Source organism: Bacillus songklensis, assembly GCF_042649685.1.
In the GTDB taxonomy this organism is placed as follows: Bacteria; Bacillota; Bacilli; order Bacillales; family Bacillaceae_H; genus Bacillus_BA; species Bacillus_BA songklensis.
Map to the genome: position 1 here is coordinate 1 of NZ_JBHRZT010000013.1, position 43,567 is coordinate 43,567.

Sequence of the window (43,567 nt, forward strand, 5' to 3'; positions counted from 1 at the left end):
GGTATTACGAGCAAGGGGCTAGTTTCGTTCATGATAACTTGTCTACTGTGATAACACGGGGCTTTGAAACATGAAAAGACCGCAAAGCTTTCTTGAAAAAGCGCTTTGCAGCCTTATGATCTCTTGTTTTGCTTAAATAAAAATCAATCGTATTTCCTTCTGAATCAACGGCACGATATAGGTACATCCATTGACCTTTTACTTTTACATACATTTCATCGACTCTCTCGGAGCCATTTATTGTCTTAAGATGACGTCGTACTCTTTCGTCTAATTTAGGTCCATATTGATGAACCCAACGCGAGCTGTGCCATATCCAGATGTCCCTCCTCATTGGGATGCAGCCCGTCCGTATCTAGAAAATATTGCTGATTAATCACTTTGTTCTCATTCATATATAAGCTATAAAAGTTGAAATAGTGCCACCCATTCTTTTCTGCCATATTCTTCAACTCATTTACAAGTTGAGATAATTTATTTTGCAGTACTGGATAGCCAGCGACGGGTTCCCAAATGATATCGTGATCCAATCCTTTCATATAAATAGGAGTGGGGATACCTACAATCGGCGTAATCCGGTGATGTAAAGCCTGCTTTGCCATGCTGTATATGTTGGCCAAGATTGCATTTACCGGCATGCCCCACCATAGATCATTACAACCGCCCATAATGACGGCATGAGTGGGCTGATAACCAATAACATCCTGGTAAAAGCGACCGATCATCCCCGTTGTTGTATCTCCTGAAATTCCTCTGTTAATCACCTCCATCTTTCCTAATTCCCCCAAAATCATTGGCCAGGACTTTTCTTTATCGACACCTAATCCTTCTGTCAGACTGTCTCCTATGCATACGATTTTCATTTATTCTCCTCCAAGTCAAACAAACGTGGATAAAGGCTGGTTTTTCGATAACGGTTATACCGCTCTTTCCTCAACCTCTGTCTCTATTTTTACTGGTGTTTTAGTAATGACACTGACCGCTAACATGACAACAATGTTAACTACAATAGCCGCTATACCGATATCAAGATCTTTTATAAACTGAGGGGCTTTCGGAAAGAACGTCCCCATAGTCGCACTGGTTATGGTTACATAAGCAACCATGATGACACCGGCTATAATTCCTGCAGATGCGCCTGTTTTAGTAACAGGGTTTTTCTTCCACAAGCTACAAAATAGGGGAGGGAATAATTGCAGCACAAAGCTGTAAGCCATGATCAGCAATGCAATAATGCTGTTTCCGCCGTAAAAAGTGAAAAATAAAGCGATTAGCGCCACGATAGGGACAAAAATACGAGTTAATCGCCCAATCTGCTCATCGGTGGTCTCCGGTTTGATCGCCTTATAAATATTTTTCGATAAAATCGTCGATGCCGTCAGTAATAACATCGAACACGGAACAAGTGCGGTTAAGATACCGGCGGCTCCTATGACTCCGACTACCCACGGATCGAACGTTGCTTTTGCGATTTTAAAGAGGGCTAAATCTGTATCTGCTCCTTGTAAATTTGGAATTTTTAAAAGGGCTGTGAAGCCAATGAATAAAATGAATACCAAAATGATTTGGTAAAGCGGCAAAATAGCAGCATTCTGTCGCAATGTTCTTTCATCTTTAGACGATAAGCTTGCACCGAAGCATTGAGGCCACATATATTGCCCCAATCCGATGGTTAAACAGGTCGAAATATACCAGGATATGCTGAGTCCTTCTTTAGGAATCAATAAAAACTCCGGCTTTGCCGCATCCAATGTTTCAAACATCGGCTTGATTCCGCCGTGATAGTGATACGGCAGGTAAATTCCTAAAAATAGAATGACAACGAGAAGGAGAATGTCTTTTAAAATGGCTGTTGAGGCTGAACCGTGAATACCGGACATTGACACAAATATGGTGACGGCAACCACCCCAATGCACACGGCTAAATTCGGTGAAATCGTACCATATGAAGCTTCTGATACAATGATTTTAAGTCCTTTTAACTGTAAAACGATATAAGGAATCATCGAAACGACTCCGACGATCGCTACTATTAACCCGAGTGACTTACTATCATACTTCTTTGCAAAAAAATCAGATTGAGTAAGCACACGATGTTTTTTAGCATAACGCCAAATAGGAGGCAAAATCCAGAACGGCACAATATAACAGAAGGCGTTGAAGATATAAATGATAGGACCTCCCATTCGGTAGGCTCCGCCGCTTCCTCCCAGAAATACATACGTTGTAAAAATTTCACCAGCCATTAACACAAACATGATGATAGAACCAAAATTACGGCCGCCTACAGCCCATTCTTCCATCCCCATTTCTTGTCCTTTGCGAGCACGGATCCCTAAATAGAAAGCAATAAGAAAAGTCCCTATAAGAATGAAGATAGCACTATTCATTTATTTCCCTCCTGCTTGTCTAACAGAATATTAGTAATGGATAAAAATACCGAAGTTAAAATGAGCCAGGCAGTCGCCCAAAAGACAATGAAGGGTAAACCAAATATATAAGGTTCGATACGGTTTACGACCGTGAACGCACCAATAACAGGAATCAGCCCTAGTATCCAAATTAAAATTTTCACTACGAAATTCCCCCTTTTGAAAAAATGTCAGTGATTTTACCGGCTTTGCGCTCCCTTCTTACTTTGAGTTCTATTGGAATAGAGTGAGCAATAAAACATATGTGATTTGATCACTCGGATTGAAAGCGCTTTAAATATAAGATAGGAAGAATGAAACCTCATACATAAATTATCACAAATAAACAAGGAATAAAACGAGTGTTACATAAAAGGCCGATCGAGACCTTTCATGTAACACCTAATAAAGCAGATTAATCTATACGAGCGTATCTGTCTATCAGCTTTTCACATTTTGAGAAAGAACTAAAGATTTCAATAGATCTACTACACGGTTTCCTACGTCTGATGTAGAAGAAGTTCCATTCATATCCGGTGTCAAAACTTCTGCTTCCACCAAAAGTTGTTCCATCGCATCCAACACTAGTTTTCCGTAAGCTTCATACCCGAAAAAGTCGAGCATTTGGCTTGCTGACCAAATAGCGGCAAGTGGATTGGCAATCTGCTGTCCCGCAATATCAGGAGCTGACCCGTGAATCGGCTCAAACATCGACGGGAAGTCTCTTTCGGGATTAATATTGGCTCCGGCAGCAAGGCCGATTCCGCCAGCGAGTGCCGCGCCTAAATCCGTTAAAATATCGCCGAATAAGTTCGATGTCACAATCACTTCAAAGCGTTTTGGATCTTTAATCATCAGCATCGCTGCCGCATCGACGAGATAAGAAGCCGTTTTGACTTCAGGGTATTCTGCGCTCACTTCTTCAAATACCTGGTCCCAGAAAACCATCGAGTAATTAAGAGCGTTCGCTTTAGAAATACTCGTCAGCGACCTACCTTCTTTTTTTGCCGTTTCAAATGCGTATCGAATGATTCGCTCTGTGCCTTTTCGGGAAAATACACTGTTTTGCAAAACGACTTCATGTTCCTGACCTTTAAACAGCCAGTCCCCTGCGCCTGAATATTCGCCTTCACTATTTTCACGAATGAACAGCATATCAATGTCTTCGCGTTTCACATCCACAAGCGGCAAATGAGCCCCTTTTAACAGCGTCACAGGACGGATATTAACATACTGGTCAAAACTTTTGCGAATTTTTAACAACAAATCCCACAGCGAAATATGGTCAGGGACGCCGGGAAACCCGACTGCCCCCAAATAAATTGCATCAAATTCTTTCAGCTGCTCAATTCCATCCTCATCCATCATTTTTCCATTTTTCGCGTAAAACTCGCATCCCCATGGAAAGTATGTGAAATCAAATCGGAAACCCGAATCCAGTTCAGCTACTTTATTTAATACTTTGATCCCTTCATTAATGACTTCAGGGCCAATGCCATCTCCAGCGATAACTGCTATTTTAAATTGTTTCACAATGATCTCCCCCGTTTTCAGCTTTGGTTCCAAACGACCAATTTCATTTCAGTCATTTCTTCCACCGCGTATTTGATGCCTTCACGACCTGTCCCACTTTCTTTCACACCGCCGTATGGCATTTGGTCAACACGATAGGTCGGTACGTCATTAATAATTACACCGCCCACGTGCAGTTCCTGTGAAGCGTACAAAGCATTTTTCACATTGTTTGTGTAAATGCCGGCCTGTAATCCGAAGCGGGAATCATTCACTTGCTCAATCGCTTCTTCAACTGAACTCACTTTGTTCACAACGACAACCGGAGCAAATGCTTCCTGACAGGATACTTTTAACGAATGATCCGCATCTGTAATAATTGTAGGCTCAAGAACGCCATCTTGCAATTTACCGCCCGTTGCGATTGTTGCATCGCTGCTTTTCGTTTCTTCGATCCAGCCCAGTACACGTTCAGCTTCCCCTTTAGAAATTAAAGCGGAAATATACGTGTCCGGATCAAGCGGGTCGCCGATTTTCAGCTTCTTCGCCGCTTCAGTGAACTTCGCAACAAATTCTTCATACACATCCTCATGCGCATACACACGCTGCAGAGAAATACATACTTGCCCCTGGTTGGAGAAAGCGCCCATGATGCAGCGGTCAATAATTTGATCGATGTCAATGTCTTTGTCGATAATTAATGCCGAATTCGAACCGAGTTCAAGAGTCGTCTTTTTCAAGCCAGCCTTGTTCCGTATGCCGATACCGACGCTCGGACTACCTGTGAATGTGATCATGCTTACGCGGTCGTCTTCCACAATTGCTTCCCCAACCGTGCCGCCGGGGCCTGTTACCACATTTAATACGCCCGCTGGGAGACCCGCTTCTTCAAAAATTTCCGCGATAAAAAGAGCAGACAACGGAGTTTGCGAAGCTGGTTTCAAGACAATGGTATTGCCAGCCGCAATAGCCGGCCCGACTTTATGAGCAACAAGGTTCATCGGGAAGTTAAACGGCGTGATTGCTCCAATGACCCCAATCGGCTCTCTTAACGTGTAACCGATTCGGCCAACGCCGCCAACAGCTGCATCAAAAGGAATCGTTTCTCCATGAATTCTTTTTGCTTCTTCAGCCGCGAACTTATACGTTTCAATCGTTCTCGCCACTTCCGCTTTTGCAAACATAATTGGTTTAGCTGACTCACGAGAAATAATTTCTGCCGCTTCATCCGCTTTCGCTTTTAATAGCGCCACAACGTTTTCCAAAATCTCCGCCCGCTGATACGCTGGCATTTTTGCCATTACTCCACGCGCATTGTAGGCAGCTGCAATTGCCTGAACAGTCCGCTCTTTATCCGCCATCGCAATTTGGGCTATTTCTTCCCTGGAATAAGGGGAGTATAGCGGAGCATATTTCGCTGTTTCTACTTTTTCGCCATTGATCATTAAAAACTGCTTCGTCGATTTTACTTCATTCACTAATTTACTCATTGAGGGCCTCCAATACCATTTCATGAAATTGTACAATCGCTTTTTCTGAAGACGAATATCTACCTGTGTTAAATGCACGAGAGCGGAAACCGATTTGCTCTAACTCTACAAGTTCCACATCTTCCAGGCGGACTTGTTCGGCAAAAGCAACTAAGTCTTTTTCTTCTTGAGTCAAATTCTCATCACGGAAATAATAAGTGTAAAGAATCAAAGTTGTTTCATGATCAATCGGCACCAATTGAATCGTTGCCATATTTCCAGGACCCGGATAAATTGTCAACATTAAGTTTGGCCACAGCCAGAAGAAAGATCCGCCTTGCATTTCTGCTTGATTTAAATCTACTGTTCCATAATTTTTATCCGGTTTAACAATGGAGCCTTGTAGTGAATAATTTTCACATGTAATGATTTGATAATCATCCATGTCAAGTGCTGCAACAAAGCCTGGATGAGCGACATGACAGTGGTCACACTCTAAATAATTGTCAATAAACGCTTTCCAGTTCGCTTTAATCACCCGTGATGTTTGGTTTGTTCTTTTCAACTCACTTAAAAACGGAAATTTGCTTAAGCGATCGAAGAAATCACCGTAAGATTCACAAAGCGGCTTCGCATTATCGTCCAAGTTGACAAAGATTAAAGATTCCAAGATTTCCATGCGGACTGAGCGTAAACAGGCGTCTTGTACACAAGCGGCATCTTCGCCTCTAAAGTTCGGCGCTTTGTTTAATTTCCCATCCAATTTGAATGTCCAACCATGGTATGCGCATTGTAAAATTTTCTTCTTACCTGACTCACTTTTTTCAAGCTTTGTTGCACGGTGCGGACAGACATTATAAAAAGCACGGATAACTTCATCCTGGCCGCGAGTCACGATAATCGGCTCGTTGGCTACTTCCGTCGTGAAGAAAGAACCTACTTTTTCCAACTGGCTGACATGTCCCACAAGCTGCCAAGATTTAGAGAATACAAGATCCATTTCTTTTTCAAGTACTTTCGGATCTGTGTATTTGTCATATGTCAACGTTCTTTCAAATGTCCGATTTGATACATTTTCTACTTTGTTATAAGTCATCCTTCATTCTCCTCCGTAAATAAATGATTATTAAGCACTTGCTGGCAAGGCTAAAAGTTTTTCAAATCTTTTTTTTATTGATTAAACAATCTATTTAATGATTCGGCTGTTCATTGAGTCACCCGGCTTAAACAGTTTTACAAGTAAAAGGTTCAGCAGCCACCTTAATGGAATCTGTTGGACAGCCGTTTAAAGCATCTTCCAAATTTTCTTCCAGTTCGTCAGGCACTTCAGTTATACCTGTGTTGTCATCAAGGATGGCAACAGCAATTCCTTCGTCATTATAATCAAAAATTTCTGGCGCCGTTGCTCCACATGCCCGCAAGCGATGCATGTATCTTGATCAACCACTGTGTATTTAGCCATGTGGATTCCCCCTGACTTCTCATTTATATCCATTAAACGGCTGAGCCGCTTTTTTCTTTTCCCCCCATAATGCTCGTACTGTGAAGAGGCTGAACTTTCGCACTCGGATCGACATATACTTTTGCATTGCTTACAGCTGTCGGTGCTTCGCCAAAACCGCTTGCAATCAGCTTCACTTTACCTTCGTACGTACAAATATCTCCTGCTGCGTATATGCCTTCGATGTTCGTTTCCATTTTAGAGTTGACAACAATGGAATTGCCTTTGATTTCAAGGCCCCAGTCTTTAATCGGGCCGAGCGATGAAACAAAGCCGTAATTGACAAGGACATCGTCGACTTCAATTTCGAGTAGCTCTCCCCTCTTCACTTCCGTCACAACCACTTTTTCTATCTTTTCATCGCCGACCACCAATTGCGCAGGCACGTACGGCGTTAAAATTTCCACTTTTGACTGTTTCAACTGTTCCACACTATGCTCATGGGCGCGGAATTTGTCTCTTCGGTGAATGATCGTCACTTTTTCAGCTATCGGTTCAAGCATGAGCGCCCAGTCAACTGCTGAATCACCACCGCCAAACACGACCACTTTTTTTCCGGCAAATTGATTTAAATCCTGTACGAAATAATAAAGGTTAGTGTTTTCAAACTTGTCTTCTCCTTCAATGTTCATCTTTCGCGGCTGGAATGCCCCGTTTCCAGCTGTGATAATAACCGCTTTCGCGTAATGAGTTTCTTCGTTCGTCGTAATCGCGAACTTCCCGTCAACTGTACGAACGATGCTTTCTACCGATTGTTCGAGGCAAATTGTCGTTTCAAACTGATTCACTTGCTCCAGTAATTGATCAACGAGTTCCTGCGCCCGCACTTTCGGGAAACCGGCAATGTCATAAATATATTTTTCTGGGTATAAAGCAGACAACTGTCCGCCAAGATGAGGAAGACTTCCGATAATTTTCACCGACGCCTGGCGCATTCCCGCATAAAAAGCGGTAAACAAGCCAACTGGTCCTCCCCCGATAATGGTGATGTCAAAAACCTCATGCTGGTTTTCCATTTTACTCCTCCCCAACTGTCTTAATTGCTGGAATTTCATTTTCCTAATGTTTCAAATAATGAAATAATTGACAACATACTTGCTTTGCAGCCTGTCAACTTTATATACATGCAATTAGTGTGCCAACTTTTAAAAAAGTAAAAATACACGGAAAATTTCGATTTTAATTTGAAAACGCTATCATATTGAGTTATAATTAACTCGATATGATGGGGCATTAATCAAGATTAACTCAGCACCTTTTGAAAAGAGAGGATCATTCTATGAAAAGTCCTGATGCAACAGGCAATATTGAGATGACGCTACAAACTCTTTTAAAAATTCTCGATCATTCCTCAGATGAAATTTTTGTCCTTGACGGCGAAAAGCGGATTCTTTACGTTAACCAGGCATGTGAGCGCCATTACGGGCTGAAGCCGACTGATGTCATCGGCAAATATAATGTCGACTTATTTGAAAAAGGCTATTGGAAACCATCCATTGTGCCGGAAGTGTATAAAAGAAAAAAGCCTTGCTACATGAAGCAGCAAACTTATATCGGAGCTGAACTGATGACGTCGGCGATTCCAATCTTAAATGACGAGGGGGAAATCGAACTCGTCGTCACCACATCGACCGAATTACAGACATATAAAATGATAAAAGCGAATGAAACAAGTGATGAGTCAAAAACTACTCAAGAAGATGATGAAACAGGCCAGATCATTACTAATAGTAGCAAAATCAACCGAATCTTGACTTTTTGCGAAAAAGTGGCGCCAACTGATTCCACGATTTTAATCCAGGGAGAATCAGGAACAGGAAAGGGCGTGCTCGCTCATTTCATCCACCGGATTAGCAAGCGGAAAAGTGGCCCGTTCCTAACAATTAACTGCGCGGCCATTCCGGAAGAGCTGCTCGAATCGGAGTTATTCGGTTATTCAAAGGGCGCATTTACTGGGGCAAACAAAACTGGAAAACCTGGATTGATTGAGGCAGCGGATGGCGGCACTGTGTTTCTTGATGAAATTGGAGAAATGCCGCTCACACTTCAGGCGAAGCTTTTACAAGTAATCCAAGACAAACAGTTCATTCCCGTCGGCGGCAGCGAAATGAAAAAGGTCGATATCCGCATCATCGCCGCAACGAACCAGGATTTAATTGAAATGGTCAATGACAAAAGATTCCGGGAAGATTTATTTTACCGGCTGAATGTGATCGACGTTCACCTGCCGCCACTGCGTGAGCGCAAAGAAGATATCATTCCGCTCACGTACAATTTTTTAAATAAATTCAATAAAAAATACCATGACAACAAAGTCATCTCGGAAGAATGCCTGAACATCTTAATCCATTATTCATGGCCAGGCAATGTACGCCAGCTCGAAAACTTGATTGAACGGTTAGTCGTCATTAGCGACTCAATCATCCAGGTGGCCGACTTGCCGGATATGATCACCGCCAACGTTGAACAAGTCACACAGCTCGCTCTCCCCACTTCACTCGATAAAGCGATTGATGAAACAAAGCGGATCTTAATCAGAAGATCTTACCAAACATACAAATCATCTAGGAAAGTCGCGAAAGACCTCGATATTAGCCAAACGAAAGCCTCGAAACTAATCCGGGAGTACTGCAAGGATTTGATGGATAACTAAGCCTAAGCGTCTTGGATTTTCTTAGATTGGACTTGTAGGTTCTGGTGCAAAAACGGAAGATAAAAATAAAGTATGAAACTATAAAAATAATTGTAAAACAAAAGGTGCTTCGTATAGGAAGCACCTTTTATTTACATAACACCCGTTATCGGTAGTACAATCAAAATACTACATAAACAAAGAAATACCATTGGTTATTTAAAATGAATTACCTTGCAGATCGATCTTCTCTTGAATCTAATAAAGAAGAGCATTCTCTTTCTCTCGGAAAAGGAATAACTTGTCTATACGGAGGTGGAGGAAGTTGGGCATTACGGTCTTCTGTTTCAGGTATATTAATCCTTACCATGTCACTGTCGCGTTGAGTCCGAATCTCGTTAACAACAATTTGGAAGTACAGTTATGTAATTACGTGCTTGTCCCCACGAAAAATTTTGCTTACTAATTAGACGTTGTTTTAAATATTCTTTTACCTCTATACGAATTTTAATATTCTTAATTCCAGAAAAGTCAATGTAATAATGAGTATCAGAGTGGTTAAAATGTATTCCGTAACTTTTACTTAACAACCGAACATCCCATCTATCTTTTTCCCATTCTTCACGAATGTCTACTAATTCAACAAGAGTAGAAAGAATAACTCTTAGAAAATTAGCAATTTTTGTTTTATGTGTATATTGACCGTAGGGGCTTTTTGTAGTTGTCATGGTTTTTATTTTTTTATTTTCTCACCACAATACCCATTTTCTTTCTGTTTCTTCTACATTTAAATCAAGTAAAGAAGAGAGGTTGGGATATTTTTCGTTTAGAAATTCTATCAGCCTACTTAAAAACCGAGCTTTGTCGGTGTAGATAGTGGTTATCGACCATTCATCTTTAAATAACTTATTGTAAAACATATATTTAAATTCCAAATTAACAGAAGGGTTATTGGTAAAAAAACGCAAGTTTTTATAATTACATCTATGGTTATCATATTGCTCCTTAAAGTTCTCAATTGAGCCGATAAAATTTATATTCCAGGTATCATTCATTAAAAAATATGAATTTTCCACTACACGTTCCGCCACGGAACCATTTTCGTTAATGGCCTTTTCAATATAGGAAGAGAGTTCTTTCTGGATTTTTTCATGAAAATTTAGATTCTCTGTATTAGGTTTATACATTGTTGTCATTCATTTAAATCCTCCTTATTCTCAAATCTCTTAATTTGAAATGCAGGTTGAGCTTTGCTCCAATTCTCACGAATCTCTTCATCCGAAGGGTGGAGGTACATATTCATAGTGGTTTGAATTTGGGAATGACCTAACCGTTCCTGTACTTGTTTAATATCTTTAGTTTGCCGATAGTACATTGTTGCGTGTGTATGGCGCAGTAGATGAGGGTGTACGTCAATACCCGTTTTATCTCTTAGTCTCTTAAACAGCGCACTCACATCCTGATAGGTCATAGCTTGTCCAGTGTTTTTACCACGCAGTTTTACGAATGCAGAATTAGTATCTATCTCCAGGTCATCAATGACTTCGTAAAGATAATCGTCAAACAAGTCCATTAGCTCTTTAGAAATATATATTTTACGTTCCCCTGTTTTTAACTTTGCCTCATTTGGTAATTCACCACGATCTTTCAATTGAATATGATGTCCACCCTTATGATCAAAAATAAAATCCTCTATAAACAAGGATAAAACTTCGCCTATACGTAATCCTGTTTCAAACAACAATCGAATAAGAAATTGATTTCTTATATTGGTTGCTGCTTGATAAAGCTGTTCAACTTGTTCTTTAGTCAATACTTTTATTTTCTTCTTTGGTTCTTTTAATTTTAAGATGTTTTTTCTTGATGGTTTACCTTTATTGATGTGATAAAGAAAGTCCTTATATCTTGTACGTCTACCTCTGTATACTTGCTTTATCATTTTATCCACATAGTCATTTTGTATTTCTTGATTTTGATAAAGATAATCATAAAAGCTAGTGACTACAGTAATGATGAGGTTCACAGATTTCTCTGTTCGCTTCATCCTTGTTTGTTGTAACGAAGTTACTTTAATACTTCCATATGGATTTCTTGACCACCCAACAAACTCTGCTAATTCTCTTATTGTCACTTCTTTAAAATCTTTGTCTACGTCCTCCAAATACTCAAAATAATGCTTTAAGGAATAACAATATGTCTTCTGTGTATTGCTGCTTTTTCCTGTTGCATCTAGATATTTTAAATACTTCATCACTGGAACAACAGGTATTCCACCATCATCAAGAAGCATATACCTTTTCTTATTACCATCAAGTAATACTTCCTGTACTTTCATAACATCCTCCACCTTAAAAACATAAGATCATAAAATAAACATATTAAACTACAAATTCACAGTCTAGTTTATGAATTTAATATGTATTAAAAAAGAAGATATTAGCTCTTATATTGAACTAATTATCCTCTAATAATTATAGTACAGTTAAGTTCTTTGCTTTCCTATCAGCCTGTTACGGGACCCTTGTGGTGACCCCAAAGAAAATGGAATAGATGGCATGAAAGTAAATCTTTCTTTGCCTAAAGGCATGAAAAAACAGGGAGAATGAATTCTCCCTGCTGTCTGTAACACCTATTCCTGATTCTCTTACTCTTCTTGACTATTTTTCTTTTCCTTCACATATTGTTCAGCCGTTTCCTTCGCCCAATACGGTTTTCCTGAGATGACCATATTCGCCTTTGATAATTTTCCTCTCCCATGTAAATTACTTAATTTCTATACTCTGCGGTTCTTCAAAGCACGGCGTGGAGGGCTGGCTAACGAGTGAGTTTAGCCGAAGAAGCAATGACAGAACTACTAATACTTTATAAAGATATGTGTTTCCGAAGGTCGCAATGTGTAAAAATACTGTCCTGTAATTTTTATTGTCATAATATTCTCACGGAATTAAAATGAGAGAAGTAGAAGATTACAATTGGGAGAAGAGGTAACAACGATGCCGATGCAGAAAAGGAAAGTTTTGCTTTTGTATATTATAGGGAGTATCATTTGGATTATTATAACGGAATTTTTAATACGATTATTGGAAATGGACATACAAAGTGTCCTCTTATTCGAAAAGATAAAAGGAATTATATATATACTCTTACTGGGTGGATTTATCTATTTTGTGTTAAATAAGAAAGAAGAACATACTTTTAGTAAACAGGAAGAAAAAAGACTTTTGACTTTAATTAATTCAATGGTTGACTTTGTTAATTTTAAAGATGGAGAAGGAAGATGGTTGGAAGCTAATGATTTTGCTCTAAAGTTACTCCAACTTGAACATGTTGATTATAAAGGGAAAAAGGACTGCGAATTAGCTCAGTATACGGAATTTTATAAAGACGCGTTAAACCATTGCACAGTAACTGATAAAAGAACTTGGCAAAACGGTGAACTTTCCAGGTTTGAGGAGCATATTCCCCTTCCAAGTGGGGAGATTAAAATATTTGATACAATCAAAGTTCCTTTGTTTAATTCAAACGGAAGTCGTCAAGCTTTAGTGGTGATTGGTAGAGATATAACGGAAAGGAAAATCGCTGAAAAGAAATTAGCAGACAGTCAACAACAGTATAAATCCCTATTTGAATATAATCCAGACTTGGTATACATGGTGGATTTAAAAGGAACAATTACAAATCTAAATCCAAGTTTTGAAAATGTTACTGGTTATCAAAGGGAAGAGTATATTGGAAAGCCCATATTACCACTTATTTTAGAGGAAGACAAAGAAAAAGTAATGGAATCATATTATAAGTTGATAGACACAGGGGAGCCTTCGCTATATGAAATCACGATTCAGCATAAGAATAAAAGAAAGGTGATTTTAAGCTGTACTTCTGTTCCTATGATAATTAATGACAAAATAATTGGAATTATTGGGTATTGCAGAGATATTACGGTATTAAGGGAAACGGAAGAACGTTTAAGAAAAACGGAAAAACTGTCGATAGTAGGGGAACTAGCTGCAAGTGTAGCTCATGAAATCAGAAATCCGTTAACTTCCGTTAAAGGTTTTATCCAACTTTTACAACAAAAAAATGAAAATGATAAAACATACCATGAAATCATCTTAACAGAACTAGATAGAATCAATGGAATAGTAAGTGAATTGTTAGTGTTAGCTAAACCTCAAGAAATTACGTTTAAACAAAGTGATGCGATTCAACTATTAGATAATGTGAAGGCGTTATTAGAGTCACAAGCTCATTTACATTCTGTTGAAATGTCCGTATATGTATCAGATGATATTCCAGCTATTGATTGTGAACCAAATCAATTAAAGCAGGTATTCATCAATGTCATTATGAATGCCATAGAAGCTTCTAGTCATGGTGGAAAAGTATCGATTAAAGTGAGTAAAAAAGATGAGGAGAACGTTCTTATTAGCGTAGAAGATAATGGGTGTGGTATTCCTGAAGACCGTCTAAAACGACTAGGAGAACCTTTTTATTCTTATAAAGAAAAGGGCACAGGTTTAGGTTTGACGGTTTGCTATAAAATTATTGAAGCACACAGAGGTGAAATTTCATTCACCAGCCAGTTAGGAACAGGCACGACTGTAGATATCGTCATCCCCATCAGTCATAAATCTAAAAAAATAGCCAAATAATCAGAATTGAGGATTTTTGAACTGTTTATAAGATTAATTTTGCCAGTTCACTTTCCAACTTAAAGAAAAATTCCTATGGAAGGATTAATGTATATTCTTTGTTGAATTTTGTTAGTTTAGGATTAAGTTTAAGATTAAAGTATTTATGATTGTCTTTTATTTTGTTATGCTAACATCACCATCATTTTCATCGTAAAAGCCGGCTGTTGGACACAGTCGGCTTTTCTCTTTGAGTTCCAATAATAGAGCCATTATATTAACTAAAAAGGTGAATAGAGTATGTAATTAAACTTGAGAAGAGATGAAAATAAAAGTGAAACCAGAAGAAACAGAAGAGTTTATTTTACTTGAACAGATTGTTGTAACGGAAGAGTTTTTAAGCTCGCATCCGAATGTTGAAAAAACACAGCAAATCATGGATCATGTCAAACAGACAGGCTACTTAGATGAGCCCACTACGATTAATCGGAAGACAAAGATTCTTACGGGCGGCTACAGACGCTATATTGTGGCTAAAAAGGTGGAAATGTATTTAAGTTCTATTGTTTATGAGAAATAAGCTTAGAAAGACTGAACAGGCCTTATAACAACAAAAACTTTCAACATCAAGGATGACTGAAGGACTTTATGTACCTTTCATGTTGAAAATTGAGCATTTTATGGAAAAAGAAAGATCATCTCCCTGCTACCGGCAACACCTATTCTTGAACCTCTTCTTGATTCTTTTTCTTTTCCATCACATACTGTTCAACTGTTTCTTTCGTCCAATACGGCTTTCCCGAAATGACCATATCCTCTTTTGGCAGCTTTCCTCTTAAGCGATAGACGGCCAACTTATTTTGAGTAAAGGCCAACCCTTGTTCATTTAAATACCGGGCAAAATCCGTTTGATTGAAATATTCGATTGGTTGTTTTTCTCCTATGATAGAGGCACCATCTGATGTAGGAAACAAATACGTATCCTTTTCAAAAAAGGGTTTTAATAATGTAACTTTTTGCGACAAACACAAAAAAGCGATCTTTAGAACGATTGATAATGAAAAGGAAAAAAACCTTTAATCATACCATTCGATCCAAAGACCGCGTGTAGTTTTAATAATTTAACCGCTGACCGTAAGTCGCAATAAGTAATAAAAAGAAAAAAATTACAAGTAAATTAAAGCATTGTTGTAAAACAAATACAATATGTTAAGATGGTTTGATTTTCAACTTATAATAACACATTTAAAGTTTACACTTCGAAAAGTTGACACCCTAATGCAATACTCTAGTAGCAGTAGTAAATTTAGACGGATTATAAGTAGAAATTTTCACTACATCACCCGTTTGCGGGGCATGCATATATTGCCCGCCACCAATATATATGCCGACATGATAGGCAGGGTTACCTCTGAATACTAAATCTCCTGGCTGTACCTCATTCAGAGAAATTCTTGTACCAACATTTTGCTGGTCACGTGACGCTCTTGGAAGATTTATGCCAACTGAACGAAACACATTTTGAGTGAATCCTGAACAATCGAATCCGCTTGGTGTTGTCCCGCCCCAAACGTAAGGAACCCCCAAATATTGTTTTGCTGTCGCAATGACCTTATTTGCCACTCCAGAGTTAGTTAGAGTGGCTGCTTCGACCGATGGTGTTGATTTTGAAGCTTTGGTTACTAAAGATTGCTGTCGAGTCTCTTGTTCAGCTTTTTGGACTTGTTGGACTTGTTGGACTTGTTGGGCACGCTGTTGGGCTAATTGTGCCTGTTGTGCTCGTCGTTGTGCCTCTTGTTGAGCCAGTTGATCCTGTTGATTTTTTAATGTGTTTTTCGCTTTTGCTAATTCTTTTTCAACTTCTTTTTTATCTACTTCAATCTTTTTTTGTTCAGCCGCTAATTTATCTTGGCTCTTTTTTAATTGGTTGTACTCATTTTGTAATTTCTCCTCTGCTTTTTTTAACGCTTGTTCTTTTTCATTTAAACCATTTAGTAAGTCTCTGTCACTTTCCATAATTTGTGAAATCGCAGTAAACCGAGTTAAAAACTCAGAAATATTATCAGACGAGAGCAATAATTCTGCGTAAGTAGCGATTGACTGTTTTCCCTCTAACTGAATGCTTCTTAGTCGTTCAGAATAGACCTTTTTGTGAGCATCTAATGCCTTTTTGGCTTTTTCAATTTCAGCTTCTGTTTCTACAATTTTTTCATGTTGTCTTTTAATATCATCGTTTAGTTTTTGACTTTCCTCCATTGCTATGGTGATCCGGTTATCTAATTGTTGAATCTTTGTTTCAAAGTCATCGATTTGTCCTTTTGTAGCATCTATTTGGCCTTTTGTCACTGGTGAATCTATTGGACTTGCAAAAGTAGCTGTTGCCTGAATCATAGTGGCGAGGATGGCAGCCGATACCGTACATTTCATTAATTTTTTCATCATTACAAAATCTCCTCTTATTACCTGTAAATTCCATCTATATTACTAGTTTATATTCCAAATGGCCTAATGACAATGATACAGTCAATAATGTAATATAATTGTAATTTCATGTAGAAAAATTTGTAATATAAAATCATACACATACAAATAGCGACAAGGTTCGACCACAACATCTAGTAGAATAATAGTTATCATTAATATTGTAATATTGTTGTAATCTTTGGATACAAAACCTAAAATTTAAAGACAGTAGACGTTGATAGCTGGATCACCGTTGTGGGGGGAATTTTTTTGGAAAGTATATTAAATGAATCAGTGAAAGAGAAGAATAAACAACGGGGAAATACATTGAAATGGTTTATCAAATGGAAGTTTATTACGGCAAGTATCCTCATTATTATTGCACTCCTACTTGCGGCAATCAGCTATTATCAGGCAAACCATTTCAATGCAAATGTCAAGATTAATGGAATAAAAGTTAATGGATTGACTGCTGAGGAGGCACTTGAAAAATTAAAAACCTCCGAATTAAGAAACGTAGTCTATGTCGGACAACAACAAATTTTAGATGGAAAAGATACGACGATGGAATTTACGGATAAAGATCTGTCAGGTGTCAAAAAACTATTAAGAAGCCAACGGACCTTTTTCCCCTCTTCAAAAGCAAAAAACTATTCCTTAATGCCAGGCAATCAGGATTCATATCGAAGCCAAGTGATGAAAAAACAAATAGAAGAAAGACTCTCAGACATGAACAAGAGTTTAAAGGCACCTAAAGATGCGGCAGCTATTCTGGAAGATGGTAAGATTATCGTCTCGAAAAGTATTGATGGGAAACAGTATGATGTCGCCAGTCTATTAAAGAACTACGAAAAGCATGAATATACTAGTGAAATCCACCTAAGTCCTGTATTCATACAACCAATCAAAGAAGGCAGTCCGATTGTAAAGAATGAAGAGAAAAAGCTGCAGGAACTCCTTCAACGAACCGTTGATTATAAGGTACAGGATAAAGTTTATACGTTAAAAGCCAGTGAATTAATTAAAAATGCCACTGTGTCAAAAGATATGAAGGTTACGATTGACCCAGGCGATATTAAAAATAGAATATCTGAAATTAATCGTTCTCAATCTACATTAAACAAATATCTCAAATTTAAGACCCATTCAGGTGCCGTCATTTCGGTAAAAGGCCAAGGATATGGCTGGGCATTAGATGTGGAAAAAGAAACATCACAGATTCAGGCTGCTCTTGAAAAAGGAGAGAAATCGCTTTCTGCTTCTAATATTTACGGACATGGCTGGAAAAATGAGGGCTACGGTTACGAAACGACCACGAACAACGGCATTGGCGATACGTATGCTGAAGTGTCCATTGCAGAGCAGCGTATTTGGATTTACAAAAAGGGAAAATTAGTCGTCTCAACGAATGTCGTGACCGGCAAACATAGCACCGGCGAAGATACATCACCAGGTGTGTGGTATATCCTCTACAAACGCTCATCGTCCACACTCAATGGCAGTAGAGTAGGTAGTGGGGAATATTCCGTTAAGGTCAATTATTGGGCTCCATTTACGAACAGTGGACAAGGCTTCCATGATGCCAGCTGGAGGGCAAACTGGACAAGTAATGCCTATCTTAACGCAGGATCGGGCGGCTGCGTTAACATACCACCTAGTATGATGAAAAAAGTGTATGAGAATCTCAGTACATACGAGCCTGTAGTCGTATATTAAGAAAAATCAGGAAATCTCCCGATTTCCTGATTTTTTATTGTAACTAACTGTAATACCCATGTAGCTTTGGAATAAAGTTTGATTAAAAACTTCTTACAAATCTGCATTCTATGGTAAACAAAAAGAATCCATTTTGAAAAAACGATTGATCAAAATGGATTCTTTCTTTGCGATTGGGTGTTCAGTTTTTATAAAAAAGTTTAATCATTTTCTACCTATGTGTTCTACAATCGCGCCCTTTAATGGAACAAGTATCTTTCAATCTAACCCTTTTAATGCCCCCTGCTTTTTTCGAAAGATTCTTTTATATATTTTCCCAATTAACTTAACTGTTTCATTTACCCAATACGAATATAAATGTCTTTCCACTGGAAGTACATAATAATTTATTTAGAGATTCAATAATTCTTCATTCTTTTATCACAATTAAATTTTACAATAATTACTGTTGTGTATGTTATTATTCAACATTTTTTCACATTTTTTATCACGAAATGGCTTCTCTAAATAAAAGAAATACTATAGTATTAGCGATAGAAAAAATGATTCTAGTGCTATTGAGAGGTGGGAAAAGTTGTTACCAGTTGAACGACAACAACAAATTTTAACATGGTTAGAACAAGAAGGAACATTGCGTGTTTCAGATATTAGTAAAAGATTAAAGGTCTCAGAAATGACAGTTTACCGAGATTTAAAACCATTAATCGAAGAGCAGAAAGTATTTAAAACATCTAATGGTATTACTCTTACTGCTCAAAACTATATTTCTTCTAATCGTTGTTCCTATTGCTATAAGGATTCAAATACGAGACTGTCTGTTCAATTGATTAAAAAGAATCAACAAGTAGAACATGCATGTTGTTCTCATTGTGGTCTACTTCGATTTCAGTCTATAGAAGATACCGTTTCACAAATTATTTGTCGTGATTTTTTGAGAGATACAACAATAAGTGCTAAAACAGCGACATTTCTACTATATGCAGATATTGACTTAAATTGTTGCCAACCACAAGTTATTGCATTTGAATCTCTTAAACAAGCTAAGCAATTTCAATTAGGATTCGGTGGTAAAATACATAGTTTTAAAGAAGCGATTCAAGCTATAAAGATTGAAATGCTTAACTCGGAGTGTTGTCATTCGTAAAAAAAGAAATTAAAAATATGGATCTTCAGGACTTACAAAAATCTAAAAAAATGAACTACGATATTACTCATAATGGAGGTTTCTAATGAAAAAAAGCAATTATAATCGTTTTTGGCGATGGCATTTCTATGCAGCATTTTTTATTACACCACTACTAATCACATTAACATTAAGTGGTATTGGATATTTATTTTATACAAATGTAGAAAATAATGCTTATCATCATTTATTCTTTGGAAAAAGCGGAAAAAAAGAACAATTAACTATAGATGAAGGCATTGAGAAAGCAGTAGAGCAATACAAAGACTATTCAGTCTCAAAGGTTATTGTATTAGATAAGCCGTATAATACACGCTTAACTATGACAAATAAAGATGGCGATCAAAAGTATGTATTTTTAGATGATAATTATCAAATAGTCGGTAGTCAAAATGCAAAGTATACATTTTCAAATGTAATGAGAAACATTCATAGTTCACTTTTTGTTGGTGGAACTGTTGTAAACTACTTAGTTGAATTAGCTGCATGTTGGGCAATCTTCTTAATGTTTTCTGGTATTTACATGACATTTAAGGGAGGGGCATTAAAGAAGAAACAGAATCCAACAAAGCGACAAAAAAATAAAAAATGGCATGCATTAGTGGGAACCGTTATTACAATTCCAATGATTATTATTATTTTTACCGGATTACCATGGTCTGCATTTATGGGCAATTTTATTTACTCAGCAGCTCAAGAGCATCCTTCTATTGGAATTCCAACATTACAACAACAGCCGCCAACTTCAGATATGAGTGAGATTCCATGGGCTACACGTAAAAATGAGGCACCAACATCCAGTCAATCTCATAAACATCATGGAGATATGGCTAATATGCCAGAAATGTCAAATAACAGCAGTAAGTTAAGTGTCCAACAATTAATGAATAAGGTTGAGAAAGCGCATATTACAAAACCATATTCAATTATTTCCCCAACAACTAAAGACGGTGTGTATACAGTATCTAAAGGTAGTAATACTGGTGTAACAGGCTTAGATGTTAGCCCCTATGATGAAATAACAACCTATTTTGATCAGTATAGCGGAAAATTGATTTCGAAAGTGGGCTACGACGAATATGGTATACTAGCAAAATGGTTTACATGGGGTATTCCATTGCATGAAGGTCATTTATTTGGTTGGCCAAATAAATTAATTAACTTAGCTGTTTGTCTATCTTTTCTATTCGTCATTTTTTGGGGATTTAAGACATGGCTATCTCGTAAAAAAGAGAGTTCATTATCAGCTCCGCCAAAAATATCAAGTGGTATTTCGATTAGCTTCATTGTATTCATGGTGATATTAGGGGTGATTATGCCACTATTTGGGCTTTCTCTAATTTTGGTAGCTATTATTGAAGGTATTATTTATTTCATTAATAAAGGTAATAATAATGTGACCATTGCTAATTAATGATTCTAAGAAAAGAATATTACTCTATTTTAGAATGAACATGTTTTGATAGATGCATAAAGGTTCTCTCTATATCCTTCCCTTAAAAGGTCTAGTCAAAGCATAGTTTGATTTTATAGAAAAAGACAGGCAAACTCCTGTCTTTTTCTTCGTTTAAAACATAATGACGTGTATTCAAATACAGATTCAATTTCCATTATGATTATAATTTGATATAAACACCTCATACTATTAAAATTAATTGTCGGAAAGGTAATTTCACGCATTTACAGACTGTATCATACTAAAGTTTATCGAGCACTCTTTATCTAGTACAACTTCAATTTTCTGCTTTACCACTATTTTTGGTACGGTCACCACCACTAATCTTAAACTGCACGTTAGAATAACCCTTATTCAATTATCTGGACCGATACATAAAGAACGAGCACAATTCTTGTTACAGAATTGCGCCCGATTGTTGAAGATCGTTATTAAAGTAAAGCACCCGTTCGTTTAAGTACATTTCTTCACAATCTGACCATTATGCTAGATAATTTAAAGTGAAAAAATTACTTTGATTAATCTATATAGTGGTACATCTTCTACTTGTTTCCACAGATATATTTAATGCATCACCAGAGGCTATATGTTGATTTCAAGCCATGTAAACAGAATTCTTAATAGCTTATTTTATTTTTGCTACAATTTTACCCTTAACATGTCGTTCTGAAAGACGGGATAAGGCATCTGGAACCTCCTCAAGGCTTATTATTTCTTTTAACATAGAAGAAATTTTCCCTTCATCCACTAGCTTAAGCATTTCATCTCCCATTACCCCTAGGTCTTGTTGAGCCTTATGACTACTGGATTGGTGTGCTGCACCGAGGGCAATTTCATGATACGAAACCGATTTTGTAAAAGGCTTTATTTTTGTGAAATCAGGTGCACCTGAAATAAAAACGATGTGTCCCAAAAAGGCTAGGGTATCTAATGAATCCGTTGCACTTTGTCTGCTTACTGCATCTACCACTGCATCGACACCGCGTCCATTCGTAATCTCCATCACTCTTGCGGTCACATCTTCTTCATGGTAATCAATGACATAATCTGCACCAAGTGATTTTACATATTCATGGTTATGACTGGATGCAGTGGAAATCACCTTTTTGCCTGCATGTTTGGCTAATTGAACACCAAATCCTCCTACTCCGCCAGCACCTCCGTGTATTAAAATGGTTTCAATTTGTTCCATTGGGAGTTTACGGAATAACGACTGGTATGCCGTGTACCCAGCTGTCGGCAAAGCAGCCGCATCCTCAAACGTTACTTCATCTGGAATTCGAGAAACAGTATGGGCGGTGGTTACAGTATATTCTGCATAGCCACCTTTCTTTGTAAGGTCTCCATGATAGACTACTCGATCTCCTTTTTTCCACTCAGTGACCCCTTCACCAAGCTCTGCCACTATACCTGCTACGTCTAAACCAAGAATATGAGGATAGGACCAATTCGGATTGCCCCCAGTAGCTGTTTTATAGTCAACAGGATTTAACCCAACCGCATATACCTCAACTAATATCTCTCCAGGACCGGCCTTTGGTGTTTCCACTTCTTCTACCTTCATCTCTTTCCATTGACCTTTTTTACGTAATAGCAATGCTTTCATTTATCTCACCCTTTTATGTACTCTTAATAAGTTTTGAAACAAAGTATATATTATATACTGTTCAGGATGAAAACAAGAAATATGATTTAGTTGACCTTAACGTTATTTCGTGTTAATTTGTATATGCAAATGAAGAAAAGGATTGATTACATGAATAATGAAGAAGAACAAGTATTAATACATTGTCTTTACTTTACAGCCAGCCGGTTTGCTCGTAACATTACAAAATTAGCTGAAAAAACATTTGATTTTGGTGACGTTGCTCCTTCATATCTTTACATGATTATGATTGTAAAGTTTCATCCAGAAATCACACAGAAAGAATTATGCCACAAGTTATCTATTGCGCCTTCCACAAGTACGAGGTTTATTGATAAACTTGAAAAATTAAAACTAGTCACCAAAAAAATGGATGGAAAGCAGACGCTGATTTCTTTAACGGATGAAGGAGAAAAAGTGTATCACCAGTTTCGGGTTTCTTTAAAAGAATTGTTTACCAGTTATTCCAAAGTCTTAGGACGCGAATTCAGTAAAGATTTAAGTAAAATGCTTCACGAAGCGAGCAATAAGTTAGAGAGAGAGCTGTAATTTTTTTTACCCCTTCATTTGCATATACAAATATATTGGGAGGCTTAATTATGGCAGAAAAGATATTACTAATTGTTGGTGCTGGTCCAGGGATTAGTTTAAATACAGCAAGGAAATTTGGAAAAGAAGGCTTTAAAGTTGCCCTGATTTCCCGCAGTATGGAGTCATTACAGAAATATGAAAATGAACTTAAAAATGATGGGATTGTAGCAAAAGGATTTCCAGGGGATGTCTCTTCGGTAGAATCTTTAAAAACAGCCATTGATAAGGTAATTAAAACTTATGGAAAAATTGATGTACTTTTATACAATGCTGCTTCAGGAAGACCAGGCAAACCAACAACATTAAGCGTTGATCAATTAGTGGAAGATTTTAAAATCAGTGTAGCTGGAGCTCTTACTAGTGTTAAAGAAGTGATTCCCTATATGCAAAATGGAACCATTTTGTTAACAGGCGGCGGATTAGCTCTTAACCCATATGCTGACTATTCTTCATTAGCGATTGGAAAAGCAGGTATTCGTAATTTAGCATATAGCTTGAATCAAGAACTTAGCCCTAAAGGGATTTATGTTGGAACTTTAACTATCAAAGGTTTTGTTAAAGAAGGAACTTACTTCTCATCTGAAAATATTGCTGAAACCTTCTATCATATGTATGAAAACCGAGAAGGTGTAGAAGTTACTTTTGAAGAAAAGTAAAAATTTTTAATACAACATTTGTATATACAAATATAAAAGGAGCTTAATCATGAAAAAAACTTTAGTTATTGTTGCACATCCCAATTTAACCACTTCAGTCATCAACAAGACATGGAAAGATCGACTAATTCAAGAAACCGATATTACTGTTCATGATTTATATGCCAAATATCCAAACGGTAATATTGATGTTGCCTATGAACAACAATTGCTTCTTGAACACGAACGGATTGTTTTTCAATTCCCATTCTACTGGTACAGCAGTCCTTCTTTATTAAAGGAGTGGCAGGATGTTGTTCTTACTTACGGTTGGGCATATGGGTCTGAAGGAACAAAATTGCGTGGAAAAGAGTTTATGTTAGCCATTTCAACAGGCGGACCTGAGGCAGCATATCAAGCTGGTGGATACAATCTTTTCAGCATGAGCGAATTAACCAAACCATTCCAAGCAACATCTAACTTGACCGGTATGCGGTTCTTGCCCACTTTTACAAAGCAGGGAGTACGTTTCTTAACGGACGAACAAGTTCGCGAAAGTGCTGAAGAGCTGGTACGTCACCTGAAACTTAACTATTAGGAGAATAGAGTCCTTGTTGAAGAGTATTTTGCAACTCACCAACAAAGGGTCCCAAAATGGAGGAAACAATATCAAAAACATCAGCAGTTTTGATTGCTGAAATTGCTACCATAAGGTCGATGTCAAAACATAAGTATAAAGGATTTTTGCGTTTTCCCTAAAAAGTTTAAAAAAACCTTGACCTCAACTTAGGTTGAGGTTGTATCTTTTTATTTGTATCTAATCAAAATAAACATTGGAGGAAATAAATGATGACAAAATTCGCTTTTGTAACAGGTGCTAATAAAGGTATTGGGTATGAAATTGTCCGTCAATTAGCAGAAAAAAATTATCACGTATTTTTGGGTGCTCGCAATGCAGAATTAGGGCAGAAAGCTGTACAATCTTTAGGCTTTTCGAATATTTCGTTTGTTCAAGTCGATATTTCGGACACACAATCCATTCAAAACTCAAAAAATAAGATCCTTGAAGTTACAGACCACTTAGATTTGTTAATAAACAACGCAGGGATTGCACTAGATTTCAATATTTTACCTACTGAATTAAAGTTAGAAACGCTGCGTGAAGAATTTGATGTTAACTTCTTTGGAACATTTCAAATGATCCAAACCTTTTTACCACTAGTAAAAAAATCTCAGAGTGGAAAAATAGTAAACGTCACAACCGATATGGCTTCGCAAACCATGTTTGACAATGGTGAAGTTCATCCACTAAATATACTAGGCTATAATTCATCAAAAACCGCTGTAAATTCTTTAACACTAGCCTTTGGTAAAGAATTTGGCACAAACGGTCCTGAAATTTTAGGTGTGACACCTGGTTTTACTACTACTGACCTTAATGGAAATGCTCCAGGGGGAAAAACAACTGCGGAAGGTGCACAAATAATTGTTAAATACGCCTTAAGCGAAAAAAATTATAATGGTAAAATTCTTGATAAAAATGGGATTATTCCATGGTAAACACTATAGGTGAAATACTATGAACTATACTATTGGACAAATTGCAAAAATGAATCATTTATCCATCTCTCAATTACGTTACTATGATAATCAAGGACTTTTCCCTTTTCTCAAAAGAACTGAAAAAGGGGATCGAGTTTTTGACGAGGATGCACTTAAATTTCTGGATATTATATTATGTTTAAAAAATACCGGAATGCCAATCAAGGACATTAAACAGTTTGTTGATTGGTCAATGAATGGGAATGATACCATCCCTCAACGACTAGAAATGATGAAACAACAAGAAATTAATGTTATACAACAAATTCGTGATACCGAAGAAAATTTTAAAAAAATACAACAAAAAATTTCAAGGCTCGAAGGTGAAATACAAAACTGATTGAAAAAGACCAACGTAAACCCCGGTTGGTCTTTTTTGCTAATAACCAGTAAAGATATCTTTTTACACAACTTATATTAGAAGGTAAAAAGGAGTTTAGAAATACCTCTAAGATCCTTCTTTAACATACCTAAACCATTAGTGGATAAGGATAAGTGTTGCCGCAACAACCCACGCTAATCAACCTGCTTCGTTTGTTTAAGTACATTTCTTCACAATCTCCATTATATATTAACATAAATATCCAAACCCCTTTGTAAGTGATCTTCGACAATCTGGCCCTTTAAATGTAGAAGAGCACTACCCTTATTCAAGGATAGCGCCCGATTGTTGAAGATCGTTATTAAAGTAAAGCCCCCTTTCGTGCAAGATAGGATATTATAAAAAGGCATAACATCTACACTTTTTTTACATAATTTTATCATTTTCTACATATTTACTTAACAAATCGTCAGTACACTTATAATCACACAGGGTTGATTTCTAGCTGCCGAGACTGGACTCCGGCTAGAGATTGGCTAAATAGTTTTTTCTTACTAATTATTCAAATGTTCACAGAATAAAAGGTAAACAACTGGTAATATAAACATCATTGTATTAATCATAATCCCTAACTTACTTATACCACTTCTTTGGGTATCCAAATACGAAAGAATAATTGTGATAGGAGCAATAAACATAGGAGATATAATGAGTGCTATATGAAAGTTTTCATTTAGCCTAGAAAAAGCTCCTGTAAAACAATTCATAAAGAGAACCCATTGTCCAATCCCTATTACAATGGAGCAAATACCTATAAGAGAAGATGCAGCCTTTTTTTATATCTAGCTGTGGAAATCATAGTTGTTCCCCCTCATCCTTTAGTTGTTCAAAACTTCACCGTTTTTTCTCTATTTTTTGTCTATGCATGTCACAAAATGGCTTATTTTGACTTCCCCAACGCCAATAGATTCATTTTACCAGTTAAAAACGCTATCATTTTAAAAAAAGTTTCTACAATTTACGACATTTAACTTTATTCTGATCATTTATTATGTCGATTTTTGTATTTATCATCAAACAAAAAGCATTTGTAGACAGAACGTTTTTTAGAATTAATCTTTAGGAAATAAGGTGATGTGCAATGAAATATTTAGGAAAAGTCTTCTATAATGGGAAAGGTTATAATGTACTGTTCAAATATAGTTCTGGTTATTGGGAAATTAGGGATGAAACAAAGAACTTATACTCGGAAATTGGATTGATTCACTATTCTAAATTAACAGGTTCTCATAGTTAATATAGGGGTCGTGGCTTATTTCTTTTTGCTTACTAAAAAGGAAAAGGCTGCCGCAGCGGCCTTAACTTGTTTAACTCTAGCCCCTGTTAGTTCAACAAGGAAGTCAAAAAGATGATGGAGTCACTGAAAAAAGTCCAATTGCTAATAGCTGAATTTTGTAAAAATCTATTTTTAACTTAATTTATAAAACCATAAATTTTTCGTAATTTAGCTATGGAGGAACTACCTAACCTGAACAACCTATGCTTAAAGTCAAAGGCTGCTACATGATGCTTTTCGTCAGTTTTCTTTGAATGGCAGGCCATTTGACATAACAACAGTTGACTATTTACTTCCTCTTGCTCATCAGTCCTTTTCACATAGTGATACTGTCCATCACAATCTTGCTCACGTGCCTTGCAGTTATCTTTTAACATTAATGTCAAGTATTCATGAATTCGTCTTTTTAAATGGTCTATTAGGCCTGGTCACAGGGTTGCTGCTCTAGACCGCAAAGTAACAAATAAATGGGGAACTCATGGAAAACACAGGAGCAAAGTACATGCTCCTTATGTTCTTTTTAGGGTCTGTTTCTATAGCTTTATACATGATTTGTGAGTAATTCCTTAATTGTTAGCATTCCCTTTTCCATTTCTTCAAAACTTGGATATGCGAAGGATAATCGAATTGTACGATGATTATCATTATATATAAATCCGGGATTTATCAATACACCGGAATTTAAACATTTCTTGAATAGTTTTCGTGTATCTATGTTGTTATTAAAAGTAACCCATATGAAAAATCCACCCGAAGGTTTTGACCATGTTGCATGATCTACCAAGTGCTGGTTTAGTAGGTGTAATAGAAAATCTCTTTTCTGTTTAAGTCGGTTTCGAGTTCTTTCTATATGCTTTTCGTATAATCCCGAAGACAGCAATTCTTTTACCAGCATCTGTGACGCATAGCTAGAGCCGTAATCAATTTGCATCCTTAAATCACTAAGGCGCTTTATAACACTTTCAGGACCAACCAGCCAACCTATCCGAAGACCGGCTGCAATTGTTTTTGAAAAGCTTCCAATATACAACACCTGTCCTTGTTGATCGAATGTTTTTAAAGGTGAGGGGGCGGGCTCATCGATCCATAAATCCCGGTAAACATCGTCTTCAATAATGGGCAACTGAAAGTATTGACATTTTTCTATAAGTAGTTTCCTTTTCTGTAATGACATAATTGTTGTAGTAGGGTTTTGAAAGGTTGGGTTCACATACAGAGCAGATAGATTATTCTTAATATTTTGTTTAGATAGTTCCTCTACGTCAAAACCATTTTTATCTACAGGAATCGGTTTTAGTTTCATTCCAGCAGCACGGAATAAATAGATAGAGTACAAGTAAGATGGACTCTCTATAAAGACTGTTGACCCTCTTTTTAATATACCGACTGAAAGGAGTTTTAGTGCTTGTAAAGCTCCAGAAACAATAAGAATGGATGAGGGAGAAGCGTGTATGCCGTGTTTCAACAGGTTCTTGCTGATTTCTTTTCGTAAATGTATATCCCCAAGACCATCCCCATAACCAAATTCATGTAACTGACCAGAAACTTTCTCTGCTGTTTTAGCAATCTCAGAATGAGGAAACAAATCGATCCCTAATTCTCCCTTACTTAATTGGATAATATCCTTTTGATTCTCCATCTCATTGATGAGTTGTACAGTATTATCGCTAGAGGGGTATAATGCCCATTTTGAAAGCTCCTTCCAGTCAGGTGGTGCACTAGCAGTCAACAAAGACCATTGATTATTGACAATGTATATTCCACTGCCTGTTTTCCCTTCAAGTAATCCTTCAGATTTTAATATTTCAATAGCTGTGATCACAGTACTTCTGTTCACATTAAATTGTTTTGCCATTTCTCGTTGAGTTGGGAGTTTACTTCCGACGGGCCATTCCCCTTTTGCGATTTTCTCCCTAATTAAATGAACGATTTGAAGATAAAGAGGTGTTTTACCCATCAAATTAATCCTCCGAATCTGAAATTCTAATTGGTTGGTTTTTATTCCTTTAAATTGGTTGAAGATTTCCATTTCCTATTATTTTATTATAGCTATGCAATCAATTCTATCAATTCACACAAGGGGATGAAATTATGAACAAGTTACAAAGTAAAGGTTTTAATCGTTATCAACTTGCAGATATTTTATCGTATGAAGGATTACAACGAGATTTGGCAGAGCTTACAAAATGCTTTGAAAACCTACCGGAAGATCCTTATGCCAAAGGATTAAATCGATTTCGAAGATATTCAAGAGCTGTCATACTACCGATTCAAGATAGCATTGAATGGTTACCGAGTATTGAGGTTAATGGGGAAAGATATTCAGAATACTTTCAAGGAAGGTTCAATCCAGAACATGTAGATTCATACAGAAAATTCTCTTCTCTAACTATGGCTGCACAAGAAAATGAGCTATTGAAGAAAATTATTCTGTTTGACTTTCACCAAACATTTTGGAGAAAAGAAGATATCTTATTGCCAGTTCATGTGGGAGTCCACTTTGTGAAATTATTGGTAAAAAACAATAATGAAAAAGCTGTTTCATCACCAAATAATTTACACCAAGATGGAGAGCCATTCACTTTTGCTCATCTTATTAAAAGAGAAAATGTCATTGGGGGCATCAATGCTATAGCAACCCCGAAAAATGCCGGTAAGCTTCCTTCTGAAATAGATAAACAAGAATTACATGCTACGTTTGAGATTTCAAATCCTTTAGATTCTTATGGTGTTTATGATCCAATGGTAAGCCATTATGTAAGTCCTGTTGAAAAAGGAATTGAAGATAAGCCTGGAGTAAGATCGGTTATTTTAATTGATTTCCAACCAACAGTGGTAGCAGATGTTGATGAAAATAAGAACATACCAGATATAAAGCAAATGGTAATGGTTTAAAAAATGAATTGGAAAGTACTATTTGCTTACAGTGTTACCATTCTATTATGGGGATCAGCCTTCCCGGCGATTAAATTTGGACTCCAATCTTATAGTCCCGAGCATCTTGCAGCCTTACGCTTATTTATAGGTGCTATTGGATTAGTTGTTTTTGCAGTTGTCCGAAAGATAAGGCTTCCTGATGTAAAAGATGTACCGGTTATTTTATTATTAGGCTTTTTAGGATTTACTGTTTACCATACAGCCTTAAGTTTTGGGGAAAATTCAGTTAGTGCTGGGGAATCCAGTTTAATCGTTTCAATTACTCCTATTTTTTCAGCCATTTTAGCTACCTTGTTTTTAAAAGAACGATTTCCGAAAATAGGATGGCTTGGTTCCATCATAGCATTTCTAGGGGTGGCGATGATTTCTTTCGGAAAAGGTGATTCATTGACCATGTTACCCTTAGGGGCTTTATGGATTTTAACTGCGGCACTAGGTGAAAGCTTTTATTTTGTATTCCAATCTAAGTATCTCAAAAAATACGGTTTTCTTCCTTTCACTGTTTATACCATCATTGCTGGTGCCGTATGTATGTTGTTCTTTTCACCTGGATTAGCTGGAGAAGTATTAAGGGCTTCTGCATCGTCGACATATGCTGTACTTTATTTGGGACTTTTTCCAACCTTAATACCATATTTCGCTCTTGCCTATATAACCTCAAAAGTAGGCGCTTCCGAAGCAACTAGCTCTCTTTATTTGACGCCAGCGATAGCACTTATCATTTCATGGGTTTGGTTGGGCGAAATCCCTACGTTACTGTCATTGGCAGGGGGAACCTTAACTTTAATTGGTGTAAGTTTATCAAGTTTAAAAGTAAATAAGGTCCAAGATATGACAACCGATAGGAGAAAGGGTTATACGGATTTATAGCAAATAAATACATACAATGAGAGGAGAAATACGATGAACAAAGAGTATGTCTTTACATTAACTGATGTTGAGCGAGAAATTTTGCGACTGGAGCTCGATCAAATCCAATATGATCCTACTGGGTCAACTAATTATGTAACAGAAGTTAGAATGGCAGCGCTAAGGGCCATGCCTCGGCGAATTATTCAATGTCTTGATGAGCAGAGGGCTTCATTAAAACCATTGCCTTATATAGTTTTGGAAAATCTGCCAATAGATGATTCTGTCCTGTATACTCCACATCCACAGGTGTTTACACCGAAGGCTAAAACGGGATTCATCAGCGAAAATTTAATAATGGCAGTTGGAGCCTTAGTGGGGGAGCCATATTCAATGCTTCATGAGGGGCACGATATTGTGAATAATTTGATCCCTTCTAAAAAAGAAAAGAAAGAATATACCGGTCTTGGATCAGAAGTTGAGTTGGATTTCCACATAGAGAACGCTGCTTTAAAGTTTATGGGAGGCATGAATTTTTCTCCATGTGGTTTGATCCTTATGGGTGTACGTCATGACCCAGAACGACCTCTTACCAGAGTTTCCGATGCGCGTGAGGCGCTAGCTCTCTTATCGCAAAACGATATTGATCAACTGTCACAGCCACTATATCATATCAAGGTTCCATATCGTTGGCGTTCATCTATACCGGGTGAACTGCAAGAAACGAAGTTAGTGCCACTTATTCAGGGTGAAGTGGACCTTCCAGAAGTAGCTGTTGCTTTCTATCCTGACATGGTTAGGCCTATCAATGATTCAGCAGCTAGTGCTTTGAGTAATTTTCATGATGCAATCCGTAAAGTATCCTTTGGCGTTGATGTAGCTCCAGGCCGTCTGGTGTATGTCGATAATCGGTTTACGTTGCATTCTCGTGATTCCTTTAATCCAAGTTTTGATGAAAAAGGAAACCCACTTCGATGGGTGCAACGTGTTATCGTAGCTCCTAATCTATGGAACCACCGAAATCTTAACCAAGTGAAAGAACGTGTTTTTAAGCCTGTTTTTGAACCAGTTTCGGTTTAAATCTCATTAGTTTTTAATTGCAATAGAAACGGCTTACAAAGCATTCAAGAAAGGCTGCAAATCGCTTGTAAAAAAGCATGCAGTCTTTTCCTTGTTGTAATACTGAGTGGGATTTTCTAGAAAAGTATTCTATAGTAAATAAATATAAAGGTTTTGGACATTTCGAAGCTGTTTTCATTTTTGAAGAAAGGAAGGTACTTATGAACTTGCATTCAATTAATCAAAAACATACATATAAATGGATTATTCTTTTTATAGCAACATTTTCACAAACTTGTGCCACATTTGTAACTTATGGGATGGGACCGTTAGCAGCCTTTTACCAAAAACAGTATAGTTTATCCCAGTTTGAAACAGGGTTAATCGTATCAGCAGTAAATATTGGCCCGATTTTTTCAATGCTTATTTTCGGCAATCTGATGGACAAATATGGAGAAAAGTGGGTAGTTGGGATAGGCTCAATCCTTCTAGGGATTAACGTTTTAACAGCTTATACAACCGACAGATATGTATTATTGTTAATTATTCTTACGTTTGTAGGAATATGGTACGGGACGGCCCAGCCAGGAGGAAGTAGCGCAATTATAAAATGGTTTCCTAATAAACACAGGGGACTAGCAATGGGAATTCGTCAAACAGGTATACCTATTGGTGGAGCTTTAGCATCAGCCTTCTTACCTTACTTTTTTTACCGATATGGTTTATCTTCAGCGATTTTGGCGCAAGCAATAATGGCTATTTTAGGTGGTTCAATTTTTCTCATTTTTTACAAAGATCAAACAATGAACAAGAATCCGAAAGAGCAGTACAGATTTATGGAAAAAATAAACAAAATAAAAAACAATTCTGAACTTTATCCCGTATTTTTTATTGGCATTACAATGGTTTCTTTACAACTTATTATCGTAGCCCATTTAATGAGTTACCTTACTAATACATTACAAATAAGCCTAAATCTATCTGGAGTTTTATTAAGTTTATCCTTAGTAGGCGGAATGTTTGGTAGAATCATATTGGCATGGCTCAGTGATACCATATTTAAAGGAAATCGAAGTAGACCTTTACAACTAACCATATGGTTAACGGTAGTAACAATAGTTTGTTTGGTATTTTTCTCAACATCCATCCCTATATGGCTCATCAGTTTATTATGCTTTCTTCTAGGGTTTTTAGGAATAGGCTGGTTTAGTTTATTTATTGTTTTAATATCAGAAAAATCGAACCCAGACTTTATCGGATTAACAGTGAGCTTTGCATTAACTTTGAATCAGATATTTATTGTTATTTCGCCGTCCTTGTTTGGAATTCTAGTCGATTATTTTAAAAGCTATAAAATCCCCTTTTTTTTACTAGCGTTATTCATATTTATTGGGGGTATATGGTTAAGAGTTACAGAACGTAAAAGCTTTAAAAGCCAAGACGTGAGCGTATCTACTAAAAACTGATATGAGTAAAACCCTGGCTATGTGGTACCCGGTTGTTATGGGAAAAAGGAGTATTTTAAAACAGCTCTGGAAGGTAATAGGGATTATTGTTCATACTTTTAGATGTTATTAACCGCAGCTGCCTTCTGGCAGTCTTTTTGTTTGCTTCAGCAAATCCAATTTTCAAACTCTGGGTCGATATTTATAAATGGGACATGGGGGTTGCTGCTATAGACCGCAAAGTAGCAGATAAGTTAAGAGATGATGATGGGGAACACAGGAGCAATGTGCATGCTCCTTATGTTGTTTCTAGAGTCCGTTTCTGTATCGCTCTGTATAAAGAGCCTTGTGAAATACCGGTGCCATCTATAATTTCTTTTACAGAGTATTCCTTACTGTCATACATTCGTAAAGCCAAAGCTACTTTATCCTTGTCAACTTTCGGTCTTCCAAGCTTTTTCCCACGCTTCTTACTTGCTTCCAATCCCTCTTTTACCCGTTCAGCGATGAGATTCCGTTCCAATTCAGCAATAACGCACATCATTTGAAACATAGCCTTTCCCGTTGGCGTTCGTGTATCCATATTCTCTTTCAAAGAAACAAATTGCACTCCCATATCTTCAAACTCTTGAATGATAGTTAAAATATCGATCGTTTTACGACCTAAACGTGAGATACTCTCTACAACAACAATATCATTTGCTCGGATTACATCAATTAAGGTCTGCAGACCTTGACGGTCTCTCACCGTGCCAGTGAATTTCTCCTCAATTATTTTTTCGCAGCCATATTCCTTCAGCATGCTAAGTTGTCTGTCTAAATTTTGATCAGTCGTGGAAACGCGAGCATATCCAATAATCATAAAAGCCTCCTGTGCAATAGTATGATTTTATTGTACAGGAGACCTATTTTTTGTAAAGGTATTTGGTAATATTTTTGGTAATAATTTTTGGTAAACTATAAAGCTAATGAAATTGGATACATACTCCATCGGAGTATGGTGTTACAAAAAATATGGTTTTTGGTAACGCTGCTTACTTATGAGACTTTTAGATTGATTGGAATTCTTTTATTCATATTTAATTTAAATGTACCATAAGGATTTACATGGTTATAGAATAAAGGCGTTAATCCTCTAAAATCTTCAGAAGTCATTCTCTTTAACCAATACCGGTTGTTATTATAAAGAGTCTCTTGAACCATTAAAGTATTGATGTAAACCAAGCAATTTTGAAGTAATTGAAGTGATAATGTAGACACTTCTTGATCATCTATAGAATTAAAACGAATTTCACTGTTTTTTCCATAAAAAATGTAGCTGTTAACGGAGTTCCATTGCTCAACAGTATTTAATCCTTCATGAATTTCTCTACGGACTTCTTCAAAATGTAAATAATCACATAAGAAAATGGTTTTGATTGCTTTTCCCAATTCACATAAAGCTAGATAAGTTGGATGCTTCGTATCCCTTGTAAATCGCTTTAAAATAGCTTCTGCTGATGCTGTTCCTAACCGTAATGCCGTCGCAAACTTAATAATTTGCTCATACTGTTGACGGATGAGATCCCAATTAATAGGTCGACTTAAAACAGGTTGTAAGTAGGAATACTCCTCATTCGTTCCAGCTTCAGGACGATACAATTTTTGAGAGCCAATATTTTTGAAACGTGGCATCAATTTAAAACCAAGTAAATGACAAAAAGCAAAAGCAACGACACTTTGTCCATGCGTGTCTACATAATTTCAGTCTATTTCCATGTTTGTACAATGGCGAAGAACGCCTTCCATCATAGCTGCAACCTCTGAGGATAGGCAGGTTTTGAGCTGAGAGTAAATGCATGCTGACTTTCGATCTGTATGCCAATAAATCATCACCCCATGTCTTTTATAACGGGGATGCCATTCGGTAAGAAGATTTTGATCCCAGGATCCATAGTGCTTCGAATCGGAAGCACAGGCAGTAGTAGCTTCACCCCATACCTCTTTCATTCGATAGGAAATGATTTGATTAGTAACCTCAGCATTAGCTTTTCGTAAATGATCTTTATGAATAAATTTATTACGAATATATTGGAGTTCACGATAACTATCTAGGTTGTTCCCAGCAGAAACAGCTTTTAACCCTGTATTAGTTCCCAATCCGAATAAACATAGAAGAAGTCGGCGTTGAATGGTTTCTTGGTCCAAAATAGACCGGTCTGCAGTAGTTTTAAAGTGCTTGGTAAAGCCAGTAAGAAAATCCGTTTCTTTTAATAAATCTAATAGATTAATATTGGACCAACGGTTCCTGATTTCCTGTTTAATCATAGATAAATGAGGAGGCTCAGGCTGCTTTTCTAACGGGGTAACACGAATCCATCCCTTATTATTTCTACTGGTAATCGCCACTTTATTGTTGCTCTTATCCTCAAATCCCTGGTTCAATAAATGGAGCTTATCTTTCATTAGTTGCATAATATCCGAAATAAAAGGCTCTACATCAAGTGGGGCTTTTAGCGCTTGGAAATATTCATTTTTGTTTTCTTCGAAATCTTGAGGTAGATCCTCATCAGGGTTTCGGTATCGGTCAGCACCTTCAATCCAAATTTCTTTACATCGAAGACCCGTACGAAGGGATTGTAAAACAGCAATCTCATAATTGATTCTGTTAACCCTTTCTATCCCTTTGCTATCTGTTTCAATAATAATATCCTTCCACTTAGATTGAATGACTCCTTCAATCGGAACTTCATCGCCAATCGCAAAAAAGCGTAGGCTGCTATCACTGTATTCCTGAATAAGTTGAAGAGCTTCAATAATGGGTTGGTGAGATAAATTATTGGATTTAAAAGTAAGGTTTTTTAAGATGTCACAGAGGGATCTCCTATAGTGACCCCGGTAGGAAGAGTGCATCTTTAAATAAATTTTTTCTTTGTACTCCCGGTTATTTGTCGTCATGTCTTTAATGATGTCTCGAATGGTGGAAGGGTTTACAATAGGATATAAAGTATCTTGAATGATGCCATCTGGATGGTCAACCGTTGCTTTTAATAAGTTAAGAATATATTTATTTTTTCCTTGTACTTTTTCTAACTCTGCCACAGCTTCATTACGGGTTGAATTCTTTGCTTTATTTCCGACCTTCAGAATAATTTCATCTAACAGATCGGCTAAATAATCAATAATTTCAGCTTGACGTTGCCAAAATAAGATAGCAAGTAAGGTGTAACGAATTGGCGCTGGGTGTGCACTTAGTTCTGTTACTGTTTCAGTAGCTGCACGAAGTTGATATTTCTTTATTAATTTCGGAGTCAAGTGATCAAATAAACCATCTGATATGTGAAGATGTCGAATAGCCAATAATTTCTCAACTTCCATATCCATTGTTTTTACACTTGGTTTACGAGGAGAAGAAAGTAGATGTCGAAAAGCTAAAATGTTGCTTTCTTCTACGTCGTAATCCCCCTTATTCGAGGATTCTAATAAAGCATTTAATCGGGAGCATGTCTTAGGAGATAATTGCTGATAGGTTTCCTGATAAAAACGCTTTTCAAAAGTATCGATGGCAGAATCAATCATTCGCTTTAAGCTTCCTGTAGAAGGTGGTGCAACCTTCCACTTACGAAAAAGGCTATATGCTTGGTTTGTTAAATATTCTGTATCATGTGTGCCTGTAACATGTTCTTCTAACCATTGTTCCAAACGTTCATTATCTTTACCAGTAAGTTCTTGAAAACCAAAGAAGTCTCTAATTTGTTTTCTATGGTAGGTGTAATTTCTTTCTTCAGCTCCCCAACGATATTCGTCAAATAGATCAGGACATAGCTTGAGTTGCTTTGCAATATACTCAATAACTGCCCTTGGTATGTCGCTCCTTTTAGTCGGGAATCTAGCATCTTGTTGAAAATACTTTAATAACACGGTAAAACCAAGACGACTCGCACCAGTTTTGTTGCCGATTAATTTACGCTCGACATCAACTAATGTAAAATGTTCCAACAGCTCGTCTTCTGTCCAACTCCTTTTCATGTCTGTCTCTCCCTATATATGTAATATTTTTACCTATCGTTAAGTTTAGGTAAAAATGAACAATAAAAAAAGCCTTATTCGGCGTAAATTTCACGTATTAGTATCTACTTTGCGGTCTAGAGCAGCAACCCTGTGATTAAGCCTATTAAGATAGGAAATAGAATCTCAACACGGTTTTCCATATTTCGTGTCATCATATCTGCAGATGATAAAAATACCTTGTTTTCCCCATTATGATGGAAACAATAAACTCGTGTGTGCTCTAAGAATGTACCTACTATACTTCGAACGTTAATATTCTCGCTTACTCCTTTCACTCCCGGACGTAAACAACAAACCCCTCTTACAATCAAATCGATTTTCACACCGGCATTCGATGCTTCATAGAGTTTCATAATAATCTTTTTGTCTGTCAAGGAATTCATTTTAGCTATAATACGTCCATTCCCGTATTGCTTGTGGTAGAGCATCTCCTCGTTGATTAACTTTAGGAAGGCTTTTCTTATTCCAAAGGGTGATACAGATAGATGATGGTACTTAGGTTTTTCCATATGTCCGCTTAGATAATTAAAAAAGTTCGTGGCATCGAGCCCTATTTGCTGATTGGATGTGATTAATCCCATATCTGTATAAATCCTAGCCGTGGCGTCATTATAATTGCCTGTTCCCAAATGGACAAATCGTTCGATTTGTCCTTTTTTACGGCGTACAACAAGGGTAATTTTGCTATGTGTTTTTAAATGGGTCATACCATAAATAACATGACATCCCGCTTGCTCCAGTTCTTTTGCCCAGTGTACATTGTTTTCTTCATCAAATCGGGCTTTCAACTCCACAAGAACGGTGACCTGTTTTCCCTTCTCTGCGGCACGCTTAAGACTTTGAATGATAGGGGAATTCCCGCTTACACGATAAAGAGTCTGCTTGATGGCCAATACATCCGGATCGTCTGCAGCTTGTGAAATAAAATTAACAACTGGTTCAAATGATTCATAAGGATGATGAAGTAAAACATCCCGTTTAAGGACTGCGGCAAAAATATCTTCCTCTCCCTCTAAATCTTGAGGAGGCTGGGGAATGAATGTTGGTGCAGCTAAGTGCTCATGGGTAGATTGAATAGCTTTACAAAATGAAAAAAGAAATGTTAAATCTAGAGGAGCCTCAACACAATATACATCCTTGCTGTGGACTTCCAGTTCCTCTTTTAAGTAGTCAACCACCTGCTGGTCATAACAATGCTGTTGCACTTCCAATCTAACAGCTGCTCCCCACTTGCGTTTTTTTAGTTCTTCTTCAATTTCTCGTAAAAGGTCCTCTGCCTCGTCTTCATGGATGGTTAAATCTGCATTACGGGTGATTCGAAATGGGGTCACAGATTTTATTTGATAGCCTTTGAATAATTTATAAATGAATTGAGAGATGACCTGTTCTAATAAGACAAAGACCCTCGTTCCATCTTCTGCAGGCAGCTCAATCCAACGGTTCATCACAGCAGGAACTTGAACAATGGCTAGTTTTTCACCTGAAGATAACGGCTCATTTTTTTCTTGCCCCTTTTCTTCAATGACAACTGCCATATTTAATGACTTATTTAACAACATAGGAAAGGGTCGATAAGCATCGATGGCCATAGGAGTTAAAACGGGGAAAATCTGCTCGTCAAAAAACGCTTCTAAAAAAGCTGACGCAGCAGGACTTACTTCTGAAATTGATGCCATTTTCACCTGCTCTTTAGCTAATAGAGGAGTTAATTCATGTAAATACACCTCATCTTGCTTTTTAACAAGAGTATGAGTGATCTCAGAAATAGCACTTAGCTGCTCTTTTGGAGTTAACCCTGCCTTGTTTTCAGGTCTATTAAATCCGGCCTTTACTTGATCCAGTAAACCCGCTACGCGTACCATGAAAAATTCATCTAAATTAGAACTGAAAATAGCTAAAAATTTATATCGTTCCAATAAAGCATTCCGGTCATCCATAGCTTCTTGTAATACTCGCTGATTAAAACCCAACCAACTTAATTCCCGATTATTATAAAAGGAATGGTTATTTAAGTTCGTTTCTAATGTCGCTTTTTTTGTCATTTCCACCATGTATTCATCTCCATCATTAAAATCACGAACTATATATTAATCTTAAGATACCACTCCTTTGTAAATTTTAGATTAAATTTTTGTGAATTTTATTTGAAAAAATGGGATTATTACTGTTTTTAATCTATATACATGACTTTTTCTCCCGAAAGAATAGATACAAGACAACCGAAAAAACCTCTCTTGTTTGCAAGAGAGGTCAGCTTGTAGACAAGGTCTGATTTTCAGATCTTGTCTACAAGCTACAAGACCAATTATTGGTCTTTCAGGCTGTTGACAAAGTCGACAGCCATTTTTTATAGTTACTAAGTTATCAATATATAGTGTTTATTATCAGGGTAAACAACCAAATATGTAGCTAGAAAAGAAACAAAGCCCCTTTTTCTTGAGATAACTTTTTGAAAAAGGGGGTTGTCTACACTCTGCAAGACCAATTATTGGTCTTTTTTGTTATTTCTTTATTACAGGAATGCTATCCTGCCAGATAGTTTAAGTACATTTATTCACAATCTCTTCTATAAATTTTAACATAAATATCTATTTAATTTAAAAATGAGTTCCTCAACAATCTAGCCCTAAACAAAAATAAGCGTATCCTTGTTTGAGAGATACGCTCTATAGCTAAATTGATAGGGAATACATATTTTGATTAATAATTTTGAACTAATTCTAATTTCTCTAGATCAATTATAAATTTTCCATTCATTAAGATATCAAGCCCTATGAGACCATTGATACCCCAATCATCTAAGTTTCCAAAATCCAGCTTCATTTCTGGTATTTCATGCGTACCGAGCTTAATAAAATCAACTGGTTTTCGGAAAGAATATTCTTCACCGCCAATTCCGTACGCACTGACCAAAGGATCTCCATTTTCAAAGTAAATACCTATATCCTCAACAATGTCAGATGAGATAAGAGTATGAGCTGCACCAGTATCAACAACAAGCTTATCTATTATCTTCGTTTTCCCTTTATACGAAATCGTCATTTCTACTTCGAGCAAACGACTCACTAATTCTAACTTCATAATCTCATACCTCTTAAGCCTGTTTGGTTTCTCATTTCAATAACAATTTTTTCGGAACCTGTATGATAAACAATGGTATTACCTTTTGATTTAAGTAACTCTTTTGTAGCTAATTTAGAATCTTCAATTACATTAATTAATGCGACATCCGTTACAACCTTTTTATCATCTTCTAAGTAAAAATCAAGGATATTTAGTTTTACATATTGATCTGGGTATAATTTACGAACCTCTTCCCATTTCATTGTTTATCACTCCTTGTTTTGCATCCTATCATTACCATAGCACATTCCCATTACAACTTAAATGATTGCCTTTGTTAGCATAAGAATATTTAGAGATTGATTTAATTGGAATTCAAAAATATTTACTATAAAAATCATGTCTCAATTTTCCACTTAGCTGGGCATATATTTTTGTGGTCTCACTCTTCTCATGACCAAGTAAGCTTTGGATCACTTCAAGTGGCGCAACGGGTATTAAAGTATACTTCCCTTTCTTTATCACCTTTTCCATGTACAATGACTGAATTCGCTCGAAAATTAATATCATCGCGATTTAATTTTACAACTTCCCCAATACGGCATCCGGTCGAATACATAAACTCAAACAGCGCATTCTCCATCGTTGTATGACAAGCTTCTCTTAGATGTTCTATCTCTAGTTCTGAAAGGAACTTTGGAATTCTTTTACCTAATTTCGGCTCTTTTAATTTAGCAGCAGAATTTTTAGAGATATAGCCTTCTTCATGTGTCCATTTGAATAGTGATTTAATGCAACGAACCCTGTATCCTAAACTAGATGGCTTTAAGTGATCTCCTACCTGTATTAGATATTCTTTTAGTTTCTCAGTAGTAATTTCACTCATGTCAATATCACCAAAAAATCGTAACAAGAGATTATATTGAAAACAATATGTTTTTAATGTAAGTGGTGAATATCCCTCAATTTTTTTTATCTTGTTGATACTTTTTCCACGCTTCTGATAATAACATGACTCTTTCACTCTCCTACTGTTTAAATCCATTAATCTAGATTCTATTATGTTCAAGGAGAGTCTTTTTCATACGCAAGTTATTCAACAATCGCAGACAATAACTAATTACCAAACTATGAGAAACCTTGAAACACAAGAAAAGGACACTTTCTTTACTCAGGAAAAGCGCCCGATTGCTGAAGATCCAAGACTGTTAAAGCTGGCTCGCAATTATTGAACTCTAGCCCCCGTTGAAGATCACTTCCTTTTAATTCATCATATTAGTATCTGTTCTCAGGAATTTACGTAAACCCTAGAGGCAGGGCAAACAGCACTAAGTATTTTCAAGAACAGAAAGTTCTGTACTCTTCTTTTTCAGGTGGGATTTTAATTAGTTTTAGAAGAGAAAATCCTGTAAAATTAATAAAAAAGAGTGCCGAAATCAATATAATTTAGCACCCCCTATAAGATATTATTTTAAGTTTTGTACTCGAAAACAGAAACCGTTATTTTTATGAAGATCACTCTTCTCGAACTAACGCTCCCCATTAGTGAAAATCAATTAACCGGGTAGTCCCCCATGAAATTGAGTTTAAGCCTTAGTTTCAAAAATCAGATCTATAAGTAAACTTTTCCCAAGCAAAAGACTCAATGACTTACAACCTGCTTTTTTCAATTGTTAATCTCTTTTCATATACTGGTTGAAATATTGAGTATTCCCTTATCTACTCGGTTTCGGATAGTAGGAAAACCCCGGGTACTTTACTACTTGAACTTTTTCTTTTCGCAGTGCGTTCATCAACTCCGGACCTACATTTAAGTTCTGCTGTACCAACTCATGAGGTGTAAGCGCCATCCATTGATTCAGCGACACGTCAGCATAGCGATCGGTTCTGAAGATTGCCAGATACCATAGAGATGTGTTACCGATGTTCTGGATGTAATGTCCAAAGGGTTTTGGTACATATCCAACATCACCCGCTCGGTAATCGAAAGTTCGAGCCTGGCCATCGGCCGCGTATACCGTCATTCGCGCGGTCCCTGTCAGGTAATACTGCCACTCATCTGCAAAGTGCCAATGCATTTCCCTCATTGCTCCCGGTTTGACTTCTACCAACGCTGCCGCAGTTGTAACCGAAACGGGAAAGTTGCTGGAATCAACTATGCGCACAGAACCGCCCGGAAAAACCAGCGGCTCCCGCGCAAGCAGCCGATGTGTGAAACTCTTTGGTACGGTACCATAGGGATCTGGTACCTGTTGACTCTCAAGTGAGCCGGGAACCTTTCCCTGAAAAATGTATACCTGTTGTTTCGGGATAGGGGCAAAGGCACTTTCCGGTACACCGAAATTTGCCGACAGTACCTCTTTAGGTGTATGTGCGAAATAATCGGAAATAGAAAAAGTATGGAGATCGGAGAAGCCGCCGTCATCGAACACGAGTAAAAACTCGCAGCCTCCTTCCAGTCCTTGAATCGAGTGTGGAACCCCGGGGGGAAAGAACCATAAATCCCCTTGGCCGACATCGGCGATAAAGTTCCGCCCGTCCTGATCGACTGCAGTGATGCGGGCCTTTCCCCAAATCATGTAGGCCCATTCAGATTCCTTATGCCAATGTAACTCACGAACACCACCCGGTGTTAGTGCCATGTTTACTCCCGCAAGTGTAGTTGCGATCGGCAATTCTCTAGTCGTCACTTGCCGTGACCATCCCCCATGTTTTAACGTCATAGGGGTATCGGAGAATGAAAACTTTAAGTTGGGGATCGTTCCAGCATCGGTCGGCGGTGGAACCAGCAAGTCAGGGTTCTCAATGTCCCGCATGACATCTCTCGGGCCAAGGTCCACAAAACCGGCCCCATCAGCCCTTATCGGTTGCGGGATGGATTCATTGATTCGGGGATCACGCGGATTGTTTTTCATAAAAAATCATCCTCTCTTAATAGCCGCTTAGTCTTTTTTAACCTCAGCGTGTCGCAAAACTCATTTTTATACAAAGATTGTGAATAAAAAAGCCGCCTTCCTTGCACCCTATGATAGACTCTACTCAACCATAGGAAGGAAGAC

34 protein-coding genes and 4 pseudogenes are annotated in these 43,567 nt (G+C 37.2%); 15 read left to right on the forward strand and 23 right to left on the reverse strand.

Annotation, left to right across the window (positions count from 1 at the left end; genetic code table 11):
* Positions 1 to 37 precede the first annotated feature (37 nt).
* The 9 genes and pseudogenes from ACFOU2_RS02105 to ACFOU2_RS02145 form a co-directional block, all read right to left on the reverse strand.
* Positions 38 to 301 (reverse strand): annotated as a pseudogene (locus tag ACFOU2_RS02105) (DDE-type integrase/transposase/recombinase); the annotation flags it as partial.
* Positions 276 to 863, reverse strand: a complete 588-nt coding sequence (locus tag ACFOU2_RS02110) for an SGNH/GDSL hydrolase family protein (RefSeq protein WP_377911823.1) — start codon at positions 861 to 863, stop codon at positions 276 to 278. The pseudogene ACFOU2_RS02105 and the gene ACFOU2_RS02110, both read right to left, overlap by 26 nt.
* Before the next feature lie 54 nt (positions 864 to 917).
* On the reverse strand, positions 918 to 2,390 hold the full coding sequence (locus tag ACFOU2_RS02115) for a sodium:solute symporter family protein (RefSeq protein WP_377911825.1): 1,473 nt from the start codon (positions 2,388 to 2,390) through the stop codon (positions 918 to 920).
* Positions 2,387 to 2,575: a DUF3311 domain-containing protein gene (locus tag ACFOU2_RS02120; protein WP_377911827.1), complete on the reverse strand. Its 189-nt coding sequence runs from the start codon at positions 2,573 to 2,575 to the stop codon at positions 2,387 to 2,389. Before ACFOU2_RS02120 ends, ACFOU2_RS02115 begins: the two co-directional genes overlap by 4 nt.
* 277 nt (positions 2,576 to 2,852) lie before the next feature.
* Entirely contained in the window at positions 2,853 to 3,944 is a 1,092-nt protein-coding gene (locus ACFOU2_RS02125) for a tartrate dehydrogenase (protein ID WP_377911829.1), read from the reverse strand.
* A 17-nt stretch (positions 3,945 to 3,961) separates the two neighbouring features.
* On the reverse strand, positions 3,962 to 5,413 hold the full coding sequence (locus ACFOU2_RS02130) for an aldehyde dehydrogenase family protein (RefSeq protein ID WP_377911831.1): 1,452 nt from the start codon (positions 5,411 to 5,413) through the stop codon (positions 3,962 to 3,964).
* Complete coding sequence (locus ACFOU2_RS02135) at positions 5,406 to 6,488, reverse strand: aromatic ring-hydroxylating oxygenase subunit alpha (protein ID WP_377911833.1); 1,083 nt, start codon at positions 6,486 to 6,488, stop codon at positions 5,406 to 5,408. The genes ACFOU2_RS02130 and ACFOU2_RS02135 overlap by 8 nt, the downstream gene beginning before the upstream one ends.
* A gap of 127 nt (positions 6,489 to 6,615) precedes the next feature.
* Positions 6,616 to 6,854: pseudogene (locus tag ACFOU2_RS02140) on the reverse strand (ferredoxin).
* 32 nt (positions 6,855 to 6,886) lie between these two features.
* Entirely contained in the window at positions 6,887 to 7,909 is a 1,023-nt protein-coding gene (locus ACFOU2_RS02145; protein ID WP_377911835.1) for an NAD(P)/FAD-dependent oxidoreductase, read from the reverse strand.
* Positions 7,910 to 8,172: 263 nt separating this feature from the next.
* Here ACFOU2_RS02145 and ACFOU2_RS02150 point away from each other — a divergent pair, with 263 nt between their 5' ends.
* A complete protein-coding gene (locus ACFOU2_RS02150) occupies positions 8,173 to 9,546 on the forward strand; it encodes a sigma-54 interaction domain-containing protein (protein ID WP_377911837.1) in 1,374 nt (457 codons plus the stop codon).
* A gap of 377 nt (positions 9,547 to 9,923) precedes the next feature.
* On the opposite strand, the gene ACFOU2_RS02155 is transcribed toward ACFOU2_RS02150, so the two are convergent.
* The 3 genes from ACFOU2_RS02155 to ACFOU2_RS02165 are packed head-to-tail and all read right to left on the reverse strand — an operon-like array spanning position 9,924 to position 11,860.
* On the reverse strand, positions 9,924 to 10,253 hold the full coding sequence (locus tag ACFOU2_RS02155) for a hypothetical protein (RefSeq protein WP_377911839.1): 330 nt from the start codon (positions 10,251 to 10,253) through the stop codon (positions 9,924 to 9,926).
* A gap of 21 nt (positions 10,254 to 10,274) precedes the next feature.
* Positions 10,275 to 10,721: a transposase gene (locus tag ACFOU2_RS02160; protein ID WP_377911841.1), complete on the reverse strand. Its 447-nt coding sequence runs from the start codon at positions 10,719 to 10,721 to the stop codon at positions 10,275 to 10,277.
* Positions 10,718 to 11,860: a tyrosine-type recombinase/integrase gene (locus tag ACFOU2_RS02165; protein ID WP_377911843.1), complete on the reverse strand. Its 1,143-nt coding sequence runs from the start codon at positions 11,858 to 11,860 to the stop codon at positions 10,718 to 10,720. Before ACFOU2_RS02165 ends, ACFOU2_RS02160 begins: the two co-directional genes overlap by 4 nt.
* Positions 11,861 to 12,518: 658 nt before the next feature.
* On the opposite strand from ACFOU2_RS02165, the gene ACFOU2_RS02170 reads away from it, so the two are divergent.
* Together ACFOU2_RS02170 and ACFOU2_RS02175 are read left to right on the forward strand one after the other, a co-directional pair.
* Positions 12,519 to 14,177, forward strand: a complete 1,659-nt coding sequence (locus ACFOU2_RS02170) for a PAS domain-containing sensor histidine kinase (protein WP_377911845.1) — start codon at positions 12,519 to 12,521, stop codon at positions 14,175 to 14,177.
* Between the two features lie 313 nt (positions 14,178 to 14,490).
* Positions 14,491 to 14,736: a hypothetical protein gene (locus ACFOU2_RS02175; RefSeq protein ID WP_377911847.1), complete on the forward strand. Its 246-nt coding sequence runs from the start codon at positions 14,491 to 14,493 to the stop codon at positions 14,734 to 14,736.
* Positions 14,737 to 14,875: 139 nt separating this feature from the next.
* On the opposite strand, the gene ACFOU2_RS02180 is transcribed toward ACFOU2_RS02175, so the two are convergent.
* Together ACFOU2_RS02180 and ACFOU2_RS02185 are read right to left on the reverse strand one after the other, a co-directional pair.
* On the reverse strand, positions 14,876 to 15,130 hold the full coding sequence (locus ACFOU2_RS02180) for a hypothetical protein (RefSeq protein ID WP_377911849.1): 255 nt from the start codon (positions 15,128 to 15,130) through the stop codon (positions 14,876 to 14,878).
* Between the two features lie 301 nt (positions 15,131 to 15,431).
* Positions 15,432 to 16,598, reverse strand: a complete 1,167-nt coding sequence (locus ACFOU2_RS02185; RefSeq protein ID WP_377911851.1) for a C40 family peptidase — start codon at positions 16,596 to 16,598, stop codon at positions 15,432 to 15,434.
* Positions 16,599 to 16,889: 291 nt separating this feature from the next.
* Here ACFOU2_RS02185 and ACFOU2_RS02190 point away from each other — a divergent pair, with 291 nt between their 5' ends.
* The 3 genes from ACFOU2_RS02190 (at position 16,890) to ACFOU2_RS02200 (ending at position 20,932) form a co-directional block, all read left to right on the forward strand.
* Positions 16,890 to 18,335 (forward strand): L,D-transpeptidase family protein, encoded by a 1,446-nt coding sequence (locus ACFOU2_RS02190; RefSeq protein WP_377911853.1) that lies wholly within the window; start codon positions 16,890 to 16,892, stop codon positions 18,333 to 18,335.
* Between the two features lie 574 nt (positions 18,336 to 18,909).
* The gene (locus tag ACFOU2_RS02195) at positions 18,910 to 19,479 is read left to right on the forward strand and encodes a DeoR family transcriptional regulator (RefSeq protein WP_377911855.1); all 570 of its coding nucleotides are present in this window, start codon (positions 18,910 to 18,912) and stop codon (positions 19,477 to 19,479) included.
* An 85-nt stretch (positions 19,480 to 19,564) separates the two neighbouring features.
* Positions 19,565 to 20,932, forward strand: a complete 1,368-nt coding sequence (locus tag ACFOU2_RS02200) for a PepSY-associated TM helix domain-containing protein (protein WP_377911857.1) — start codon at positions 19,565 to 19,567, stop codon at positions 20,930 to 20,932.
* Between the two features lie 667 nt (positions 20,933 to 21,599).
* Here ACFOU2_RS02200 and ACFOU2_RS02205 read toward each other — a convergent pair.
* Positions 21,600 to 22,580, reverse strand: coding sequence for a zinc-binding dehydrogenase (locus ACFOU2_RS02205; protein WP_377911859.1), 981 nt, complete (start codon positions 22,578 to 22,580; stop codon positions 21,600 to 21,602).
* A gap of 150 nt (positions 22,581 to 22,730) precedes the next feature.
* On the opposite strand from ACFOU2_RS02205, the gene ACFOU2_RS02210 reads away from it, so the two are divergent.
* The 5 genes from ACFOU2_RS02210 to ACFOU2_RS02230 all read left to right on the forward strand — a co-directional run bounded on the left by ACFOU2_RS02210 (position 22,731) and on the right by ACFOU2_RS02230 (position 25,787).
* Entirely contained in the window at positions 22,731 to 23,168 is a 438-nt protein-coding gene (locus tag ACFOU2_RS02210) for a MarR family winged helix-turn-helix transcriptional regulator (RefSeq protein WP_377911861.1), read from the forward strand.
* 50 nt (positions 23,169 to 23,218) lie between these two features.
* Complete coding sequence (locus ACFOU2_RS02215) at positions 23,219 to 23,866, forward strand: SDR family oxidoreductase (RefSeq protein ID WP_377911863.1); 648 nt, start codon at positions 23,219 to 23,221, stop codon at positions 23,864 to 23,866.
* Positions 23,867 to 23,915: 49 nt separating this feature from the next.
* On the forward strand, positions 23,916 to 24,443 hold the full coding sequence (locus ACFOU2_RS02220; protein ID WP_377911865.1) for an NAD(P)H-dependent oxidoreductase: 528 nt from the start codon (positions 23,916 to 23,918) through the stop codon (positions 24,441 to 24,443).
* Positions 24,444 to 24,694: 251 nt separating this feature from the next.
* Complete coding sequence (locus ACFOU2_RS02225; RefSeq protein ID WP_377911887.1) at positions 24,695 to 25,405, forward strand: SDR family NAD(P)-dependent oxidoreductase; 711 nt, start codon at positions 24,695 to 24,697, stop codon at positions 25,403 to 25,405.
* A gap of 19 nt (positions 25,406 to 25,424) precedes the next feature.
* The gene (locus ACFOU2_RS02230) at positions 25,425 to 25,787 is read left to right on the forward strand and encodes a MerR family transcriptional regulator (protein WP_377911867.1); all 363 of its coding nucleotides are present in this window, start codon (positions 25,425 to 25,427) and stop codon (positions 25,785 to 25,787) included.
* 1,859 nt (positions 25,788 to 27,646) lie between these two features.
* On the opposite strand, the gene ACFOU2_RS02235 is transcribed toward ACFOU2_RS02230, so the two are convergent.
* Positions 27,647 to 29,062: an aminotransferase-like domain-containing protein gene (locus ACFOU2_RS02235; RefSeq protein ID WP_377911869.1), complete on the reverse strand. Its 1,416-nt coding sequence runs from the start codon at positions 29,060 to 29,062 to the stop codon at positions 27,647 to 27,649.
* 134 nt (positions 29,063 to 29,196) lie between these two features.
* Between ACFOU2_RS02235 and ACFOU2_RS02240 the strand changes: the two genes are divergently transcribed.
* The 4 genes from ACFOU2_RS02240 (at position 29,197) to ACFOU2_RS02255 (ending at position 33,416) form a co-directional block, all read left to right on the forward strand.
* Positions 29,197 to 30,000 carry a 2OG-Fe dioxygenase family protein gene (locus ACFOU2_RS02240; protein WP_377911871.1) on the forward strand — a complete coding sequence of 268 codons (804 nt, stop codon included), beginning with the start codon at positions 29,197 to 29,199 and terminating at the stop codon, positions 29,998 to 30,000.
* Positions 30,001 to 30,003: 3 nt separating this feature from the next.
* Positions 30,004 to 30,912 carry a DMT family transporter gene (locus tag ACFOU2_RS02245; RefSeq protein ID WP_377911873.1) on the forward strand — a complete coding sequence of 303 codons (909 nt, stop codon included), beginning with the start codon at positions 30,004 to 30,006 and terminating at the stop codon, positions 30,910 to 30,912.
* Positions 30,913 to 30,945: 33 nt separating this feature from the next.
* Positions 30,946 to 31,971 (forward strand): TauD/TfdA family dioxygenase, encoded by a 1,026-nt coding sequence (locus tag ACFOU2_RS02250; protein ID WP_377911875.1) that lies wholly within the window; start codon positions 30,946 to 30,948, stop codon positions 31,969 to 31,971.
* A gap of 200 nt (positions 31,972 to 32,171) precedes the next feature.
* Positions 32,172 to 33,416 (forward strand): MFS transporter, encoded by a 1,245-nt coding sequence (locus ACFOU2_RS02255; protein ID WP_377911877.1) that lies wholly within the window; start codon positions 32,172 to 32,174, stop codon positions 33,414 to 33,416.
* 277 nt (positions 33,417 to 33,693) lie between these two features.
* Here the strand turns inward: ACFOU2_RS02255 and ACFOU2_RS02260 are convergent, their stop codons facing one another.
* From ACFOU2_RS02260 to ACFOU2_RS02290, 7 genes and pseudogenes are all read right to left on the reverse strand, one after another.
* Positions 33,694 to 34,257 (reverse strand): recombinase family protein, encoded by a 564-nt coding sequence (locus ACFOU2_RS02260; RefSeq protein ID WP_377911879.1) that lies wholly within the window; start codon positions 34,255 to 34,257, stop codon positions 33,694 to 33,696.
* Positions 34,258 to 34,433: 176 nt separating this feature from the next.
* Positions 34,434 to 37,403, reverse strand: a pseudogene (locus ACFOU2_RS02265) (Tn3 family transposase).
* Between the two features lie 116 nt (positions 37,404 to 37,519).
* Positions 37,520 to 39,496, reverse strand: a complete 1,977-nt coding sequence (locus tag ACFOU2_RS02270) for an RNA degradosome polyphosphate kinase (RefSeq protein WP_377911880.1) — start codon at positions 39,494 to 39,496, stop codon at positions 37,520 to 37,522.
* A gap of 649 nt (positions 39,497 to 40,145) precedes the next feature.
* Positions 40,146 to 40,526, reverse strand: coding sequence for a retropepsin-like aspartic protease (locus tag ACFOU2_RS02275; RefSeq protein WP_377911881.1), 381 nt, complete (start codon positions 40,524 to 40,526; stop codon positions 40,146 to 40,148).
* On the reverse strand, positions 40,523 to 40,771 hold the full coding sequence (locus ACFOU2_RS02280) for a hypothetical protein (protein ID WP_377911883.1): 249 nt from the start codon (positions 40,769 to 40,771) through the stop codon (positions 40,523 to 40,525). The genes ACFOU2_RS02275 and ACFOU2_RS02280 overlap by 4 nt, the downstream gene beginning before the upstream one ends.
* Before the next feature lie 112 nt (positions 40,772 to 40,883).
* Positions 40,884 to 41,521 (reverse strand): annotated as a pseudogene (locus ACFOU2_RS02285) (tyrosine-type recombinase/integrase).
* Positions 41,522 to 42,223: 702 nt separating this feature from the next.
* Positions 42,224 to 43,423: an oxalate decarboxylase family bicupin gene (locus ACFOU2_RS02290; RefSeq protein WP_377911885.1), complete on the reverse strand. Its 1,200-nt coding sequence runs from the start codon at positions 43,421 to 43,423 to the stop codon at positions 42,224 to 42,226.
* Between the last annotated feature and the right edge of the window lie 144 nt (positions 43,424 to 43,567).

What these genes read in the sequence shown, in the direction of transcription:
- ACFOU2_RS02110 (WP_377911823.1), bottom strand. Translation starts at nt 863, where the DNA reads ATGAAAATCGTATGCATAGGAGACAGTCTGACAGAAGGATTAGGTGTC.
- ACFOU2_RS02115 (WP_377911825.1), bottom strand. Translation starts at nt 2,390, where the DNA reads ATGAATAGTGCTATCTTCATTCTTATAGGGACTTTTCTTATTGCTTTC.
- ACFOU2_RS02130 (WP_377911831.1), bottom strand. Translation starts at nt 5,413, where the DNA reads ATGAGTAAATTAGTGAATGAAGTAAAATCGACGAAGCAGTTTTTAATG.
- ACFOU2_RS02135 (WP_377911833.1), bottom strand. Translation starts at nt 6,488, where the DNA reads ATGACTTATAACAAAGTAGAAAATGTATCAAATCGGACATTTGAAAGA.
- ACFOU2_RS02145 (WP_377911835.1), bottom strand. Translation starts at nt 7,909, where the DNA reads ATGGAAAACCAGCATGAGGTTTTTGACATCACCATTATCGGGGGAGGA.
- ACFOU2_RS02150 (WP_377911837.1), top strand. Translation starts at nt 8,173, where the DNA reads ATGAAAAGTCCTGATGCAACAGGCAATATTGAGATGACGCTACAAACT.
- ACFOU2_RS02155 (WP_377911839.1), bottom strand. Translation starts at nt 10,253, where the DNA reads ATGACAACTACAAAAAGCCCCTACGGTCAATATACACATAAAACAAAA.
- ACFOU2_RS02160 (WP_377911841.1), bottom strand. Translation starts at nt 10,721, where the DNA reads ATGACAACAATGTATAAACCTAATACAGAGAATCTAAATTTTCATGAA.
- ACFOU2_RS02165 (WP_377911843.1), bottom strand. Translation starts at nt 11,860, where the DNA reads ATGAAAGTACAGGAAGTATTACTTGATGGTAATAAGAAAAGGTATATG.
- ACFOU2_RS02170 (WP_377911845.1), top strand. Translation starts at nt 12,519, where the DNA reads ATGCCGATGCAGAAAAGGAAAGTTTTGCTTTTGTATATTATAGGGAGT.
- ACFOU2_RS02185 (WP_377911851.1), bottom strand. Translation starts at nt 16,598, where the DNA reads ATGATGAAAAAATTAATGAAATGTACGGTATCGGCTGCCATCCTCGCC.
- ACFOU2_RS02200 (WP_377911857.1), top strand. Translation starts at nt 19,565, where the DNA reads ATGAAAAAAAGCAATTATAATCGTTTTTGGCGATGGCATTTCTATGCA.
- ACFOU2_RS02205 (WP_377911859.1), bottom strand. Translation starts at nt 22,580, where the DNA reads ATGAAAGCATTGCTATTACGTAAAAAAGGTCAATGGAAAGAGATGAAG.
- ACFOU2_RS02210 (WP_377911861.1), top strand. Translation starts at nt 22,731, where the DNA reads ATGAATAATGAAGAAGAACAAGTATTAATACATTGTCTTTACTTTACA.
- ACFOU2_RS02215 (WP_377911863.1), top strand. Translation starts at nt 23,219, where the DNA reads ATGGCAGAAAAGATATTACTAATTGTTGGTGCTGGTCCAGGGATTAGT.
- ACFOU2_RS02220 (WP_377911865.1), top strand. Translation starts at nt 23,916, where the DNA reads ATGAAAAAAACTTTAGTTATTGTTGCACATCCCAATTTAACCACTTCA.
- ACFOU2_RS02225 (WP_377911887.1), top strand. Translation starts at nt 24,695, where the DNA reads ATGACAAAATTCGCTTTTGTAACAGGTGCTAATAAAGGTATTGGGTAT.
- ACFOU2_RS02230 (WP_377911867.1), top strand. Translation starts at nt 25,425, where the DNA reads ATGAACTATACTATTGGACAAATTGCAAAAATGAATCATTTATCCATC.
- ACFOU2_RS02235 (WP_377911869.1), bottom strand. Translation starts at nt 29,062, where the DNA reads ATGGGTAAAACACCTCTTTATCTTCAAATCGTTCATTTAATTAGGGAG.
- ACFOU2_RS02240 (WP_377911871.1), top strand. Translation starts at nt 29,197, where the DNA reads ATGAACAAGTTACAAAGTAAAGGTTTTAATCGTTATCAACTTGCAGAT.
- ACFOU2_RS02245 (WP_377911873.1), top strand. Translation starts at nt 30,004, where the DNA reads ATGAATTGGAAAGTACTATTTGCTTACAGTGTTACCATTCTATTATGG.
- ACFOU2_RS02250 (WP_377911875.1), top strand. Translation starts at nt 30,946, where the DNA reads ATGAACAAAGAGTATGTCTTTACATTAACTGATGTTGAGCGAGAAATT.
- ACFOU2_RS02255 (WP_377911877.1), top strand. Translation starts at nt 32,172, where the DNA reads ATGAACTTGCATTCAATTAATCAAAAACATACATATAAATGGATTATT.
- ACFOU2_RS02260 (WP_377911879.1), bottom strand. Translation starts at nt 34,257, where the DNA reads ATGATTATTGGATATGCTCGCGTTTCCACGACTGATCAAAATTTAGAC.
- ACFOU2_RS02270 (WP_377911880.1), bottom strand. Translation starts at nt 39,496, where the DNA reads ATGGTGGAAATGACAAAAAAAGCGACATTAGAAACGAACTTAAATAAC.
- ACFOU2_RS02275 (WP_377911881.1), bottom strand. Translation starts at nt 40,526, where the DNA reads ATGAAGTTAGAATTAGTGAGTCGTTTGCTCGAAGTAGAAATGACGATT.
- ACFOU2_RS02280 (WP_377911883.1), bottom strand. Translation starts at nt 40,771, where the DNA reads ATGAAATGGGAAGAGGTTCGTAAATTATACCCAGATCAATATGTAAAA.
- ACFOU2_RS02290 (WP_377911885.1), bottom strand. Translation starts at nt 43,423, where the DNA reads ATGAAAAACAATCCGCGTGATCCCCGAATCAATGAATCCATCCCGCAA.